50 protein-coding genes and 4 tRNA genes (2 of these 54 running past the window's edge) are annotated in these 57,671 nt (G+C 66.5%); 28 read left to right on the top strand and 26 right to left on the bottom strand.

The genetic code is table 11. The annotated features are described in order from the left end of the window. From NV2_RS06610 to NV2_RS06590, 5 genes are all read right to left on the bottom strand, one after another. Positions 1–2,625 carry the start of a type I polyketide synthase gene (locus tag NV2_RS06610; protein ID WP_067870607.1) on the bottom strand. It extends 3,702 nt beyond the left edge of the window, so only the first 2,625 of its 6,327 coding nucleotides appear in the window; the start codon lies at positions 2,623–2,625; its stop codon lies beyond the left edge, outside the window. Positions 2,626–2,709: 84 nt separating this feature from the next. Further along, positions 2,710–3,330: a GNAT family N-acetyltransferase gene (locus NV2_RS06605; protein ID WP_245662483.1), complete on the bottom strand. Its 621-nt coding sequence runs from the start codon at positions 3,328–3,330 to the stop codon at positions 2,710–2,712. A 485-nt stretch (positions 3,331–3,815) separates the two neighbouring features. Then, positions 3,816–3,906, bottom strand: a tRNA-Ser gene (locus NV2_RS06600). Positions 3,907–3,952: 46 nt separating this feature from the next. After that, positions 3,953–4,390, bottom strand: a complete 438-nt coding sequence (locus NV2_RS06595) for a nucleoside deaminase (RefSeq protein WP_067870703.1) — start codon at positions 4,388–4,390, stop codon at positions 3,953–3,955. Positions 4,391–4,434: 44 nt separating this feature from the next. Continuing rightward, positions 4,435–4,971, bottom strand: coding sequence for a tRNA adenosine deaminase-associated protein (locus NV2_RS06590; protein ID WP_067870605.1), 537 nt, complete (start codon positions 4,969–4,971; stop codon positions 4,435–4,437). Between the two features lie 58 nt (positions 4,972–5,029). On the opposite strand from NV2_RS06590, the gene NV2_RS06585 reads away from it, so the two are divergent. Further along, positions 5,030–5,980 carry a prephenate dehydrogenase gene (locus tag NV2_RS06585; RefSeq protein ID WP_067870603.1) on the top strand — a complete coding sequence of 317 codons (951 nt, stop codon included), beginning with the start codon at positions 5,030–5,032 and terminating at the stop codon, positions 5,978–5,980. Between the two features lie 22 nt (positions 5,981–6,002). Here the strand turns inward: NV2_RS06585 and NV2_RS06580 are convergent, their stop codons facing one another. The 3 genes from NV2_RS06580 to NV2_RS06570 all read right to left on the bottom strand — a co-directional run bounded on the left by NV2_RS06580 (position 6,003) and on the right by NV2_RS06570 (position 10,525). Next, a complete protein-coding gene (locus NV2_RS06580) occupies positions 6,003–6,578 on the bottom strand; it encodes a putative glycolipid-binding domain-containing protein (protein ID WP_067870702.1) in 576 nt (191 codons plus the stop codon). Between the two features lie 118 nt (positions 6,579–6,696). Continuing rightward, positions 6,697–8,730 carry an ABC transporter ATP-binding protein gene (locus tag NV2_RS06575; protein WP_084474049.1) on the bottom strand — a complete coding sequence of 678 codons (2,034 nt, stop codon included), beginning with the start codon at positions 8,728–8,730 and terminating at the stop codon, positions 6,697–6,699. Next, entirely contained in the window at positions 8,678–10,525 is a 1,848-nt protein-coding gene (locus NV2_RS06570; RefSeq protein ID WP_307613128.1) for an ABC transporter ATP-binding protein, read from the bottom strand. Before NV2_RS06570 ends, NV2_RS06575 begins: the two co-directional genes overlap by 53 nt. A gap of 459 nt (positions 10,526–10,984) precedes the next feature. Between NV2_RS06570 and NV2_RS06560 the strand changes: the two genes are divergently transcribed. The 3 genes from NV2_RS06560 to NV2_RS06550 all read left to right on the top strand — a co-directional run bounded on the left by NV2_RS06560 (position 10,985) and on the right by NV2_RS06550 (position 13,362). Further along, the gene (locus NV2_RS06560) at positions 10,985–12,130 is read left to right on the top strand and encodes a DNA cytosine methyltransferase (protein ID WP_174550558.1); all 1,146 of its coding nucleotides are present in this window, start codon (positions 10,985–10,987) and stop codon (positions 12,128–12,130) included. Positions 12,131–12,197: 67 nt separating this feature from the next. After that, complete coding sequence (locus tag NV2_RS06555) at positions 12,198–12,611, top strand: very short patch repair endonuclease (protein ID WP_067870597.1); 414 nt, start codon at positions 12,198–12,200, stop codon at positions 12,609–12,611. Between the two features lie 10 nt (positions 12,612–12,621). Continuing rightward, positions 12,622–13,362: a DUF998 domain-containing protein gene (locus NV2_RS06550; RefSeq protein ID WP_084474024.1), complete on the top strand. Its 741-nt coding sequence runs from the start codon at positions 12,622–12,624 to the stop codon at positions 13,360–13,362. Here the strand turns inward: NV2_RS06550 and NV2_RS31330 are convergent. Continuing rightward, positions 13,338–13,484 carry a hypothetical protein gene (locus NV2_RS31330; protein ID WP_157102767.1) on the bottom strand — a complete coding sequence of 49 codons (147 nt, stop codon included), beginning with the start codon at positions 13,482–13,484 and terminating at the stop codon, positions 13,338–13,340. The genes NV2_RS06550 and NV2_RS31330 overlap by 25 nt on opposite strands. A gap of 116 nt (positions 13,485–13,600) precedes the next feature. Between NV2_RS31330 and NV2_RS06545 the strand changes: the two genes are divergently transcribed. Next, positions 13,601–14,362 (top strand): maleylpyruvate isomerase family mycothiol-dependent enzyme, encoded by a 762-nt coding sequence (locus NV2_RS06545; RefSeq protein WP_067870593.1) that lies wholly within the window; start codon positions 13,601–13,603, stop codon positions 14,360–14,362. Positions 14,363–14,413: 51 nt separating this feature from the next. Here the strand turns inward: NV2_RS06545 and NV2_RS06540 are convergent, their stop codons facing one another. From NV2_RS06540 to NV2_RS06525, 4 genes are all read right to left on the bottom strand, one after another. Then, positions 14,414–15,286, bottom strand: a complete 873-nt coding sequence (locus tag NV2_RS06540) for a hypothetical protein (protein ID WP_067870589.1) — start codon at positions 15,284–15,286, stop codon at positions 14,414–14,416. Positions 15,287–15,421: 135 nt separating this feature from the next. Next, a tRNA-Arg gene (locus NV2_RS06535) sits at positions 15,422–15,497 on the bottom strand. Positions 15,498–15,536: 39 nt separating this feature from the next. Continuing rightward, positions 15,537–15,626: transfer RNA gene (locus tag NV2_RS06530), tRNA-Ser, on the bottom strand. Positions 15,627–15,732: 106 nt separating this feature from the next. Further along, a complete protein-coding gene (locus tag NV2_RS06525; RefSeq protein ID WP_067870587.1) occupies positions 15,733–16,542 on the bottom strand; it encodes a dienelactone hydrolase family protein in 810 nt (269 codons plus the stop codon). Between the two features lie 173 nt (positions 16,543–16,715). On the opposite strand from NV2_RS06525, the gene hisC reads away from it, so the two are divergent. Further along, positions 16,716–17,795 carry a histidinol-phosphate transaminase gene (gene hisC, locus NV2_RS06520; RefSeq protein WP_067870585.1) on the top strand — a complete coding sequence of 360 codons (1,080 nt, stop codon included), beginning with the start codon at positions 16,716–16,718 and terminating at the stop codon, positions 17,793–17,795. Between the two features lie 43 nt (positions 17,796–17,838). Here hisC and NV2_RS06515 read toward each other — a convergent pair whose 3' ends face one another. Next, positions 17,839–18,897, bottom strand: a complete 1,059-nt coding sequence (locus tag NV2_RS06515) for an alpha/beta hydrolase (protein ID WP_084474022.1) — start codon at positions 18,895–18,897, stop codon at positions 17,839–17,841. A gap of 55 nt (positions 18,898–18,952) precedes the next feature. After that, on the bottom strand, positions 18,953–20,002 hold the full coding sequence (gene nicT / locus NV2_RS06510) for a Nickel transporter NicT (protein ID WP_210749030.1): 1,050 nt from the start codon (positions 20,000–20,002) through the stop codon (positions 18,953–18,955). 142 nt (positions 20,003–20,144) lie between these two features. On the opposite strand from nicT, the gene NV2_RS06505 reads away from it, so the two are divergent. Continuing rightward, positions 20,145–20,229: transfer RNA gene (locus NV2_RS06505), tRNA-Ser, on the top strand. A gap of 171 nt (positions 20,230–20,400) precedes the next feature. On the opposite strand, the gene NV2_RS06500 is transcribed toward NV2_RS06505, so the two are convergent. Both NV2_RS06500 and NV2_RS06495 read right to left on the bottom strand, forming a co-directional pair. After that, positions 20,401–20,658 carry a hypothetical protein gene (locus NV2_RS06500; protein ID WP_067870583.1) on the bottom strand — a complete coding sequence of 86 codons (258 nt, stop codon included), beginning with the start codon at positions 20,656–20,658 and terminating at the stop codon, positions 20,401–20,403. Between the two features lie 318 nt (positions 20,659–20,976). Beyond that, entirely contained in the window at positions 20,977–21,297 is a 321-nt protein-coding gene (locus NV2_RS06495) for a hypothetical protein (RefSeq protein ID WP_245662482.1), read from the bottom strand. Between the two features lie 291 nt (positions 21,298–21,588). On the opposite strand from NV2_RS06495, the gene NV2_RS06490 reads away from it, so the two are divergent. Together NV2_RS06490 and NV2_RS32940 are read left to right on the top strand one after the other, a co-directional pair. Then, complete coding sequence (locus NV2_RS06490; RefSeq protein WP_245662481.1) at positions 21,589–22,422, top strand: sigma factor-like helix-turn-helix DNA-binding protein; 834 nt, start codon at positions 21,589–21,591, stop codon at positions 22,420–22,422. Between the two features lie 287 nt (positions 22,423–22,709). After that, positions 22,710–23,213 (top strand): hypothetical protein, encoded by a 504-nt coding sequence (locus NV2_RS32940; protein WP_373863536.1) that lies wholly within the window; start codon positions 22,710–22,712, stop codon positions 23,211–23,213. A 34-nt stretch (positions 23,214–23,247) separates the two neighbouring features. On the opposite strand, the gene NV2_RS06480 is transcribed toward NV2_RS32940, so the two are convergent. Next, entirely contained in the window at positions 23,248–23,613 is a 366-nt protein-coding gene (locus tag NV2_RS06480) for a hypothetical protein (RefSeq protein WP_067870577.1), read from the bottom strand. Between the two features lie 209 nt (positions 23,614–23,822). Here NV2_RS06480 and NV2_RS06475 point away from each other — a divergent pair, with 209 nt between their 5' ends. Next, positions 23,823–24,707 (top strand): alpha/beta hydrolase family protein, encoded by an 885-nt coding sequence (locus NV2_RS06475; protein WP_067870575.1) that lies wholly within the window; start codon positions 23,823–23,825, stop codon positions 24,705–24,707. A 98-nt stretch (positions 24,708–24,805) separates the two neighbouring features. Here NV2_RS06475 and NV2_RS06470 read toward each other — a convergent pair whose 3' ends face one another. Next, complete coding sequence (locus NV2_RS06470) at positions 24,806–25,315, bottom strand: MarR family winged helix-turn-helix transcriptional regulator (RefSeq protein ID WP_067870573.1); 510 nt, start codon at positions 25,313–25,315, stop codon at positions 24,806–24,808. Positions 25,316–25,359: 44 nt separating this feature from the next. On the opposite strand from NV2_RS06470, the gene NV2_RS06465 reads away from it, so the two are divergent. Then, positions 25,360–26,349, top strand: a complete 990-nt coding sequence (locus NV2_RS06465) for an NAD(P)H-quinone oxidoreductase (RefSeq protein ID WP_067870571.1) — start codon at positions 25,360–25,362, stop codon at positions 26,347–26,349. A gap of 52 nt (positions 26,350–26,401) precedes the next feature. On the opposite strand, the gene NV2_RS06460 is transcribed toward NV2_RS06465, so the two are convergent. Beyond that, positions 26,402–27,607: a cysteine desulfurase-like protein gene (locus NV2_RS06460; RefSeq protein WP_067870570.1), complete on the bottom strand. Its 1,206-nt coding sequence runs from the start codon at positions 27,605–27,607 to the stop codon at positions 26,402–26,404. Positions 27,608–27,899: 292 nt separating this feature from the next. Here NV2_RS06460 and NV2_RS06455 point away from each other — a divergent pair, with 292 nt between their 5' ends. The 5 genes from NV2_RS06455 (at position 27,900) to NV2_RS06435 (ending at position 32,226) form a co-directional block, all read left to right on the top strand. Beyond that, positions 27,900–28,496, top strand: a complete 597-nt coding sequence (locus tag NV2_RS06455) for a bacterial proteasome activator family protein (RefSeq protein WP_067870568.1) — start codon at positions 27,900–27,902, stop codon at positions 28,494–28,496. Between the two features lie 186 nt (positions 28,497–28,682). After that, a complete protein-coding gene (gene wzm, locus NV2_RS06450; protein ID WP_067870695.1) occupies positions 28,683–29,507 on the top strand; it encodes a galactan export ABC transporter permease subunit Wzm/RfbD in 825 nt (274 codons plus the stop codon). Between the two features lie 8 nt (positions 29,508–29,515). Beyond that, entirely contained in the window at positions 29,516–30,322 is an 807-nt protein-coding gene (gene wzt, locus NV2_RS06445) for a galactan export ABC transporter ATP-binding subunit Wzt/RfbE (protein WP_067870566.1), read from the top strand. A gap of 33 nt (positions 30,323–30,355) precedes the next feature. Beyond that, on the top strand, positions 30,356–31,279 hold the full coding sequence (gene glfT1 / locus NV2_RS06440; protein WP_067870565.1) for a galactofuranosyltransferase GlfT1: 924 nt from the start codon (positions 30,356–30,358) through the stop codon (positions 31,277–31,279). A gap of 98 nt (positions 31,280–31,377) precedes the next feature. Continuing rightward, positions 31,378–32,226 carry an SDR family oxidoreductase gene (locus tag NV2_RS06435; protein WP_067870562.1) on the top strand — a complete coding sequence of 283 codons (849 nt, stop codon included), beginning with the start codon at positions 31,378–31,380 and terminating at the stop codon, positions 32,224–32,226. 198 nt (positions 32,227–32,424) lie between these two features. Here the strand turns inward: NV2_RS06435 and NV2_RS06430 are convergent, their stop codons facing one another. Both NV2_RS06430 and NV2_RS06425 read right to left on the bottom strand, forming a co-directional pair. After that, entirely contained in the window at positions 32,425–34,335 is a 1,911-nt protein-coding gene (locus NV2_RS06430) for a glycosyltransferase (protein ID WP_084474020.1), read from the bottom strand. 96 nt (positions 34,336–34,431) lie between these two features. After that, positions 34,432–34,953 carry a GtrA family protein gene (locus tag NV2_RS06425; RefSeq protein WP_245662480.1) on the bottom strand — a complete coding sequence of 174 codons (522 nt, stop codon included), beginning with the start codon at positions 34,951–34,953 and terminating at the stop codon, positions 34,432–34,434. Between the two features lie 214 nt (positions 34,954–35,167). On the opposite strand from NV2_RS06425, the gene NV2_RS06420 reads away from it, so the two are divergent. Both NV2_RS06420 and NV2_RS06415 read left to right on the top strand, forming a co-directional pair. Then, positions 35,168–36,136 (top strand): glycosyltransferase, encoded by a 969-nt coding sequence (locus NV2_RS06420; RefSeq protein ID WP_067870561.1) that lies wholly within the window; start codon positions 35,168–35,170, stop codon positions 36,134–36,136. Further along, on the top strand, positions 36,133–37,878 hold the full coding sequence (locus NV2_RS06415; protein WP_067870559.1) for a DUF2142 domain-containing protein: 1,746 nt from the start codon (positions 36,133–36,135) through the stop codon (positions 37,876–37,878). The genes NV2_RS06420 and NV2_RS06415 overlap by 4 nt, the downstream gene beginning before the upstream one ends. An 11-nt stretch (positions 37,879–37,889) precedes the next feature. Here the strand turns inward: NV2_RS06415 and rfbB are convergent, their stop codons facing one another. Further along, positions 37,890–38,909, bottom strand: a complete 1,020-nt coding sequence (gene rfbB / locus NV2_RS06410) for a dTDP-glucose 4,6-dehydratase (RefSeq protein WP_067870556.1) — start codon at positions 38,907–38,909, stop codon at positions 37,890–37,892. A gap of 295 nt (positions 38,910–39,204) precedes the next feature. Here rfbB and NV2_RS06405 point away from each other — a divergent pair, with 295 nt between their 5' ends. Next, on the top strand, positions 39,205–39,912 hold the full coding sequence (locus NV2_RS06405; RefSeq protein ID WP_067870555.1) for a DUF8020 domain-containing protein: 708 nt from the start codon (positions 39,205–39,207) through the stop codon (positions 39,910–39,912). Between the two features lie 163 nt (positions 39,913–40,075). Here NV2_RS06405 and NV2_RS06400 read toward each other — a convergent pair whose 3' ends face one another. Further along, complete coding sequence (locus tag NV2_RS06400; RefSeq protein WP_067870552.1) at positions 40,076–41,047, bottom strand: alpha/beta hydrolase; 972 nt, start codon at positions 41,045–41,047, stop codon at positions 40,076–40,078. Positions 41,048–41,244: 197 nt separating this feature from the next. On the opposite strand from NV2_RS06400, the gene rfbA reads away from it, so the two are divergent. Continuing rightward, positions 41,245–42,144, top strand: coding sequence for a glucose-1-phosphate thymidylyltransferase RfbA (gene rfbA / locus NV2_RS06395; RefSeq protein WP_067870551.1), 900 nt, complete (start codon positions 41,245–41,247; stop codon positions 42,142–42,144). 1 nt (position 42,145) lies between these two features. After that, positions 42,146–42,703: a dTDP-4-dehydrorhamnose 3,5-epimerase family protein gene (locus NV2_RS06390; protein WP_067870549.1), complete on the top strand. Its 558-nt coding sequence runs from the start codon at positions 42,146–42,148 to the stop codon at positions 42,701–42,703. A gap of 10 nt (positions 42,704–42,713) precedes the next feature. On the opposite strand, the gene NV2_RS06385 is transcribed toward NV2_RS06390, so the two are convergent. Then, positions 42,714–43,586 (bottom strand): helix-turn-helix domain-containing protein, encoded by an 873-nt coding sequence (locus tag NV2_RS06385; RefSeq protein WP_067870547.1) that lies wholly within the window; start codon positions 43,584–43,586, stop codon positions 42,714–42,716. A 476-nt stretch (positions 43,587–44,062) separates the two neighbouring features. Between NV2_RS06385 and NV2_RS06380 the strand changes: the two genes are divergently transcribed. Then, positions 44,063–44,545: a hypothetical protein gene (locus NV2_RS06380; protein ID WP_067870692.1), complete on the top strand. Its 483-nt coding sequence runs from the start codon at positions 44,063–44,065 to the stop codon at positions 44,543–44,545. 197 nt (positions 44,546–44,742) lie between these two features. Here the strand turns inward: NV2_RS06380 and NV2_RS06375 are convergent, their stop codons facing one another. Next, positions 44,743–45,255 carry a GtrA family protein gene (locus NV2_RS06375; protein WP_084474018.1) on the bottom strand — a complete coding sequence of 171 codons (513 nt, stop codon included), beginning with the start codon at positions 45,253–45,255 and terminating at the stop codon, positions 44,743–44,745. Positions 45,256–45,373: 118 nt separating this feature from the next. Here NV2_RS06375 and dprE1 point away from each other — a divergent pair, with 118 nt between their 5' ends. The 6 genes from dprE1 to NV2_RS06345 form a co-directional block, all read left to right on the top strand. Further along, the gene (dprE1, locus tag NV2_RS06370; RefSeq protein ID WP_084474047.1) at positions 45,374–46,864 is read left to right on the top strand and encodes a decaprenylphosphoryl-beta-D-ribose oxidase; all 1,491 of its coding nucleotides are present in this window, start codon (positions 45,374–45,376) and stop codon (positions 46,862–46,864) included. Continuing rightward, positions 46,864–47,625: a decaprenylphospho-beta-D-erythro-pentofuranosid-2-ulose 2-reductase gene (dprE2, locus tag NV2_RS06365; protein WP_067870545.1), complete on the top strand. Its 762-nt coding sequence runs from the start codon at positions 46,864–46,866 to the stop codon at positions 47,623–47,625. Before dprE1 ends, dprE2 begins: the two co-directional genes overlap by 1 nt. Positions 47,626–47,785: 160 nt before the next feature. Further along, on the top strand, positions 47,786–49,792 hold the full coding sequence (locus NV2_RS06360; RefSeq protein ID WP_067870543.1) for a galactan 5-O-arabinofuranosyltransferase: 2,007 nt from the start codon (positions 47,786–47,788) through the stop codon (positions 49,790–49,792). Between the two features lie 218 nt (positions 49,793–50,010). Continuing rightward, on the top strand, positions 50,011–51,855 hold the full coding sequence (locus tag NV2_RS06355; protein WP_067870689.1) for a DUF6541 family protein: 1,845 nt from the start codon (positions 50,011–50,013) through the stop codon (positions 51,853–51,855). 28 nt (positions 51,856–51,883) lie between these two features. Beyond that, positions 51,884–55,135, top strand: coding sequence for an arabinosyltransferase domain-containing protein (locus NV2_RS06350; RefSeq protein WP_067870541.1), 3,252 nt, complete (start codon positions 51,884–51,886; stop codon positions 55,133–55,135). Between the two features lie 78 nt (positions 55,136–55,213). Further along, positions 55,214–57,671, top strand: the 5' portion of a protein-coding gene (locus NV2_RS06345; RefSeq protein ID WP_067870540.1) for an arabinosyltransferase domain-containing protein. Its footprint extends 914 nt past the window's final position; 2,458 of the gene's 3,372 nt are visible here — the first part of the coding sequence; it begins with the start codon at positions 55,214–55,216; the stop codon falls past the right edge of the window.

Genomic DNA, 57,671 nt, shown 5'->3' with positions numbered 1-57,671 from the left:
GAGTTCATTGCGCAAACGAGTGCGCTGCCACGGATAGCGCGGGAGATCGATATGCGGGGTGGGCTCGAAGCCGGGCCCGAACAGCGCATCGATATCGAGTACGCCGGCGTCGTAGAGCCCGGCCAGGGTCTGGCGCAGGCTGTCGGCATCCTGCTGCTTGCGGTGCAGGGTGGCCACGGTGGTGCCGGTCTCACCCGCGCCGATCAGGATCTCGCGAATATTGGCGCCCAGCACGGGGTGCGGCCCGAGCTCGACGAACGCACGATGCCCGGCGCCGACCAGCGCCGTGATCGCGTCCGCGAACCGCACCGGCTGCCGCACATTCGCACACCAGTACTCGGCATCCCAGTCGGCCGCGGTGACCTGTGCACCGGTGACAGTGGAGTACAGCGGGATGCGCGGCGCGGCGACGGCCAGGCCGGCGAGCTCGGTGCGCAGCTCGTCGAGGATCGGATCCATCAGATGACTGTGATACGGCACTTCGACCTGCAGGCGACGCGCGAAAACACCGTCCGCGGTGAGTTTTTCGGCGATCTCGTCGAGCCGCTCGACTGCACCCGCGAGGGTCACGGCCGAGGGCGAGTTGATCGCCGCGACATCCACGGAGGTATCGGCGCCGATGAGTTCGCGGGCCTGGTCGGCTGGGAGACCGACGGCGAGCATGCCGCCGGTGCCGGCGGTGGTGGCCTGCAGCCGGGCCCGGTGGTAACTGACCAGCAGCGCGTCGCGCAGCGACAGCATGCCGGTGACGTATGCCGCCGACACCTCCCCCACACTGTGCCCGACCACCACGGCGGGTTCGACACCGTACTCTCGCAACACCGCATGCAGCGCCACCTGGACCAGGAAGTTCGCCGGTTGCGCGATCGCAGTGGAGGTGACCGCCGACTCCTCCTCCGGTCGCAGCAGTTCCTCCACGATGGACCAGCCGGCGATCTCCAGGAACACGGCGTCGATACGCTGCGCCTCGTCGGCGAATGTGCCCTCGGCGCTCAGCAATTCACGCGCCATACCCCACCATTGCGGCCCCATACCGGTGAACACGTAGACCGGTTCGGCGGTGCGCTTACCCACCACGCGACCGACGCGGCCGTCCCCGCCCGCGAGGTCGACCAGCCGCTGCACCAGTTCGGTGTCGTCACCGAAGGACACCGCGGCCCGGTGGTTGTGGTGCTGGCGGCGGCGCCAGGCCGCCTCGGCCACCCGGCCGGGATCGGCGCCGTCGGCGATCCGCTCGACCATGCCGCGCGCCAGTTCACGCACGGCGGCCTCGGAACGAGCCGACAGCGGCAGCACACCGAAGTGCTGCGGCGCCCGCTCGGTTCCGGTGCGGCCCGCATATTCCTGCAGGATCGCATGCGCGTTGGTGCCGCCGTAGCCGAAACCGTTGACGGCCACGGACATCCGCTCGACCTCGGAGCCGACCTGTTCGGCCTCGGTCTGCAGCCGGATCCCCAGCTCCTCGAACGGGATATCCGGGTTGGGGGTGTCCAGCCAGCCCTGCGGCGCGATGGTGCGGTGGGTGATGGCCAGCGCCGATTTGATGACACTCGCGATACCGGACGCGGCCTCGGTGTGGCCCAGAGTCGCCTTCACCGAGCCGACGCCCACCGCACCCGCGCGTCCCGTGGCGGCGCCGTAGGCCCGGCCGATGGCACGCAGCTCCAGCGGGTCGCCCACCGGCGTGCCGGTGCCGTGCGCTTCGACATAGGTGACCTCGTGCGCCGGGACCCCGGAACGAGCGACCACCGACTTCGCCAGCGCTTCCTGCGAGTCGGCGTTGGGCACGGTGATGGCGGTGGTCCGGCCGTCCTGATTCGATCCGGTGGCCTTGACCACCGCATAGATGCGGTCGCCGTCACGTTCGGCATCGGCGAGCTTCTTCAGCACCACGATGCCGGCGCCCTCACCGCGGCCGTAACCGTCGGCGGCGGCGTCGAACGGCTTACTGCGCCCGTCGGCGGCCAGGAAGCCGCCCTTGCACATGGACACGAACGGCTCCGGCTGCGCCATCACGGTCACACCGCCGGCGAGGGCGAATTCGCAGTCCCCGTTCGCGATGGCCTGGCAGGCCAGATGCAGTGCGACCAGCGACGAGGAACAGGCGGTGTCGACCGTGATCGCCGGGCCGGTCAGGTTGAGCGCATAGGCGATCCGGTTGGACAGCATCGTGTAGGAGGCCCCGGCCGCGGTATGCATATCGACATGCGGCAGCGCCGGACCACCGACGGACACCGCCAGCTGATCGAGAGTGAACGCACCCACGTATACGCCGAGCGAAGACCCGGCGCTGCGACCCGCGACGCCGGCATCGTCGAGTGCCTCCCACACCACTTCCAGTACCAGCCGCTGCTGCGGATCCATGGCGGCTGCCTCGCGCGGCGAAATGCCGAAGAAATCCGGATCGAATTCCCACGGATCGCCGGTCATGAAGGCCGCCCGCTTGGTATACATCCGCCCCGGCGTGCGGCGGTCGGCGTCATAGTAGCGCCGCCAGTCCCAGCGGTCGGACGGGATCTCGGTCACCCCGTCGCGCTTGTTGATCACGAAGTCCCAGAAGGACTCCGGTGAATCGATACCGCCGGCATACCGGCAACCGATTCCTACGATGGCAATATCCGACACAGCGACTCCTAGGCCGACTCGAATTGTCTTTCCCCCGAAAGTTGCGAGTGCGCGGCCGGTCTCACCGTCACGGCCGCGCACCGATCACAGCGGGCGTGGTCGCCGGATCATGATGTTCAGCTCCGGGCCCGTCTTGCCCAGCCGGATTCCTCCGGTACGTTCGTTGCCCAATGCTTCGTAGTACCCGACGTTCTCGTCCTTGCAGATACCGCAGAGCAGAACGCCCTCGCGGTCGGCTCGCTCGGTGAACGACGCGTACAGGGCTCGACCTACCCCGCTGCGTTGCAAGGCCGGATCGGTACCCAGGTAGACGTGGAACAGATGTGGTTCGGCCGGTGCGGCGCGATCCATGGTCGTGTCCACTTCGATACCACGGCGCACCGCCGACCCCATCCCGGCCAGAAACAGCGGGCCCGCGAGGAATTCGCGGATTCCCCCGGGCCGGTAGCCGTTCGGATACCAGAGCAGCGCCCCGACGATGCGCCCGTCCAGTTCCGCCACCTCTGCACCCCCGGCCGGGAGGAAGCGGTGGGTGATCATCGCCCGCAACATGCGCGGTGCCCGTCGGTGCCGTACCGATTCGTCCGGGAAGACGTACTCCTCGATGGGATCGTCATGGGCGAACGCATCGGCCAGCACTCGCACCATTGCGGTGATATCGTCGCGCGTCGCGGTCCGCACGACCGGCTTCTCCGGTTCACTCAAAGCTGTTGTCCCTCACATGCTCTACCCACTGCTGACCACGGCCTCCGGGATATCCGGCGGACGGACCAGCCGCCGTGCTACCGAAGCGGATCGAACTTACTACCCGTCGGTAATATGCAGTAGACCACGGGAGTACGACACCCCGCGACCGGGAACGCTCGACCCGGTTATCGGCAATCGATCAGCACACAGTCGCAAGTTTTTTACGAACCCCGCCGACACCACTCCAGATCGAGGCGTTCACCAGCATCGGAAAGAGGACTGCGGAATCGGTGCGCGACGCCTGTTCGCGCCGCGACGAGGCCACACAGGAACATATGCCGACACTGAGGCAACATCGGGCAATTGTGATCATTCCCAACAGGGGGAGCCTCGACGGACCGGGCTTGCGCCGGAGCACCACCTTCCCGGCACGCCCGCACACCACCCAGCCGGACGACTGAACACAAAAAAGCGTCCCACCTGCAAGTTCAGGTGGGACGCTCTGGCGGTGGCGGAGGGATTTGAACCCTCGGAGGGGGGTTACCCCTCACACGCTTTCGAGGCGTGCTCCTTAGGCCGCTCGGACACGCCACCGTTGGTGACTTTACCGGACACCGCCAAGGAATCCGAAATCGGGTGGTCAGATGCGGTGAGAGCGGAAAAAGGCGTCCAGCACCGCGGCGCACTCCGGTTCCAGCACCCCGCCGCGGACCTCGGGCCGGTGGTTCAGGCGCCGATCACGCACCACGTCCCAGAGCGAACCGACCGCGCCGGTCTTGGGTTCCCAGGCACCGAAGACCAGGCGGCGAACCCGCGACAACACCAGCGCGCCGGCGCACATGGTGCACGGTTCGAGCGTCACCGCCAGGGTGGCCCCCTCGAGCCGCCAGCCGTCGCCCAGCACCCGCGCCGCGGCACGCAGCGCCAGCACCTCGGCGTGTGCGGTCGGGTCGCCCAGGGCTTCGCGCGCATTGCTCGCCCGCGCGATTTCGCGCCCCGACGCATCGAAGACCACCGCGCCGACCGGCACATCGCGTGGATCGGCCGCGGCGGCGGCGGCGAGCGCGGCACGGATCATCGCCTCGTCCCCGAGGGGGGCCGGCGAGTCCGCGGACGCCGAACTCAATGGTGCAGCTTGTCCAGGACCGCCGAGAATTCGTCGGCGAAACCCAGCCGCTGCGCGATCATTCCCAGCTGTTCGTCCGGGTACAGGTCGGTTTCGGCGAGGATGACACCCAAGACCGGCTCGGGCAGGCCCAGATCGGCCAGCACGGCCAGATCGCCTTCCTCCCACGGATCGATGTCGTCGAGTTCGTCCGGGTCGATATCGGGGACCTCGACATTGAGCGCGTCGAGGACCTCGACGGCGATGTCGTAGTCGATAGCGGCCGTCGCGTCCGAGATCAGTACCCGGCTACCGGCCGGCCCCGGACGCAGAACGATGAAGAATTCGTCGTCGACGTCGAGCAGCCCGAAAACCGCGCCGGTGCTACGCAGTGCGCGCAACTCGTTCTCGGCCGCGGACAGACTGCTCACTGCCGCGGGACTGAGCGGACTGCATCGCCACGTGGTCTCTTCGCGGACGACCGCCACTGCGAACCCTTCCACGTCGTCGTAATCGTCCGACGCGGCCCTGTTCGTGCTCGAGCGCTGTGCCATGGCCGCAACGGTAGTCGGATTCGGGGGAAATGTTGAAGTCGTATGCGAATCTGAGTCGATGACAGGCGATCGGAATTCCGCGGTATGCGTTCTGGGTACGGGTTTGATCGGCGGCTCGGTGCTGCGGGCCGCGGTAGCGACCGGCTACCGCGCCTGGGCGTACAACCGGTCCGACGTCGGTGCACGCGCCGCACGCGCCGACGGATTCGACGTCGGAACCGATATCGCCGCGGTGCTGACCAGGGCCGCCGAACACGATGCGCTGATCGTGCTGAGCGTGCCGATGCCCGCCATCGACACCGTCCTCTCCGATGTGCGGACCTTCGCGCCCGACTGTGCCCTCACCGACGTGGTGAGCGTGAAAAAGCCCGTGCACGAGGCCGTGCACCGGCAGGAATTGGGCGCGCACTACGTGGGCGGGCATCCGATGGCCGGTACCGCCGAATCCGGTTGGAACGCATCGTCGGCCGATCTGTTCCGCGGGGCGGCGTGGGCGGTCGGCGTCGACCCGGGCACTCGTGCCGAACCCTGGACCAGAGTGGCGCGGCTGGCGCTGGACTGCGGCGCCGTGGTGGTGCCGGTGCTCGCCGCCGAACACGATCGCGCGGTGGCCCGTATCTCACATCTGCCGCACGTACTGGCCGAGACACTGGCGGTGGCCGGTGCCGCGGGCGGAGATCTGGCACTGGGGCTGGCGGCGGGCTCGTTCCGCGACGGGACCCGGGTGGCGGCCACCGCACCGGATCTGGTGCGGGCGATCTGCGAACCCAATGCCGCCGCCTTGACCGAGGCCCTCGACGACGCGCTGCGCCTGCTGGAATCGGCCCGCGACAGTCTGCGCAGCGATGGCACCCTCGGCGAACTGATCGACGCCGGCTACAGCGAGCGCGACCGGTACGACACCCTGCGCCGCTGGGATATCACCGATATCCGCCCGGGGGACGAGAACTGGCTGGAACGTTTGGCTGCGGCCGGGCAGCGCGGCGGCGTGCTGCGCACGCTGGATTGAACGGGCCGATCCACACGGCCGGTCAGATCCGCTCGGACAACCCCGGATAGTCGAGGACGAAACCGTCGTCGTCGACCGTCACTGTGGCGCTGGCGACCGGCGAGAGCACATGGATTCCGTCGGCGCCGCTGCTGTAGGTGAGGATCGCCTCCTGCACGACCAGCTCCGGGACCCGCACGTAGACGACGGGCACCTGCAGGTCCTCGGTGGCATGGGCGAGACCGAACCGCCGGATCGGCAACGTGTTGAAGAACGGGCTCAGCGCCACATCCACATCCAGCGCGCCGCCGAACATCGACCGCACATGGGTGTCACCGGCGTCGACGAGCCAGTAGTTCTCCTCGTCGCGGGCGATGGAGGCATGCCGTTCGCCGGCCGTGACGGTACTGCGCAGCGACAACCGCTTGGTGCGGCCCACCTCGTCGGTGACCAGGTCGTAGGACGCCGAGAACGCGGGATGGTCGGCGGACTCGCCGGCGACGATGCGCCCGGAGGCACGGATCCGATTACCCGACAGACCGACCCGGACCGATTCCAGCCTGGTCGCGTCGTGTGCACGGAAGGTGAGCACCGTCGGCCAGCGGGACGGCGTGTGCACACCGCCGGCGCTCGCCTGGGCGGTACGAAAATTGCCCCGGTCCGGCTCACTCACCCCTCTACCGTAAGCGACGATCGGGAGTGCGGCGCCAGTGCGGCACGCGAGATGTTCGCCCGGGCTACACCAGCGATTCACGCCAGGCGGCATGCAACGCCGCGAACCGGCCGGTCGATTCGAGCAGTTCGGCCGGTGAGCCGTCCTCGACGATCCGTCCCTCGTCCAGCACCAGGACCCGATCGGCGATCGCGACCGTCGACAATCGATGGGCGATGATCACCGCGGTACGGTCCCGCAACACCGTCTCCAGCGCGTGCTGCACCTGCCGCTCGCCGGGGATATCCAGACTCGAGGTGGCCTCGTCGAGCACCAGTACGGCCGGATCGGCCAGGAATACCCGGGCGAACGCGACGAGCTGACGCTGCCCGGCCGACAGCCGGCCCCCGCGCTTACGTACGTCGGTGGCGAAACCGTCCGGCAACGACATCACGAAGTCGTGCAGCCCCACCGCACGAGCCGCGTCGCGCACCTGCGCGTCGGTGGCGTCGGGCCGGCCGAGGCGAATGTTGTCGGCCACCGAGCCGGAGAACAGGTACGACTCCTGGGTCACCATCGCCACGGCCCGGCGCAGATCGGCGTCGGCGACCGCGCGCAGGTCGACACCGTCCAGCGTCACCGTGCCCGCTGTCGGGTCGTAGAACCGCGCGACGAGTTTGGCGAGGGTCGATTTACCCGCACCGGTCGCGCCCACCAGCGCCACGGTCTGCCCCGGCGGGAGGCGCAACGAGAAATGCGGCAGCACGATGCGGGGTGCGGCGGTGGATTCGCGCGCCGGGTAGGCGAATTCCACCTCCGTCAAGCACATCTCACCGCGCACCCCCGCCAGCGGCTGCGGGTGTTCGGGTTCGGGCACACTCGGACGTTCCTCCAGCACACCGGAAATCCGCTCCAGCGCGGCCGCCGCCGACTGATAGGAGTTGAACACCTGCGCCAATTCGTCGATGGGCCCGTAGAACTGCCGCAGGTACAGCAGGAAGGCCGCGAGCACGCCGATATCGGTGTGGCCGTGGATCACCCGCCACGCACCGAACACGACGATGAGCACCATCGTGACGCCGCTGATCAGCCGGACCAGGCCGACATAGGCGGCCATTCCGTGCAGCGCGCTGATATTCGCCGCGCGATATTCGGCGTCGGAATCCGCGAGCAGGGTCTCGTTGCGCGACTCGCGCCGGAAGGCCTGCACCGCACGCATTCCGCCCATCGTCTCGACGAAATGGACGACAACTCGCGCGATCGCGCCGCGGGTACGCCGATACCCGGCACGTTGCCGCCGCTGGGCCCATCTGGTCACGAAGATCAGCGGGACGAATCCGGCCAGCACCACGGCGGCCATCGGAATGTCGAGCCACAGCAGGATCACCGCGATCGTGACCACCGACAGCACCGCACTCAGCGCGTCGTTGAGCGCGCGGTCGAGCAGGTCTTCCAGCGATTCCAGATCACTGGTCAGCCGGGCGACGATCTTGCCGGAGGTGTAGTTCTCGTGGAAATCCACCGACAGCCGCTGCGCCTGGGTGAACACCCGCATTCGCAGGTCGAACAGCACCCGCTGACTCAGCCGGCCGGCGATCCGCAGGAACAGGAAGGTCGTTGCCGCGCCCACTGCGGTGCACAGCAGAATGCCGCCGACGGCCAGCAGCAGCGGAAGCCAATCTCCGGTGGTCGCGCGCCGCACGCCCGTGTCCACCCCGTACGCCACGAACAGTGGCATACCGACCATGGCCGCGTTGTCGATCACGATCAGCACCAGTGCGGCCGCGGCCCACATCCGGTGCGGCCGCACCAACGACCACAACAGCCGCCGCGACCGTCCGGCCAAGGCCAGATTCACCGTCTCGGACTGCTCGGACTCCTCGGCAGCGACACCACGCCAATCGGCGTCCGAGAGCTCGCTTGCGGCCCTCGCACTGCGCTCCGGCGAAACGGCGCTCTCGGGGCCGGCCACAGTGGCTGCGTTCTCGGTGCCGAGGACCACGGCTGCGCTCTCGGTGCGCACCGCCGTGGCCGGGCTCTCGGCACCGCCGGCGGCAGCCTGGCGCTCAGTGCTCGTAGGCGAGACCTCGGTCCCGTTCTCGGTCGGGCCCGTCGACATCGAGTTCACCTCCCATCAAGTCCCGGTAGCGCGAACAGGTTTCGAGTAGTCGATCGTGCGGGCCGATGGCGAGGATCCGCCCCTCGTCGAGTACCGCGACGCGGTCCGCCCACGCGGCCGTGGACGGTCGATGTGCCACCAGCAGCACCGTGGCGCCGCCCAGTGCCGCGCGTAGGTGCGCCTGAACCTGCTCCTCGGTGCTCACGTCGAGCGCCGAGAGCGGGTCGTCGAGCACGACGATGTGGCCGCCCGCGCGGGTGCTGCGATCCAGTACCGCCCGCGCCAGGGCCAGCCGCTGCCGCTGCCCGCCCGACAGGCTCAGCCCTTGCTCACCGATCCGGGTGCGCAGGCCCCAAGGCAGCTCCGCGACGAATTCCGCCGCGCGGGCCACCTCCAGCGCGTGCCGGACCTGGGCGTCGGTGGCATCCGGGCAGCCGAGGGTGATGTTCTCGCGGACACTGGCCGAGAACAGCACCGGATCCTCGAAAGCCACCGAGACCCGCGACCGCAGGTCCGCCAACCGCATCGACCGCACATCCAGCCCATCGATGCACACCGCGCCCCCGCTCACGTCGAACAGTCGCGGTACCAGTCCCAGTAATGCCGACTTACCGCTGCCGGTCGCTCCCACCAGCGCGACGGTCTCCCCCGGGGCGATCCGCAGCGAAATATCGTGCAGCAGGTCGTGTTCGGCATCAGGAAAGCGGAAACGCACGTGTTCGAAACACAATTCGCCACGCAACGGGTCGGGCGGCGCCAGCGGCCGCACCGGATCGGCGATCTCGACCGGAGTGTCGATCACCTCCCAGAAGCGTTGCGCCGCGGTCCGGGCGTGATTGGTTTCGGCCAGCAGGAAGCCGACCCCGATGATCGGCCACTGCAGAATGGTGGTGAGGGTGATTCCGGCGACCAGCGCACCGATCGTCATCGTCTGCTGCGCCACCAGGTAGCCGCCCATGGCCAGTGCCGCGGCGATGCCGATCGCCGACAACGTATTCAGCGCCGTCCACAAGCGCGCGACCAGACGGACCTTGTACAGCTCCAGGTCTTGCAGGCCGAGCGCCTGCTGCCGGAAGCGGTGGCCGAACCATGGACCCCGCCCGAACGCCTTGAGCACCCGAATACCCTGTGCGGACTCCTCGACCGTGGTGGCCAGGTGGCCGGACTGATCCTGCGCCGTGCGCGACGCACGCGCATAGCCGCGCTGGAACTGCCGCGCGACCAGCACGAGCGGGACGGCGATCACCAGTTCGATCAGGCCGACCTGCCAACTGAGGGCGAACAGCACCAACACCCCGACGCCCAGCGTGGCGCCCAGACCGAGAATCGATGGCGCGACGAAAGCGAAAAAGCGCCGCAACGTGGACATATCAGTAATGGCGCGTGAGGTGAGCTGGCCGGATTCCATCCCGTCGTGCACGCCGACGGGCAGTACCTGCAGGCGCCCGAACAGTTCCGCGCGCAACGACACCTCGAGTTCACTCGCGGGCGCGGCCACCACCCGCCGCCGCCACCAGGACGCGAAGACGTTCAACGCCGAAACCAGCACGATGAGAACGGTCGGCACCCAGATGCCGCCGAAGTCGCGGTGTGCGATGGGCCCGTCGACGATCTTTCCCGTGATCAACGGCAGCGCGATATCGCACAACATGCCCACCCCGGACAATGCCGCACTGATGAACAGCGCCGCCCGATACGGCCGCATCCGCGACCACAACCGCCGCAACGAACCCGCGCCCGTGACCCGGGTGCCCGAGGTCCGGGCGACCGCATCTCCTGCCGTGGCAACCGGCACAGCAGACCCCCTTCGCCAGTCGTTCGAGCCGCACAGTCGGCTACCGCGCGAACCCCCGTACCGCAGCGCCAGAGGTCTACAGACTGCCAGCGGGCCCCCGATCCGCCAACCGATTTTTCACCGCCGCCGTGCCCACCCGCTGCGAATGTGTCCCGCGGCCGGTGCAGTACCGGATCGGCTCCGCATCGGTATCCGCCGAAGAATCCCGGGCGTTCGAACGGAACCGCACGCCGCGAGCCGGTGCGATCGTGGTCTCGAACCGGCCCGGACCAACCTGCAGCCGAGGACCGAACACCGAGAGGACGATATGGCCGAACCATCCATCTCTCGCACAGTCTCGGGTTGATTTCCGGCTGGTTCCAGGTGCTCGAGTAACGTTCTCCCTCGGGCCCCGCGCATCCGCGCCGGTGCGCGATACGAATTCGGGCGAAAGGACCACCGGCAGTGACCAACACTCGGATGGTCGGACTGTTTGCCGGGATCGGGGGGCTGGAGCTGGGGCTGAGCGCTCATGGCTGGCGCACCGAACTGGTCTGCGAGATCGATCCCGGCGCCCGGGCGGTGCTCTCCGCTCGTTTTCCCGATATCGAATCGCATTCCGACGTCACCCGCTTGCGGGCTCTGCCTTCCGGAACCGAACTCGTCGCCGCGGGCTTCCCCTGCCAGGACCTGTCGCAGGCCGGACGCACCGCAGGGATCACCGGGGACCGCTCGGGCCTGGTCGACGAGGTATTCCGACTCGTGCGCCGTAAGCGTGGACCCCGCTGGCTGCTGATCGAGAATGTGCCGTTCATGCTGCAGCTGGGCCGCGGGCAAGCGATGGGGCATATCACCGCGGCACTGGAAGCACTCGGCTACACGTGGGCTTATCGGGTGGTCGACGCGCGGGCATTCGGCCTGCCGCAGCGGCGGCAGCGGGTGTTGATGCTGGCCTCACGATCGGAGGATCCCCGGCCGGTGCTGTTCGGGACCGATGCCGGTCCACGCACCATCGGCGATGCCGGCATCGACCCCTGCGGCTTCTACTGGACCGAGGGGGTGCGCGGGCTGGGCTGGGCGGTCAACGCGGTACCGACGTTGAAAGGCGGGTCTGGACTCGGGATCGCCAGCCCGCCGGCGGTGCGATTGCCGTCCGGCGAAATCGTGACCCCCGGGATCACCGATGCCGAGCGACTACAGGGCTTCTCCCCGGAATGGACGGCACCGGCACTCGAGGCCACCGGAGTACGACCCGGTCACCGCTGGAAGCTGGTCGGCAATGCCGTGAGCGTCCGGATGGCGTCCTGGATCGGTTCCCGTCTGACCATGCCCACCGACGAGCTGGGTATCGAATCCACCCCGCTGACCGCGCACCGCTGGCCCACCGCGGCCTGGGGCCACAACGGCAAGTCCTTCCGGGTGCCGTTGTCGACCTGGCCGGTACACGAGCCGTACGAGGATCTGCGCTGGTTCCTCGACGACTCGCGCCTGCTGTCGGCCCGTGCCACCGCCGGCTTCCTGCGCCGCGCGGCCCGCGGAACCCTCCGCTTCCCCCCGGGATTCATCACCGATGTGGAGAACCACCTGGCCCGCATGGGAGGATGCCCGCCCCAGGAGGCCGCATGAGTCACAATGCGGAGCTATTCATGGGGCCGGGAACACCCGTTCCGGCTCGGACGCTGTAGGGGGTGTGATGAGTTCGCGTCCGGTGACCGATGCGGCGACCAGTGCGCGCATGTCACGGCAGCGACGGGCCGGCACCAAGCCGGAGACCGCGTTGCGCGCCGAACTGCATCGGCGCGGCATGCGGTATTTCGTCGATCGCGCACCGCTGCGCGGCCAGCGTCGTCGCGCCGATCTGGTGTTTCCGCGCCGCAAGGTCGCCGTCTATGTGGACGGCTGCTTCTGGCACTGCTGTCCCGACCATGCCACGTATCCGAAGAACAATGCCGAATGGTGGGCGGAGAAGCTGGCCGGCAACGTGACCCGCGACCGCGATACCGATCTCCGGCTGCGCGCCGCGGGCTGGCTGGTGGTGCGGGTGTGGGAGCACGAGGATCCGGTCGTTGCGGCGGATCGGGTGCAGCAGGCGGTGGCGGCCCGATGAGCGGCTCGCGATGACACGGTTCGAACCGTCCGGGGCGGCACCGGAATCCACTCCGGCCGCCGGTGCGCACCCGCACTCCGCACGCGAGCGCGTGGCGCGGCCGGTGCTCGCGGTGGCGTTGATCGTCGCGGGCGTCTGCTATTCGTCGTGGGTCCTGGAATTCGTGCTGCCGATCGAGCTGAACCCGCTCACCTCGTTCCTCAGCGAATTGGATGCCGAGGGCCGCCCGTACCGCTGGGTTTTCGGCCTCGGCGACACGGTGGCCGGTTCACTGGCGGTGCTGTGCGCGCTCACGGCGCTGTGCATGCTCCCGCGCCGAGCGTTGTCCACGGTCGGATGGGTGGCGCTGGGATGTTTCGGTGCGTCCACGATCGCCGATGCGCGCGCACCGCTGCACACCTGTTCCGCACCGTGCCCGCCGTCCGACAGCGGCATGTTCCCGCAGCTGCATCAGATCCACGCACTCACCAGCACACTGGCCGTCATATCAATATTCGTCGCGATGATCGCCTTCACCGCCGCCGCGTTCCGCTACCGGACCTGGCCGATCCTGCGGCGTACCGGGCTCCCGATCTTGATCACCGCGGGCCTGGCCACCGTGTGGATGCTGGTCGCGGACAATCTGCCGGGCCAGTTCGCACTCGGCATCGCGCAGCGCATCCAGGTCGCGGGAATGTCACTGTGGCTGATCACCCTCGCCGCGCAACTGCTGGCGGACGCGCGCAATCAGCGACGGCGAACGCGATCCTGAGCGCGGACCGGGATCGCGACCAGCGATCGTGGCGCGGCCGCCGCGATCGCACCGGACGCCGCCATGGCCACGAATACCGCCAGCATCGCGGCAACGACGAGGAATTCGACAACCGTGTTCATAACTCCACGATGGCACGCGCGGCTGGCACGGATCCGTGTGCAACATGGGTAGAAGCTGAGAATCGAGTCCGATTCGGCCGGTCCCCGCTCTCCCGCTCTTGGGTAGGGTCACCGACGTGACCAGCGAAACGCCCGCCGATCAGCTCGATGCCGTGTATATCTCGACCCGGACCCTGGTGGCGGCGGTCGGGTCGATGCGCGACAGCGATGTCACCGCACCATCCTTGCTCCCCGGCTGGACCCGCGGGCACCTGCTCGCGCACCTGTCCCGCAACGCGGACAGCCTGGTGAACCTGCTGCTCTGGGCACGAACCGGCATCGAGACCCCGCAGTACGCGAGCCGGCTCCTGCGCGACTCCGATATCGAGACCGGCGCCCCACGCCCCCTCGCCGAACAACTCACCGATCTGCGCGAATCCGCGACTCGCTTACACGGTGTCGCGCTGGCCATGCCGCCGGATCGCTGGGAGCACCCCGTTCGCACCCGCGGCGGTAAGGAGATCACCGCCGCGACGGTGCCCTGGATGCGTATGCGCGAGACCGAAATTCATCATGTCGACCTGAATATCGGCTATCTGCCCGAGGATTGGCCCGCCGCTTTCGTCGCGCGCATGCTCGACGAGGTCACCCGCGGCTTCGACCACCAAGCTTCCGTGAACCGCCCGGCAGACGCCAAACCGATGACCTCCGACCCGGGCCGTCCCCCGCTCCCGAGTTTTACCCTGGTCGCCACCGACACCGATTTCACCACCACAGTGGGCCCCGACCCCACCGACACCATCTCCGGGCCCTCCAGCGAGCTGCTGGCGTGGCTGATCGGGCGCAGTGAAGGAGTGGGTCTAACCGGCTTCCTCCCCGAGCTGCCGACCTGGCTATAGAGGGTTCCGATCCGACGCCGGAGCACTGAGGTCTCCCGGTCGCCCTCGGGGCTATTCGGCGAACACTTCTTCGATCTGTGTCGCGGTGATTGCGCGGTCGAACCAGCGGTCGAGACTCTCCAGATCGGTACATGCCCGAATGCGATGCTGGGCCGAGTCGGGAACATCGACCCCACGCGCATCGAGCAACCGCAAGATCTTGTCGATCACTTCCTCGACTCGCCCCTCCGCCCGCAAGCGCTGAGAGGTCTTCGACCGGTAGAACGAGAGGTCCACGCTCATCAGTGTGCTCCAGATTCTCGCGGCGTCGGTACTGCCGAGGCCGAGTTCGGTGAGTTCAGCGAAAACATGAACGTCTTCTTCATTGTGCAGTTCATGCAGAGCCGTGGCCAGTGTCTTCAGTATCGCACCGATCGAAGGGGTCTTGGCGTGCGTAACTGCCGACAGCGTGGCCAGCGGAATGTCGGAGGATGCAAGAGCCAGGTCGGTGACGACCGGCACGTTGTGCGGACCGAGGACCAGCGGACGCACCGTGAGGCTCGTCCACTGCGGTAGACCGATGGTGATCGGCTCGGCGGCCCATTTGGCGGTTGCGGTGTCCTGACAAACGACCAGGAGCACGACGCCCAGCTGGTACTTGGCATAAAGGTGCGCCAGGTAGTACGCCCACGCGCTGGGCTTATCTGGATCTTGCCGACTCTGCGCCTCTACAACAAGCAGGAACGACCCGTCCTCAGCGGTCGTGATCCTGAGCAACGTATCGACCCGGCGCTCCAACGGTCGAATCTCGGTGAGGTCATTGGTAAGTACGGCAACTTCATCGGGATCACCGAATGGAAGCTCGAGGACCCGGAATGCCCGTGCGAAAACGCCGGGATCGTGTTGGAAGAGGCGGTGCATCGCCTCATGCGCAGAGCCGACCATGCCGGACACGGTATGCCGAATCGACAGTGGTAGTAGAAAATTTGTTCGATCGACGGCGTGTTCGATGCCTTCGGCGCGTCTACACCTCGGTCACAGAAAACAAAGCTCCTGAACCAGGTTGTTCAGGAGCTTTACTGGTGCGCCCGAAGGGATTCGAACCCCTAACCTTCTGATCCGTAGTCAGATGCTCTATCCGTTGAGCTACGGGCGCATGGTCGTGCTTGTTCAGTTGTACCCGGTTACCCGGGCTTGGCGGAGGCGAGAGGATTTGAACCTCCGGTCCCCGTGAAGGGACAACTCATTAGCAGTGAGTCCCATTCGGCCGCTCTGGCACGCCTCCTGGAGCCTTCTTTCGAGGGCGCCGGTCCTTTCGAACCGCCGAGAGCAAAGAGTACAGAGCAACCCGCCAGGACGCAAAACGGGTGGTCAAGCGGGTGCCCGGAGGGTCAGCGCAGATGACTGTCGAACCAGTCGAAGATTCTGCTCTGCGCATCACTGAGCATGCGCCGCTCCTCCTCGGGGAGCTGATCGATATCGACGGTGTCGAAGCCGGGATGGTCCGGGCGATGATGCAGGCCGGGGTAGCTGACCACGAGGGTGGCGACCGCCGCGCGCGCCGCGGCATCGCGGAGTTGTTCGACGTGCTCGGCCGGGCTGGCCTCGTCGTCGTCGCCGTAGAGGCCGAGCCACGGGGCCTTCAGCTGGGGCGCGGCCTGCCGCAACGCGATCGCCTCGGCGGTCAGTGGTTCGACGATGCCCGGTGCGGCGACACTGATGGCCGCACCGATCGGGCGGTCCGTCGCGACCAGCAGCGCGGCGGTGCCGGCGTTGTCGAATCCGAGTACTCCGATGGTGTCGGCGAAGACACCGCGGCCGATGAGCCAGTCGAAACAGGCGTCGAAATCGGCGAACAACTCGGCACCGAACACCTGCTCCGGCTCGGTGGAGACCGGGGCAGTAGCGACGGCACCGTTGCTCGTGGCGACCGTCACTTCCTCGACCTCCGGCCGATCGGCGCGATGGAACAAATTGGGTGCAACGACGATCCACCCCTCGGCGGCCAGCAACTTCATCATACCCAGCAACACATGGGCGAACTGGCGGGATTCGTGCAGGACGACAATGCCACCACGGGCGTTGCCGTCCGGTTCCATCACCGTGATGGGCACCCGATCGTCGACCTCCGGGGACTCGGAGCCGTCGCTGGGCTGCCCGCCGTCACGCAGTGGCGCTCTGTCTCGATAGGTGCCCGACATGAAACCAGGTTAATTCGCCCATATAACATTCGGGAGAAGTTGCACATCACCGCCGATATCCCGGAAAAATTCCGACAAACCACGCATGCACCGCACTGTGTGGTGGATCACTTCCTGTTCATTCGGGCAGCCGCGGTGACCGGGGGCGATCCGACGGGAATTAGGGTGGTGGGGTGAGCGCTCGTATTCGTCCGGATCTCGAATCCATTCCGGCCTACGCGCCGGGTCGCAGTAGTCCGGGTGCGGTGAAACTCGCCAGCAACGAGTCCACCTTCGGGCCGCTACCCAGCGTCGCCAAGGCAATCGCCGAGGAAACCGAACTTCTCAACCGATACCCGGACAACGGGTCGGGCGAACTGCGGGCGGCACTCGCGCAATTCCACGGCGTCGAGATCGCCAACGTCGTGATCGGCTGCGGCAGCGTGGCGCTGTGTCAGGAACTGGTCCAGATCACCTGCTCCTCGCCCGAGGACGAGGTGCTGTTCGGGTGGCGCTCCTTCGAGGCGTACCCGATCGTGACCCAGATCGGTCATGCGACGTCCGTGCAGGTCCCGCTCGACGCCGAGTACACCCACGACCTGGACGCCATGGCTGCCGCCGTCACCGATCGGACACGGCTGGTCTTCGTCTGCAACCCGAACAACCCCACCGGCACCGCGCACGGACGCGGTGCACTGATCCGCTTCCTCGACGCGATCCCCGACCATGTCGTGGTCGCGTTGGACGAGGCCTACTACGAATACCTGCGCCTTCCCGAGGCCGACCATCCCAACGGAATCGAAATCGGTCGCGGCCGACCCAATGTGGTTGTGCTGCGCACCTTCTCGAAGGCCTACGGGCTGGCGGGACTGCGCGCGGGCTATGCGGTGGGCGATCCGGAACTGATCACCGCACTGCTCAAGGTGCACATCCCGTTCAGCGTGAACCGGTTGGCGCAGGTCGCCGCCATCGCCTGCCTGCAGGCCCGCCACGAACTCCTCGAACGCACCGATCACGTGGTCGCCGAGCGCGACCGGATGCGTGCGGCGCTGGCGGCGGCCGGCTATCGGGTGCCACCCTCGCACGCCAACTTCGTCTGGCTGCCGCTGGGCGCGGCGAGCGCGGACTTCGGTGCGGCCAGCGCGGAGGCGGGAGTGCTGGTGCGTCCCTACGGAACCGACGGCGTGCGGGTCACCGCGGGCGATCCGCACGAAAACGACCGTTTCCTGGCCTTCGCCACCGCACCGGAAACAGTGGCCCGCTTCGTCGGCTGAAGTTCCCCTGAAGTTCTCGTGAGGTTCTCGAATACCGCGGCGATCAGCGCACGCCGAGCGCGCGCGCCAGGGTCGGCCATGCCCTGGGCAGTTCGTCCGTCCAGTACGGCCACGAATGCGTTCCCACCGGCGGCAGATGGACCTCCGCCGGAATCTGCATCCGTTCGAGCCGGTCCTCGAGTGCGAGCGTGCAAGCGTGGGCACCGGCTTCCAAGGGCCCACCGAACCCGATAGATGAGGCGGCCTCGGGATTGCCCGGACCGTCGTAGGGTCCGGGAACTCCCGAACCGGCGGACAGATAGATCGCCGTGCCGCGCAACTGTTCGGTATGCGCCATCACGTCGTGGGCGAGCCAGTCCGGATCTTCCTGTGTACCGAACATATTGTCCGGATCACCACCGTAGGTGCGCACCACTGCTCGTGCCTGAGCCTGGCCGATATCGGAACCCATTGCGTAACAACCGCTGTGCGCGGCGACACCGCGATAGAAGCCCGGATTGCGCATGACGAGCATCATCGCGGCCTCGGCCCCCATCGAGACGCCCTCGATCGCGCGGCGCCCGTTGCCGTGGAATTTCCCCTCGATCAACGGTGGTAGTTCCCGGGTCAGGAACGTCTCCCACTTGTTGGTGCCGAGCACCGGATCCGGATGTTGCCAATCCGTGTAGTACCCCGCCGGACCACCCAGGGTGAGAACCACGTTCACATCCTTGTCGGCGAAGAACGGCACCGCACCACCACGCTCGGTCCAATTGTTGAACTTGTCACTGGCGCTGCGCCCGTCGAGGAGATAAAGGGTCGGGCGCGGCTTACTACGGTCGGCCGGGAGCAGCACCTCCACCGGCACAGTGCGTTTCATGGCGGGTGAATCGACGAAGATGCGCACGCGACGGTCATCGATATGTTCGATGCGGTCGACCGCGGCGGTCGTCGGGGGCGGGTTGTCCAGCGCCGGTGGCGGTCCCTCCGCGGAACCCGAATCCGCCGGCGGCGGCTCGGTGAACCCCACTGGAGCCGCGCCGATCACCGCACACGACAAGAGTGCGGCAAGGGCGACGCCGGACAGCCGACGCCGTATCCGGCGGCGAACCATGGCCGCCATACTGCCAGAGCGTGCCCGAGGCGTCTAAAGCCACGCCAGTGCCGCGGCCCGGCATTCACTCTGTGGCCAGCGATTCCTCCCAGCGCTGTTCCACACCGGTGTACCGCCAGACCGACAGTGCCACGGCCCACGTCACGGCGAACATCGCGACGATGATGAAGCCGAGCTGTCCCAGATCGAGGCTGCCGATCCAGCCCACCACCCCGGACCGGACCTCCAGCTTGTCCGCCAGGATCGAGATCAACTCCTGCCCGCCGATCAGTAGCGCCACCGCTACCGACAGGCCGGTGATCACCAGGTTGTAGTAGATCTTGCGCAGCGGGCGGGCGAAAGCCCAGTCATAGGCGTAACTCATGAACGAGCCGTCGATCGCGTCGAACAGCGACATCCCCGCCGAGAACAGGATCGGCAGCACCAGGATCGCGTACCAGGGCAGGCCCGTGGCCGCGGCACCACCCGCGATAACCAGCAGACCGACCTCGGTGACGGTGTCGAAACCCAGCCCGAACAGCAATCCCACCGGATACATGTGCACCGGCCGGCGCACCAACCGCAGCACCGGTCGCAAGACCCGGGTCAGGACGCCGCCTGCCTCCAGGTGCCGCTCCAACTGGGTCTCGTCGAACTCTCCGCCGCGCATCCGCCGGAACACTCGCCAGATCGCGATCAACGAGGCCAGATTCAGCACCCCGATGAGAATCAGGAACGCACCCGAGATGCTGGTACCCCACAAGCCGGTCCACTGCTGCAACGACGAATTCTCGTCCTCGAGGTTCGCCGCCAGCACCCGCACCCCCAGCGTGAGCAGGCACACCAGCCCCAGCACCACCGACGAATGGCCGATCGAGAACCAGAACCCCACCGTCTGCGATTTCGCCCGCCCGTTCTCGGCCACCAGTTTGCGAGTGGTGTTGTCGATCGCGGCGATGTGATCGGCGTCGAACGCATGCCGCATCCCGAGCGTGTAGGCGGTCACACCGAGCCCCACCCCGAATACCGCACCGTTGACCGAGTGATGTTGCGGAACCACGAGCAGCAGCAACGTCCCCCACCCGAGGACGTGCAGAACCAGCACGGCGACCGCCATCCCGATCACACCCCGCATACCGGCCCTCCCGTCCACTCGTGCCGATCCACGCTACACAGCCCCGTGCCCCCGCCCCTCCGCATCGGCACACCCGACCGATTCGGCGTCCGCGGACCCGCGCCAGTAATGTGAGAGACCGTTCCGGGCTCCCCCGGAACGAGGTGGGTTGCCCGAGCGGCCTAAGGGAACGGTCTTGAAAACCGTCGTGGTTCACGCCACCGTGGGTTCAAATCCCACACCCACCGCAGATCAAGGGCTTATCTCGCTGGTCCTGTCGGCTCTCGTGGAGCCGCATGGTCCGCAGCGCTTAAGCGCCCCGCCGTCGCAGAGGTCCAGGCTCCACTTTCTTCCGTGTCCATGATGAGCTACTGAGCACCCGCTACGTTCGCTGGTGCGCTCGGACACCCCAGGTACTGCTAACCGGAGTGCACGGTTTGCACCGAGGGCGATAGGCGGAGAGACCAGATCAGCCGGTTGCCGCCATCGGGGTGGGCGGATGCGTAAACCGCCTCACCGGTGAAGGTGCCGTGTTTGCCCTCGTACCTGTAGGAAAGATTTGTCGGTGTGTAGTCGACGTGCCCTGGAGTCTTTGCCCACGCGGGCGCGGCGACGATGAGGCCGGCTATGGCGAGAACTATGGTCAGGTACTTCGTTGCACTCTTGTTGCGCGACATGCGTAATCCCCCTGCTGGACGTGTTCGATTTCCACGTCGACCGGCATGCCTTCCTCGATGCTGGTGATGGACTCACCGTGTACTGCGGAGAGGTGGAACCATGCGAGAGTGCCGTCATGCAGTTCGATGACGCCCGTCCCGTTGCGAGGCTTCCACCTGTAAATGGCACCTTTTTCCACGCGCTGACCCCTTCTCGATGTCCGGTCGATTTTTATCGTTGCACGGATCGAAACAACCGAGTGGGCGCCATACGCGCTGGATGAGGGCACCGAACGAGGACTGCGGTTCGGTGACGATTTCTGTTGTCGTGGAGTGGATTTATCTGCTGCCGCGCCTGTCGATCTCGGGCCGCACGGCCCATCTGGCGAAACTCATTCGCGGCTGGGTTGTCTCGACGTCGGCGATCATCATCACCGCGTGCAGCGTGAGTATGTCGACATGTTCGGTCGACGGCAGCAGCAGTGCGTCCGCATGCCACTCACGGACCTGGTCGGCGAGCGGTATGTGGCTGGTCTCCGCGGGCCACAGCAAGCGGTAGCCGAGCCGGCGGGCCAGCCGACGCACCTGCGCAACTTCCCAATCCGGCGCGTCTGTTTCCGGATGCACCCATCCCATGGCGATCGGCCGGACGTCAGTCATCGGCCGTCGTCCTCACGCTTTTCGCCCCGCAGCGGGAGTCGCACCAAAGCGAACGTCAGCATCAGTAGCCCCGTGGCGAGCAGCAGCAGAAGCCAATCATTGCTGTTCATTGCACTGAACCCCCTTCTCCTGCCGAACGCATCGGCGAATTGAACAGAACACCCCTCGTTACGATCGCCTCGTTTATAGCCCCTAAACCGCCACTAAAGGGCCGATATCAATGTTTAGGGGGGATAAACCAAACAGTACGCCCACACACTCAGACGGTCAAGGCCCTCTAAACTCGGGCCCATGGCTACCGCCGACGAGTTCGAAGAGGTCCGTAAGAACCCGGACCCGATCCAACGCGGACTTCGAGCGGCCGAGCTCATGGTCGAATACCAGCAACGTGCCATCGAACTGGCGAGACTGCGCAAGGCATCCATCGAGGAAGCTCACCTGAGTGGATTGAGCTATACCGAGATCGCCGAGAAACTCGGGGTCACGAAGGGACGCATCAGCCAAATACGATCGTCCGCCCCCAGACGAGAACGAGCCTTCTTCGGCGTCGGCCCGGTCGCTGTCGGGATTCCACGACGGTTCGGGCGCGAAGACGGTCGGGAGCGTCCGTTCTTCGATGCCACCGACGAAGCGGCACGATCCACGGTCGAAGAGACGCTCACGCAACTGTCCCTGGCCATGACGAACTTTCCGATCGACCCGGACCAGACCAGGCCGCCGGAAGGGGACTGCGTCATCATCTGCGGACCGAAATCAGCACCGGTGGCGCAGAATCTCCTCGAGGCAGATCCATTCTTGGGTTTCGATCACGACGACGATGGGTGGTCGATCGTCGACTCCCGGACCGATGAACAGCACCGGTCCCCTTACCAGGACGACAACTCCTCGCGGACTGATATCGGGTATTTCAGCAGGAGGACAGATGGTGAGCGCATCATCGTCCACATTGCCGGCATCACGAGTGTGGGCTCCCTCGGAACCGCGCGGTGGTTGCAAGACAACCTCGATCAAGTTTTCGAACCGACCAGCGCGCTGATCGACGGAGTCGTCGAATGCGACTTCGACGAAGACTTCACCGTGACCAACAGTCGCCTACTCGTCGGTCCGTACACCGAGAACACGTGAAACTCCGAGTCGCTCAACTGCAGGAATTCTCGGCTGCGGACAGGGTGATCGCCGATGACGATTACGTGGCCGTTCTCGATGGAGCGACCTCGTTCGTCCCGGGCGTGCCCGACGTCGGCGTCTACGTCGACACCTTGAGCAACGAACTTCGAGAAAGGCTCTGTGACACAACAGGGGAACTACGCAGAATCCTGGCGGACTCGATATCGGCGACTGCCGACCAGCTCGATCTACTACCCGGTCACAGCCCGTCCAGCACGGTCGCGATTCTCCGGCATCGCGGGACCGTGCTCGAGACTCTGCTACTCGGTGACTCGACCATCGTCGTCGGCGACGTGCGTGGTTCCTGCATGGTCGCTACCGACAATCGGCTGGCCGAGCTGGATCTGCCCGAAACCCACCGGTACCGAAGGCGTTTGAGTGGTGGTAGCGGCTACGACGACACCCATCGGGATATTTTGCGATCGCTTCAGGACAACCAGCAGCGGTATCGAAACCGGGCGAACGGCTACTGGATCGCCGAGGCAGATCCGGTTGCGGCCGAGCACGCGATTACGTCGATCCATTCCGCGGCGGATGTTTCGTGGTCCGTGCTCGCCACCGATGGGGCTTCCGAACGTATTGGCGCTGTCGGCTTCTCATGGGATCGGATCGCACGCAGCGACATCGACGACCTGAACGGGCTGCTCACGGAATGTCATCGCTGGGAAGCAGAAGCCGATCCGGACGGCCGTGTTGCTCCTCGCGCCAAGCGTCACGACGACAAGAGCTTGGTGGTCGTTACACCTTGACGGCTACCCGGGAACCTGACCGTTCTCGGCGCGCTTACCGTGGTTCGACCTGCCGGCCGTACACCGCGTCGAACAGGTCCCACCCGTTGCGGCGGCCGGTGGTGCGCGCCTGCGCTATCCAGCCCACCTCGACGGCCGCGTCGATGAATGCTCGCGCCACGCCGGGCATATTCAGATTCATCGCACGGTCGCCGACCCAGATATCACCGGACACGGACGGCCAGCCGTCGGAGACGCAGCGCTGTCCGTCGGGTCGGAAGACCAGGGTGAGGCCTGCGACCGATCCGAGGGGCCGTAACCGCAGGATTTCCTCGCAGCCGTCCTTGTGCTGGTGGTAGGTCTTCCACAGGTACTGCTGGTCACCCACCGTGAGTACGCGACGGCGGCGTTCTTTCCGCATGTCGTGATGCTAATTCGGGTGCACGGTTTCCCCGGTCGTGGTGACAGCGCCACCACACGGGTGCGACCGTGGGCCGCCGATGTCGTCCACCCGCGCGTCGCCGGAGCTACACGCCACCGACCCCCTACGCTGACCTGCGTAAACCCCATCGTTCCGGGTGTCTGGGGAGCCCGGCGGGAAACCACAGTGAGGTGGGATCGGTGCGCGGAATGTCGGCAGTGGTGGTTCGGTTCGCGATCACCGCGGCGGTGGCTGCTGCCGCGGTCGGGTGTGGCAGTGATACCGCTGAACCACCCGTTAATACCGCCGCGCAGACCATGCGCGTCTCCTACGGCGCCGATCCGGACAACTACGGCATCCTGCATGTGCCCGAGGGGGAAGGCCCGTACCCGGTGGTGGTGCTGGTGCACGGCGGTGGATGGGCCGAGCAGCACGATCTGTCGTATTTCGAGCCCTTGGCGGAGTCGCTGGTAGCCGAGGACATCGCGGTGTGGAATATCGAGTACCGCCGCGTGGGTGGCGCGGGCGGGTGGCCGATCACCCTCGCCGACGCCGATGACGCCACCGAATCGCTGGCGGCGGAGGTGCAGCAGGCCGCGGATGGGCGACTCGATCTGGAACGGGTGCATCTGGCCGGGCATTCGGCCGGCGGGCATCTGGCTGCCTGGATAGCCGGGCGGCACACTCTCGGACCGGATGCCCCTGGTGCGGAGCCGGAGGTGCGGGCGCGCAGCGCGACCATCATGGCGGGGGTCTTCGATCTATCGATGGCGGTCGAGAACGGACACGACCGGTTCGTACGGAATCTGCTCGGCGGGATGCCGGGCGATCAACCGGAGCGGTATGCCGTCGCCTCGCCGATCGAACATCTGCCGGTCGGGATTCCCGTCACCGCGGTGCACGGCTCCGCGGATACCGTAGTCGACCCGGACCAATCCCGCGAGTACGTGAATAGGGCTCGGGCGGCCGGTGATCCGGCCCGACTGCGGATGCTCGAGGGAGTGGGCCATGCCGATTTCGGCGATATCGACTCACCGGCGTGGAAGGCTGCCCGCAGCGTCATCCTGGAGCATGTGACCGACGTGCACAGTTGAGCGGCACACGACGCGTCGGTGTGGTCCCGCGATCCCGGCCATCATGCACGGTGGTGCCGACCGTCCACCGCAGGAATCGACCGTCGGACGCCTCCGCCTCACTGCCCGTCGCTCTTGGTGTTCACCCGGTCGAAGGCGTCTCCGATCGCCGCCAGCTCCTGGGGGCTCACCAGATCCAGGAAATATCGGCGCACGGCGGCGGCATGTCCGGGGGCGGCGGCGCGCAGGCGGCGCATCCCCTCGTCGGTGACGTGGGCGCGCACGCCGCGGCCGTCCTCTTCGCAGCTGGTGCGGCGGACCATGCCCTGATCCTCCATGCGGCGGATCTGATGGGTGAGGCGGCTGCGGGAGGACAGCACTCCGTCGGCGAGATCGCTCATCCGCAGCGAACCGGCGGTCGCCTCGGACAGCATCACCAGGATGCGGTACTCCGAGAGGCTCAGATCGGCGTCGGCCTCGAGCTGGCGATTGAGCTCCACCATCAGACGCTGATGCCCGTCCATGAAGGCACGCCAGGCGCGCTGCTCCTGCGAGCCGAGCCACGGCGGCTGCGCCGAGGCCGGCCACTGCGGCTGCGGTGCCGGGTGACCGTTCGGTTCGTACGCCATGGCGTCATTCTATTGCGGCGCTGAGGAGCACCTACAGTCGAGATATGTACGCGGTGACATTGGATGGTTTCGGTGGTCCGGAGGTAATCCGCTGGGAACAGGTGCCGGATCTACCTCCTCCGGGTCCGGGTGAGGTATCGATCGACGTGGTCGCGGCCGGCGTCAATCGTGCGGACCTGCTGCAACGCCAGGGCTTCTACCCGCCGCCGCCCGGCGCGAGCGACATCATGGGCCTGGAGGTCTCGGGTGTGGTCGCCGAAACCGGCGAGGGAGTGCACGACTTCCGCCCCGGTGATCGCGTCTGCGCACTCCTGTCCGGCGGTGGTTACGCGCAACGGGTCGTGGTCGCGGCAACCCAGGTGCTGCCCGTACCCGAGGGGCTGGATCTGGCCGCGGCAGCAGCACTTCCCGAGGTCGCCGCGACCGTCTGGTCGAATCTGGTGATGCGGGCGGGATTACATGCCGGCCAGTTGCTGCTCGTGCACGGTGGCGGTAGCGGCATCGGCACCCATGCCATTCAGGTCGCGACGAACCGGGGCGCCCGCGTGGCGGTGACGGCGGGCTCGCAATACAAACTCGATCGCTGTCTCGAATTGGGCGCGAGTGTCGGAATCAATTATCGCGAACAGGATTTCGTGGAGATTGTCGGTGAGCTCGGCGGTGCCGACATCATTCTCGACAATATGGGCGCGGCGTATCTGGGCCGCAATGTGCGCGCTCTCGCCGACGACGGTCAGTTGTGCATCATCGGTATGCAGGGCGGGGTGAAAGGTGAACTGGTCCTTCCCGAACTGCTCGGCAAGCGCGGCACCATCCATGCGACCAATCTGCGTAAACGCCCGGCGACCGGCCGTTCCAGTAAGGCCGAGATCATCGCCGAGCTGCGCCGGGACTTGTGGCCGCTGATCGCCGAGGGTCTGGTGGCGCCGGTGGTACATGCCGAGGTACCGGCCACCGACGCGGCGCAGGCCCAGCAGCTGCTCGATTCGGCCGATACCGTCGGCAAGGTTCTGCTGCGCATCGACACGGTCTGAGCTGCCGCCGACACTGCGGTGGTACCGGTCTCGCGCCGCCGGTACTACCGGGTCAGCTCTCCAGTGAATTCAGGGCCCGGCCGAGCTGTTCGATCTCGAATTTCGTGGTGTACGGCGCCAAACCGATGGTGACGGCGCCGCCCTCGTCGTTCACGCCCAACGCATCGAGCAACCGGCTGCCGCCGTGCGCACCACTCACGGTGCCGATACGGTGGTCGGCCAGTTGTGCGGCGATCTTCTCGGCCTGCATGCCGGCGATGGTGAAGCTCACGGTGGGGATACGGGTGGAGGCGCGGCCGATGACGGTCAGGTCGTCGATGCCGTCGAGCACCTCCATCAGACCGTCGAACAGCTGATCGTGATAGTCCTGCAGCGAGGTGATCGACACTTCCAGACGCTCACGGCGGTTACCGGTGGCCTGCTCGTCCAGGCCGGCGAGATAGTCGATGGAGGTGGTCATTCCGGCCAGCAGCGCGTATTGGTGCCCCCCGACCTCGAGCCGCTCGGCCCCCTTGGCGTACGGATTCAGCGACATGGAGGGGATGCGGTCCAGGAAGGCCGGATCCCGGAAGACCAGCGCGCCGACCTGCGGGCCGCCCCACGCCGGTGCGGACAGCGCGATCACGTCGGCATTGAGTTCATCGATATCGATCAGCGCATACGGCGCGGCGCCGAAACAGTCGGCGACCAGCAACCCGCCCACCTCGTGCACCCGATCGGCGGCTACCCGCACCGCGGGCGCGGAGCCGACGATCGGAGAGGCGGCGGTGACCGCGACCAGGCGCGCAGTAGGGCCGATCAGTTCCTCGAACTGCCAGGCCGGCATCTCACAGGTCTCGATCTCCACCTCGGCCCAGCGCACGTGGGCGCCGTAGCGGTTGGCGATCCGCAGCCAGGGTGCGACGTTCGCCTCGTCGTCCAGGCGGGACAGCACGATGCCGGTGCCCAGGCCGAGCCGGGAGCTCAGCGATTCCGCCAGCCACGCCAGCAGGACCGCGCGATCCGGTCCGAGGACCACACCCGCGGGATCACCGCCGACGAGATCGGCGACCGCCTCGCGCGCCGCATCGAGAATCGCGGCACTGCGCCGCGCCGCGGCATGGCGATTGGTATGCGAAAACGCCGAGGTGCGGAAACCTGTTGACACCGCACGAGATACCGAATCGGGGACCAGCATTCCCGCTTGTGGATCCAAGTGAATCCAACCGTCGCCCAGGGACGGTATCAATCCCCGAACCCTCGCGACGTCGTAAGTCATGCTCGCCACTCTAAGGGCAGCGGGCAAGTCGGCGGAACCGTGCGCCGACCGAACGCGAAATCACGCGACATGGCAACCGACTTTCACAAAACCGAACCACACCGAGGCGGACTGAACGCACAACAGGATACTTCCGTGCGAATTCGGACCACATATCCGCTCGGGACAAGGCGTCTCGGCGCCGGTCGTCACCGGAGGCCACGGGGTTCGGTCGGAGGGTCTCCAGGCGTTCTCGGGAGTTCTCGGGGAGGTTCACTTAGCGCTTCGCGCGCGAAGCAGACATCATGGGGACATGACTGAATCGGACGGAGCACCGGATTCCATCGTGGTGATCGGGCCCGAGGGGCGACCGCTGGTAATTCCCGCGGGCGCCGCGGGTGAGGCGCCGTTCGCCGAGCAGGTGACCGGCAAGGGCAACCCCGATGATGCGGAGAAAGCACAGGCCGGGGGCGAGGAATCGCTGGCCGACATGGTCGAGCAGCCCGCCAAGGTGATGCGGATCGGCACCATGATCAAGCAGTTGCTCGAGGAGGTGCGGGCGGCTCCGCTGGACGAGGCCAGCCGTAATCGCCTCAAGGAGATCCACAAAACCTCGGTGCACGAGCTGGAGCAGGGACTTTCCCCGGATCTGCGGGACGAGCTGGAACGCCTGGCACTGCCGTTCAGCGAAGATTCCGTGCCCTCGGACGCCGAGCTGCGGATCGCGCAGGCCCAGCTGGTCGGCTGGCTGGAAGGGTTGTTCCACGGCATCCAGACCGCGCTGTTCGCCCAGCAGATGGCCGCGCGGGCCCAGCTCGAGCAGATGCGGCACGCCTTGCCGCCGGGTGCACAACTGCCGCGCGACGGCGGTCAGGGCGGGTCGGTGACCGGGGGCGGTCAGTACCTTTGAGGAACCTCTGAAAGCCCCGCCACAACACCCACGGAAACCTCTGCTGAACACCATCGATCACGTGCTGCCCTCCGGTACCCACCGGTCCGGATCGGCACTGCGCTACAGTCGTGCACTGTGCCAGCAGCTGCCCCCGCCGATTCGGCGACAGCCGAACACACACCGGCCGACGCGACGGTGCCCCTGATGTCGAAACCACAATCTTTCTCGCGGGCCTTTCAAGACCTCCGTGAAGGGTTCAGTCAGCGTGAGCTGTGGCTGTCGCTGGGCTGGCAGGACATCAAGCAGCGCTACCGACGGTCGGTGATCGGCCCGTTCTGGATCACGATCGCCACCGGCCTCCAAGCCGCTGCGATGGGCGTGCTGTATTCCGCGATCCTGAACCAGGATCTGTGGACTTATCTGCCGTACGTGACCATCGGGCTGATCGTCTGGAATGTGATCAACAACAGCATCCTCGAGGGTGCCGATGTGTTCATTTCCAACGAGGGCCTGATCAAACAGCTGCCTTCGGCGCTGAGTGTGCACGTATACCGGCTGGTCTGGCGGCAATTACTGTTCTTCGCGCACAACAGCGTGATCTACCTGATCATGCTGGTCGGCTTCGGCGTCTGGAAGCATCTGGACTTCTCGGTGCTGCTCGCACTGCCGGCGATCCTACTGCTGTTCCTGAACGCCGCCTGGGTGTCCATCGTGTTCGGCATCTTCTCCACCCGTTATCGCGACATCACCCCGATCCTGGGCAGTACGACACTGATGCTGTTCGTGTTGACGCCGGTCATGTGGACCACGAAGGCACTGCACGACCAGGGCGGTCAGATGAGTGAGCGGGCGAAGCTGGTGGAGATCATCCCGACCTACCACTATCTGGAGATCGTGCGCGCGCCATTGCTCGGTGACACGATCTATCTGCGTTCGTGGATCGTGGTGGGTGTGATCACCGTGCTCGGCTGGGCCGTGGCACTGCTGGCGTTGAAGCAATACCGTTCCCGCGTGCCGTACTGGGTGTAGAGGGCAAAATGACCGGAGTAAGCATCGAGACCCACGAAGCGTGGGTCGAGTTCCCCATTTTCGACGCCAAATCGCGATCGCTGAAGAAGGCGTTCCTCGGCAAGGCGGGCGGCTCCATCGGGCGCAATCAGTCCGATGTGGTGGTCGTGGAGGCGCTGCGCGACATCACGCTGTCGCTGAAGGAAGGCGACCGGGTCGGGTTGGTCGGCCACAACGGTGCCGGTAAGTCGACCCTGCTGCGGATGCTGGCCGGCATCTACGAACCCACCCGCGGCAGCGCTCAGGTGCGTGGACGGGTGGCGCCCGTCTTCGATCTCGGTGTCGGGATGGACCCGGAGATCTCCGGTTACGAGAACATCATCATCCGCGGCCTGTTCCTCGGCCAGACCCGCAAGCAGATGCTGGCCAAGGTCGACGAGATCGCCGAATTCAGCGAACTCGGCGAATACCTGAACATGCCGCTGCGCACCTACTCCACCGGTATGCGGGTGCGGTTGGCGATGGGCGTGGTCACCTCGATCGACCCGGAGATCCTGCTGCTGGACGAGGGGCTCGGCGCCGTCGACGCCGAGTTCATGAAGAAGGCCCGCAACCGGCTGCGCGACCTGGTGGCACGTTCGGGAATTCTGGTGTTCTGCAGCCATTCCAACGAATTCCTGGCCCAACTGTGCGACAGCGCGATGTGGATCGACCACGGTTCGTTGCGTATGCAGGGTGAGATCGAGGATGTGGTGCGCGCCTACGAAGGCCCGGAGGCCGGCGACCACGTGGCGCAGATTCTGCGTGAGCTCGAACTCGAACGTAACCCCGCGTAATTTGTGCCCGCGCGTACGACAAGGACATGAGTAATGAGTGATCAGGCGGCCTCGTCCGCGGACAGCGGTGCGGCCCGGATCATCGCGGTGGTCGTCACCCACAAACGGCGCGAGCTGCTCAGTGAATCGCTGCGCGTGCTCGCCGCCCAGACCCGCCCGATCGATCACCTGATCGTCATCGACAACGGCAACGAGCCCGAGGTCGGTGACCTGGTGCGCGAGTTGCCCATCGAATCCACCTATCTGGGTTCGGAACACAATCTCGGCGGCGCCGGCGGTTTCGCGCTGGGTATGCTGCACGCGCTCACCATGGGTGCCGACTGGGTGTGGCTCGCCGACGACGACGGCCGTCCCGAGGGGCCCGAGGTCCTGGAGAAATTGCTCGACTGCGCGCAGCGGCACAATCTGGTGGAGGTCTCGCCGGTCGTTGCGGATATCGACGATCCGGACCATCTGGCATTTCCCCTGCGCCGCGGTGTGGTGTGGCGGCGGCTGCGCTCCGAACTGGGCGACGAGGATTTCCTGCCCGGTATCGCCTCGCTCTTCAACGGCGCCCTGATCTCGGCGCAGGCACTCGAGGTGATCGGCGTACCGGATCTGCGCTTGTTCGTGCGCGGTGACGAGGTGGAGGTGCATCGACGGCTGGTCCGGTCCGGGCTACCGTTCGGGACCTGCCTGCAGACCGCCTACCTGCATCCCAACGGCTCCGCGGAATTCAAGCCGATCCTGGGCGGGCGGATGCACACGCAGTACCCCGACGACCCGGTGAAGCGGTATTTCACCTACCGCAACCGCGGCTATCTGATGGCCCAGCCGGGAATGCGCAAACTGCTGCCGCAGGAATGGGCCCGGTTCTCCTGGTTCTTCCTGGTCCAGCAGAAGGATCCGGCTGGATTGCTGGAGTGGTCCCGGCTGCGCAAACTGGGCCGCCGCGAACAGTTCCACAAGCCGGACTGAGTCCCGCTCACCTGCACTTTCGGAGAGTTCCCCTCGCCGCGGCGCGCAGCATCACCGATCATGGAGTCGGGATACAGCGCAGACGATGGGAGCAGGATATGAGCGACGCTGGTAAGTCACTGGCCGGACGCACCATGATCATGTCGGGCGGCAGCCGCGGGATCGGCCTCGAGATCGCCAAGCGGGCCGCCGCCGACGGCGCGAATATCACCTTGATCGCCAAGACCGATCAGCCGCATCCGAAACTGCCCGGGACCATTCACACCGCGGGCGCGGAGCTCGAGGAAGCCGGCGGGCAGGTCCTGAAATTCGTCGGTGACGTGCGTGACGACGAGGCCGTGGCCGAGGCGGTACGGCAGAGCGTGGAACGATTCGGTGGCATCGATATCGTCGTCAACAACGCCTCGGCGATCAATCTCTCCCCCACCGAGACGCTGCCGATGAAGGCCTACGACCTGATGCAGGACATCAACTGCCGCGGCAGTTTCCTGTTGTCCAAGACCAGCATTCCGGCGCTGAAGGATTCGGCACAGGCCGGCCGCAATCCGCATATCCTTACCCTGTCGCCGCCGCTGAATCTGGACCCGAAATGGGCGGGCAGCTCACTGGGGTACACCATCGCCAAGTACGGGATGTCGCTGACCACATTGGGTTTGGCCGAAGAGCTGCGTACCTACGGTATCGGCGTGAATTCGCTGTGGCCGCGCACCACGATCGGTACCGCCGCGGTGCGCAATCTCCTCGGCGGCGAGGAGATGGTGCAGACCTCACGCACCCCCGATATCTACGCCGACGCCGCGTACCTGGTTCTCACCTCCTCCGCGAAGGACACCACCGGCAACTTCTTCATCGACGACGATGTTCTCGCCGCGCACGGGATCACCGATCTCGACAAGTACCGGGTGGTCCCGGGCGACGGCCCGCTGACCACGGACCTGTTCCTGTAGCCCGTTACAGCCGGTTCACGTAGTAGCCCACCTGACTGAACGACAGGTAGCGCGGCCAGGAGCCAACTGCACGGCCGGGGATCGGACCGCACGGCGACGCAGCGGGACCGGTGGCGCCCTGGCAAGCCGGTGGGCGGTGGAGCCGAGTCCGTGGGGGCCGAGTATGTCCTCGAGCCCCCACGGCTTTCCGGCGGTGCCTCAGAGGCCGTACAGCCGCTCCCAGTTCTCGCGGCTGATCAGTTCCGGTGCGGCGCTGCGGTATCGGCGGCTGAGGTCCGGCAGTTCGCGGCGCAGGCGGCGCATGGCCACGACGGTGCGCAACAGCAGTGCGCGGGCCTTCGCCTTGTCCCGCCGCCGGATGCGCACGCCGGACTGCGAGGCATCGGTCACGACCACGTGGTCGAACAGGCCCAGGTGCCACCAGTGCGCATCCTCGCGGGTCACCCCGACGACACCGTGCTGGGTCCGGCCGGTCCACTGCTGGAATGCCCGTTTACACAGCACCAGCAGCGGCCGGCTCGGCTCACTGCCCGCACGGCGCAGGTGCAGGTCCGCCTGCGGGACGGGCATCGTCGCCGCCGCATGCTTTTTGGTCTCGCCGTAGTCGCCGCGGCTGGTGCGGGCGGTGGCCAGCGCTTCGATACCGCCGTCGCGCAACACCTTCGGGCCTTTCAGGAAGTCCTCGATACCTTGCAGCGTGGTGTGCGCGAGGCCGTACTGCATACCGACCAGGTATTCCACGAGTTCGCGGAACAGCTTGCGGGTCACCGTCTTCGGGTCCAGGTCGGTGTGCATGGAGCTGACGATCAGTGAGTTGCGGGTGCTGAAGTAGCGCGCCCAGTCGTCGAAGTCCTTCCAGTAGAAGTCGGCATGCCAGACCGCGGCGTTCGGCAGCGTCACGGTCACGAACCCGGCCTCGCGGGCGCGCACACCGTATTCGACGTCGTCCCACTGGAAGAAGATCGGCAGCGGCAGCCCGATCCGGTCGATCACCTCGGCCGGGATCAGGCAGGTCCACCACGCGTTGTAGCCGGCGTCGACGCGGCGTTCCTGGTTGTACTCCAGCATGCTCACGTTACCCAGCGCCTTGGGCACCTTCTGACCGTGCCGCAGCTGGTTCAGGTGCACTTCCTCGGCACCGACATTGAGGTAATCGGGATTGAGCAGGTACAGCATCTGCGCGCCGACGAGGGTCGGTTCCACGGTGAGATTGGCGAATGCACTGAGCCGCAACACTGTTTCGGGCTCACAGAGGATGTCGTCGTCCATCAGGATGACGTCCGCGTGCTCGGCACCATCGAGGCTGCCGGCCGCGGACACCTCGTAGAGACCACGGGTGAACCCGCCCGCACCACCCAGGTTCGGCTGCCGGAGGTAGTGCAGCTTGTCGCCGAAGCGAGGCTCGGTCTGCTGGAAGAGTTCCTGATCCGAGACCAGATCGGTGCCCTGATCCACCACGTAGACCGCGGCGAGGGCGCCCAGGACTTCCGGATCCGAGGCCAGCGCGGCGACGGTGTGCGCGCAGTCCTGGGCTCGGTTGAAGGTGCAGATCGCGATGGCCACCGGCCGCAAGCGCTCCGGTGCGGGCGCGGACCAGTTCAGCTCACTGATCGCGAGTCCGCCTCCGACAGCGTCGAATTCGACCCACAGCGCTCCGCCGTCCACGTACTGATCCAGCGGGGCGCGCAGGGTGACGGTGCCGTCGGCAGTGACCTCGGCGGAATCGATGGTCCGGCGGTGTCCGGCGATATCGGAGGCGGCGAGCCGGATGCGGGCCCGATCGCCGACCTCGAGCCGCATCGTCACCTCGACGTCGGTCACCGTGGTCCAGCGCTGCCAGTAGCTGGCGGCGAAGCGGCCGAAGTAGGTGTTGGTGTGCGCGTGGGCCCCCTTCTCCAGCCGCAGCGACAGCCGCTCGCGGGTCGACTTGCCCTCGACCACGGCGTACAACTCGTCACTGATCTTCGGCGCGGGGCCGGTGAAGATGCCACGGGCCAGTACCAGGCGATCGGGCGTACGGTCCGGTGTCCGGGATGGGTCGGGCGCGGGGTCGACGACCTTGCGGTCGGTATCGGATGCGGTCACGGCCTGGCCAGCCGACTGGTCCATGGTGGATTCCCTCGTAAACAGTGTCCGATGGCGCCGAGTGCGGCGCGGGCGCGGTCAAATACGGGCTCGGTGCGAGCGATACCCATTATGTCCGTCTCACCGGCTCGTCCCGGTGCGGGTATCCCGCACATCGGCGCCGGGCCGGTGCTCGGCGAAGACGAAAGTGTCGTAGGCCCAGTAACGGAACACCACGGCCACGATCTGACCTATAAGTGTTCCGGAAATATTGTCGGCCAGCGGCGACGACAGGTCCAGCACATAACGGGAAAACCCGAGACACCCCAGCTGCAAACCGATGGCGACGACATTGAACAGCGCGTACAGCAGGTATTCACGACCGCGACTACCGCCCTGTTTGTGCGCGAAGGTCCACCATTTGTTACCGAAATAGGTGACGATCGTGGCCGTCAGAATCGAAATGATCTTCGCTGGGATCGGCGCGTCGCGCATGACGCCGTTCCAGAAGACGAGCAGGTTGTATGTTCCCGCGTCGACCAGGAAACCGACTGCTCCCACCACCAGGAATGCCGAACCCTGTCGTAATGCGGTGACGGCCTTGGCTCGCCAGGTGTCGCCGGTTCGATCGACCGGTTCGGTCGCCATCTCACTACTGGCCACCCCGCGACGGTACCGCACCGGGGTGTGCGCACTGCACAACACCGGCCGGCGGTCGGCGCCGCTCACTCGTGACCAGCGCGCCGTGGCACCCGGTCGGCCTGGGCACACCGGTGGACGCCGACACAGCGAGGGTTCGCGGGCGAGCACCCCGTGTCGACCTGTACCCTCCCGGTGTTCCGTATTTCATCGGCCGATCAAATGAGGGATTGACGGGGTGAACCCCACCGAACTTCGCATTGCCGCAGTCGTGCCCTGCTACAACGAGGAGGCTGCGGTCGCCAAGGTGGTCACGGACCTCAAGGCTGCCGTGCCGGGCATCGTGGTCTACGTCTACGACAACCGCAGCACCGACGCCACCGCCGAAAGAGCCCGGGAAGCCGGCGCGATCGTGCGTGCCGAGACGACCAAGGGCAAGGGCAACGTCGTGCGGCGCGCGTTCGCCGACATCGAGGCCGATGTCTACCTGATGATCGACGGTGACGACACCTACGACGCCTTCGCGGCGCCGAAGATGATCGAGGCGCTGCTGTCGGGCCCCTACGACCACGTCCTGGGCGTGCGTAAGCAGGACGAGGGTGCGCAGGCCTACCGAGCCGGTCACGAAGCCGGCAATCGCGTGCTCAACGGCGTGGTCGGCAAGGTATTCGGCGAGAACGTCGAGGATATGCTCTCCGGTTACCGGGTGTTCTCCCGGCGATTCGTGAAGAGTTTCCCCGCGGTGTCCCGCGAATTCGAGATCGAAACCGAATTGACCGTGCATTCCCTGCATCTGCGGGTACCCCAGACCGCGGTCCGGGTGGGATTCCGCGATCGCCCCGAGGGCAGTGAATCCAAGCTGCGGACATACCACGACGGTTTCAAGATTCTGGGACTCATCGCCGGTTTGGCCCGCCACGAACGACCGGTCGCCTTCTACGGCCTGTTCGGCACCCTGGCCTGGTTGATCTCGATCATTCTGACCGTGCCGATCGTGATCCAGTACTACGAAATCCACGAGGTACCACGTTTCCCGACGTTGTTCCTCGCATTCACGTTGTTGCTACTCGGCAGTCTGGCGTGGACGGCGGGTCTGATTCTCGACGGAATTCGCCGCTCCCGGCACGAGGCTGCCCGGCTCATGTATTTGCGATATTCGGCAGTGGGCACCGAGACCTCCGAGCAGGTCGGGCAGGCGCGGCAATGACGACCCGGGCCGACAACGAGGCCGGCGAGCAGAAGAACCAGGATTCAGCGTCCGCCACGGCCGCAGACGCCGACAACTCCACCGCGACGGCTACCGACGAGCCCGGCACCGCGGCAGAGTCCCGCAGCACTCCGGCCGAGCTCCCTGGCGCCGCGGCCGAACCTTCGAGCATCACAGCCGAGACTTCGAGCACGACGGCCGCGCCCCCGAGCGCCACACCCGCGGGGCCGGGCGCTTCGGAGGCCGACGATGCGGGTGACGCCGCCCGCGACCCCGCGCGCCACGGCGTGTTCCAGCGCGCCTGGTTCGGCCTGAATCAGCACTTCGGTGCCGCCGCAGCGGCTTTCGTGGTGGTCGCCGGGATCTTCGGCATCGTTTTCGCGGCCATCACGCCGCCGTTCTGGGGTCATGACGAGATCACCCAGTTCGGCCGCGCCTATCAGGTCGCGCACGGCGGCATCACTCCGGAGCGGATCGTCGACGATCGCGGAATCTCCTACGGCGGGCAGATTCCGGTGAGTATCGACGCGATGATGGGCTACGCGTTCAGCGACTACAACAGTCGCCCGCCGGAGCCGGCACCGATGGCCGCCGAGTCCGGTGCCTACGACCGCCTCGGCGCCGCGCCGGTGACCACGTCGGACACCAAGCAGATGTGGTTCACCAATACCGCGGCCTACTCACCGGTCGCGTATGTGCCTGCGGCCCTGGGCATCAGGATCGCGGAGGCGACCGGACTGGATGTGAACGGCATGGTGCTGACGACCCGGCTGGCCGGGCTGCTCGCCTATCTGGTGCTGGTCGGGTTCGCGCTCCGGGCGTTGCGCGGCTTCCGCATCCAGTGGCTGGCGTTCACGGTCGCCGTATTGCCCATCGCGATCTTCCAGGCGGGGACGGTGACCGCCGATACGATCACCAACGCGCTGGCCATCCTGGTGTCCTGTCTGCTGGTGAAGGGGGTCTTCTTGGACTCCCGGCTGACGAAAACCGAGGTGGTGGCTGCTCTGGCGACGACGCTGGCGCTGCCGCTGAGCAAGCCGACCTATGTCATCCTCGCCATGCTGGTGGTGCTGATTCCGGCCCGCCAGTACGGCTTCGGCAAGATCCTGCGCTGGCTGCCGTGGTGTTTCGCGGTACTGGGCGCGGCGCTGTTCGCGGTGTGGATGAAGATCGCGGCACCCACGACCGACGGTATGGGCCTGATGCGTAAGCAGGCCGAATGGGACTCGGTCCGGCCCGACGATCAGCTGAGCGGCATCCTGTCCGACCCACCGCATTTCGTGAACGTGTTCATCGACAGCATCTGGTACCGGGACGAGAAGTGGTTCACCCAGTTCTTCGGTGAGCTGGGCTTCTCCTATATCGATGTTCCCGCGACGACGATTCTGGCCTGCCTGCTGGCGCTGGCCGTCAGCATCGGCATCGCGGATCGGCTGACCGGTAATCGGTGGCGTACCTGGGCGGTGCTGCTGACCGTCGCCGCCAGCGTGGCCATGGTGTACGTGACGCTGTACATGTCGTTCACGCCGGTGGACTACTGGCTGATCGACGGCGTGCAGGGCCGCTACTTCGTTCCCTTGGCGATCGCCGGTTTCGCGGTGCTGCTGCGCTGGATGCCGTTGCGACTGACCGATGCGCGCGGGGTGACGCCACTGCGAGGTCCCGCGATCACCATCGTGGTCGCGACCGCGGTGGCTCTGGCCGCGGCCGCGATCAAGTACAACGTCATGGTCTGGGGCTGACGCACCCGGGACTAACGCACCCCGGTCTGCGGCAGCACCTGCTCGCCGGCCTCGGTGTAGGCCCGCTCGGTGTGCTCCTTCTGCGGGCGCCACCAGGCTTCGTTGTCGCGATACCAGGCGATGGTGGCCGCCAGGCCGGTCCGGAAATCACCGTAGCGAGGCTGCCAGCCGAGTTCGGTGCGGAGCAGCGTGGCGTCGATCGCGTAGCGCTGATCGTGGCCGGGCCGGTCGGTCACATGGTCGAAATCGTCGGGCCCGCGACCGAATTCGGTGAGCAGCAGCTCGACCACCGACCGATTGTCCAGTTCGCCGTCGGCACCGATGAGATAGGTCTGTCCGATGCGGCCGCGCTCGAGAATCGCCCAGACCGCGCTGTTGTGATCGCTGACGTGAATCCAGTCCCGGATCTGATGTCCGGCGCCGTAGAGGCGGGGCCGCACCCCATCGATCAGATTGGTGATCTGACGCGGAATGAACTTCTCCACATGCTGATACGGACCGTAGTTGTTGCTGCAGTTGGACAGTGTGGCTCGCACGCCGAACGAACGCACCCACGCCCGCACCAGCAGATCACTCGAGGCCTTGGTGGCCGAGTAGGGGCTCGACGGCTGATACGGCGTGGATTCGGTGAAGGCGGGGTCGTCGCCCGCCAGGTCGCCGTACACCTCGTCGGTCGAGATGTGGTGGTAGCGCACATCGTATTTCCGCACCGCTTCCAGCAGCGTGTAGGTGCCGACGATATTGGTCTGTACGAACGGCCACGGGCGGGCCAGTGAATTGTCGTTGTGCGATTCTGCCGCGAAATGCACGACGGCGTCGGAACCCGCGACCAGCCGGTCGACCAGGGCGGCGTCGGCGATATCGCCGTGCACGAATTCGATGCAGTCTGCGACGGGAGCCAGCGAATCGCGATTCCCAGCGTAGGTAAGAGCGTCCAGTACCGTTACCCGCACATCATCGTGTTCACTGAGGGTCTGGTGGACGAAGTTCGCGCCGATGAAGCCGGCGCCGCCGGTGACGAGTAATCGCACGGTTCTCAGCCTAACGCGTCCGCCGACGCGCACTGCCGGTCATGGCAAGGGTAGCGCGCATCACGCTGCACAATGTGACCTTCGTCACATCAAATCCTATTTGTCTCTTTTATGCGAATTGCAATCGAATTCGTAAACCGTACGCACACTGCGTGTTTCCGGAACCCCACCGCGCACAAGAACACCGCGGTGAACAGAATTTGAATGAACGGACACAGTGGGTTCACCGGTCGTTGGCTGGGCTCCCTTTTTATTTCCTTGTCCCAGAACCACTCTGCATCGAGGTTTGCACGAAATGATGATGAGGAAATTCGCCGCGACCGCGGCACTGGCCACGGCCGCCATCGGTATCACCGCGGGCACCGTGCACGCCGCTCCGGCCGCCCCCGCGGCGCCGGCGCCGGTGAGTGTCTCCTACAAAGTCGATGATCAGGCCCAGAGCATCTCGTTGACCGCCGACAACGGTTCCGTCGCCGTCGAGGACGGCAAGCTGGAGATCAAGTCCGCCGACGGCACCGTCATGGCCGGCACCCCGCTGCAGTACCGCGTGGACGACTTCGTCTTCCCGATCGCCGCCGACATCAAGGGCAACACCGCCACCCTGAGCCCGCAGGCCGACACCGCCAAGGCCGTATACAAGCCGGTCGCGCTCCCCTTCGAGGACCAGGCCCAGTGGGACAGCGACTACGACCGTGAGAAGGACGCCTTCAGCCGCCTGAAGGACACGGTCAGCATGGCCGGCACCGCGGCCAGCATGATCTCCGCAGTCGTCGGCGGTGTCGTCGGTTGTGGTCTGGGCATCGCCGCCGGTGCGGCGGTCACCCTTCCGGTCGCCCTCGGTGGTGGCGCCGGCCCGGTCATCGGCTGCCTGCTGGGCGCCGCAGCGGGCGCCAGCGTCATCGGCATCGCGGGCACCCTGCTGATCGGTGTGCCGATCGCAATCGCCGCGGTGATCCAGTACGCCCAGACCGTCAACCAGCCGCACATCGAACCCAAGAAGTAGGGCTGAGGACCGATTCGGGCGCAGTTCAACACTTTTCGGCCAGGCTCTCGCCGGAAGCCGGTCCCCCCTGAATCGGCCGGCGTGCGAGAACCCCCAGCAGTGCCCCGCGCAGCCGTCGCTGTGCGGGGCACTGCCGTGTCGATCTCGGTGCCGCACACTGCTTTCAGGCAGTGCGGGCAGTCTGCTCCGAATCGATCCGGGCCCGGACGAATCGCGCGACCCGGGCCAGCGCAGCGCGGCTCTCGGGCATATTCGGCAGCATGCTCATGAAGGCGTGCACCTGACCGCGCCACAACTCCACCGTGTTCGGCACTCCCGCGGCGGTGAGCCGACGCATCATCAGATCGGCGTCGTAGCGCAACAATTCGTCTTCGCCGACGATCAGCAGCGCCGGCGGCAGGCCGGCGAGCGAGCCGTTCACCGGTGACAGCGCGGGATCCAGTTCCTGCTCGGCCTCGGCTCCGTAGCGCACCAGCTGCCGCACCGCCGCCAGCGGGATATAGGCATCGCGGGAGACGTTCATGTAGTCGCGCTTGAGCCGGTAGTCCAGGTCGAGCAGGGGCGACAACCCGACCAGACCGGCCGGCAGGGGCATACCGGCCTGGAGCGCGCGCAACGCGGTGGCGAAGGCCAGGAAACCGCCCGCGGAATCCCCCGCGAACACGATCCGCTCGGGGGCCGCACCGTGGCGCAACAGCCAGCGGTACGCGGTGAGGCAGTCGTCGATCGATCCGGCGATGGGCGTTGCGGGCAGCTGCCGGTAGTCCACATTGATCACCGGCAGTCCGGTACGCCGCGCCAGACTGGCGGCGACCGGCCGATGGGTGTCGAGTCCGCAGAGGAAGAACCCGCCACCGTGCATGTACATGACCGCGCCGTCACGCAGCGACCGGCGCGCACCGGCCGGGCGAATGATCTCCATCCGGAACCCGTTCAACCGCACCTGTTCGCGCTCGATCCCGCGGGCTCGCGGGCGCAGCGCGGCCAGCCGATCGACGACCACCCGCGCCACCGGCATGGTGGCCGGAGTAATCGGATAGTGCCGGATGAACGGGCCGACCACACCCTTACAGGTCATCAGGACGGCCTGCGAATGCAAGCTGGAACCCCCGGGATTCACCACCGTCGTCGTCATAGCGCACCTGCCTGCCGCTCGCGCGCCGAGTGACCGGCCGCCGACGGAACGGCAGCAGAAATGTGTCGGCGCTGACATCTGACCTACGCAATACTTGATCGCCCGAATATCGCCGAACGAAACCATCGTGACCATTTCGCGGTCCAGTCGGAACCTCATCGAGCCCGAGCGGGCACGAGCTGGCAGACTTGCCTCACATGCGCGGAATCATTCTGGCCGGAGGCACCGGTTCCCGGCTGCACCCGATCACGCGCGGGGTGAGCAAACAGCTGGTACCTGTGTACGACAAGCCGATGATCTACTATCCGCTGTCCACCCTGATGCTGGCGGGTATTCGCGACGTCCTGGTGATCACCACGCCGGAGGACGCCGCCGCATTCCGGCGCCTGCTGGGCGACGGCAGCCGGCTCGGCGTGTCGATCGACTACATCGTGCAACCCGAGCCCGACGGGCTGGCCCGTGCCTTCGTCCTGGGCGCGGACCACATCGGTACCGACTGCGCCGCGCTGGTTCTCGGCGACAACATCTTTCACGGCCCCGGCCTCGGCACTCGGTTACGCCGTTTTCACGGCCTCGACGGCGGCGCGGTCTTCGCGTACCCGGTCTCGGACCCGAGCGCCTACGGGGTGATCGAATTCTCGGGCGGCAAGGCGGTGTCCATCGAGGAGAAGCCGAAACTGCCCCGCTCCAACTACGCCGTCCCGGGGCTGTATTTCTACGACAACGACGTGGTCGAGATCGCACGAGGGCTGCGGCCCTCGGCACGTGGCGAGTACGAGATCAGCGATATCAACCGCAGCTATCTCGAACAGGGCCGGCTCCAGGTGGAGACCCTCGCCCGCGGTACCGCCTGGCTCGATACCGGAACCTTCGATTCACTGCTGGATGCCGCCAACTATGTGCGCACCATCGAACAGCGCCAGGGGCTCAAGATCGGTGTTCCCGAGGAAGTGGCCTGGCGGATGGGGTTCATCGACGACGAACAGCTGGCTCGGCTGGCCGAACCACTGGTGCGATCGGGGTACGGAACCTACCTGCTCGACCTGCTGACCCGCGGGCGTGCTGAGGGCGGGCACGAATACAGGCAGGATGGTTGATATGCGGATTCGAGAATTGTCGGTGCCGGGCGCGTGGGAGTTCACTCCCGAACTGCGCGGTGACGAGCGCGGCAAGTTCGCCGAAACCTTCAAGGCTTCCGAATTCGAGAAGGTGACCGGGCGGTCTCTCGAATTGCTGCAGGTCAACACCTCCACCTCGGCAGCCGGTGTGCTGCGCGGAATCCACTACACCCAGAACCCTCCGGGGCAGGCGAAGTACGTCACGTGCGTACGCGGCGCCTTCCTGGATGTGGTGGTCGACCTGCGCCGCGGTTCTCCCACCTTCGGCCGGTGGGACAGCGTGGTGATCGACGATGTGGCCCGACGCTCGGTATTTCTGTCCGAGGGGCTCGGTCACGGCCTGTTGTCGCTGGCCGACGACTCCACGGTGACCTATCTGTGCTCCCTGGAATACAGCCCGGAACTGGACCACGACCTGGACGCCTTCGATCCCGACCTCGGTATCGAGTGGCCGACCGTGGGCATCGACGGCGCTCCCCTGACCTATATCCGGTCCGCGAAGGATCTCGCCGCACCCCGGTTGCGCACGCTGGAATGAGCCGATCGGCTCAGGCGGCGGCAATCGCTTCGTCCAGAGCGACCCGGCCGTCCACCGATACCGCTCGGATACTCGCGAACGCTGCCCGGTACCGCGCGATGTCGGCATCTTTGTCCACATGCGTGGCGCCGTGGAAACTTTCGATGTGCACCACCGGTGGCTCGACGAGCTCCAGACCGGGTGCCCCGAATTCCAGCAGAACGAAGCGGCCCGAGTTCAGCCCCTCGTGGTAACCGGAGTCGTTGCGCACCATCCGAATGTCGATATTGGGGCGATCACACATGCGCCGCAGGTGATTCAGCTGTCCGGCGGCGACCGCGCCGTCGCCGATCCGCCGCCACAGCAGCGACTCGCTCAGCACCGCGACCAGCCGTAGTGGATTCGGCCGGCGACTGAGCAGGCGCTGGCGCGTCACCCGGACCTCGACGCGGCGCTCGATCTCGGCAGCGGTGAGCCCGGGCCGGGCCGCCGCCAGCAATGCCCTGGTGTAGTCCTCGGTCTGCAACAAGCCCGGGACGAATTCGTTCTCGAAGGTGGACAGCCGGGTCGCCCCCTCCTCCAGACCGATGTAGACGTCGAAGCCCTCGCCGATCACATCGCTGTAGGACGCCCACCAGCCGCGGGCCTTGGTTTCCCGGGCCAAGGCGGTGAGCGGCGCTACCTCCTCCTCGCGCGCCCCGTAGACCTTGCACATGGCCTCGACGTCGAGGCTGCGCAGTGAGGTCTGGCCGGTTTCGATCCGCCAGATCTTCGCCTCGGACCATTCCAGGCGGCGGGCGGCGACCCGGGTCGTCATCCGGGCGCGGGTGCGCAGATCCCGTAATCGCCGGCCGAGTTGCCGCCGCGGCATCGTCGAACCGGTGATCCCCTGTGGTGAACCCATAGTTCCCCCTTGGCAGAAACCTTCTCGGGCATACGAATTCGATTCCGCAACACCCGAACGGATTGTTGCACAACGAGACCAGTCACGAGGGGGAAGCCGACCGTCCCGGCCCTGCCGGTGCGGGCCGTGGCCAGACGCGCAAACGTCACAATTGCGAACTCCCACACCAGCGACCACATGCGACGCAGTTCACATTTGCGCCGCACGGCTCCCAGCAGACTGCCAGGCAACCAACAGCCACAACGCAATCGATTCACAGTCAGGGCCGCAAAGGTGGTAGTCGTATCAAGTTCACAGCGGCGTCCGAGAACCCCGGAAAGGCCTCATAGCCAGCGGCGATTATCGCCCACAGCTGTGACCTGGCATACGAAGCAGAAGAAAATTCCACCGATATGTAACACCGCCGGTAGCGCGGCCCGATAGGTCCCATGAACACCGACGCAGGACCCAGATCTACCCGGGGAATGGAGAAGACAGTGCGTACGACGTTTCCGACTTCCGTCTCGGCGGCAACCATGGCCGCTACTGCGCAGGACTACATCCAGCGCGGTTGGACGGTCGCTGAAACGGCCAACGGCATCTGCCTGATCACCGATACGAATGTTTCGGGTATCGAGGTGGCCGGCGAGCTGGCCGCGAATGTGCGCCGTTTCCTGCGGGCCAACAACCTGTCCGGACCGGTGATCGAGATCCCGGGCGCCGAACGCCGCGAAATCCATCTCGTGACCGGCCTCGGCAAGGCGGAGATGGCACTGGAAGCGCTGCGTGCGGCCGGTGCGATCGTGCACACCGACGGTGCCGGCATTCCGCTGCCGCCCACTCAGCTCTCGGCCGGCGAGGCCTGCTGGGGCGTGGCTCCGGGTGAGGCCCGCTGGCTGCCGCCGGTCGTTGCGATCGCCGCAGCGGTGCGCTCGGCGAACTCCGGCCGTAAGCCGCAGCTGAGCAGCATCGCCAGCTGAACCGACAAATCCACGAAACCGCGAGAGCACGCGATGCTTTCGCGGTTTCGTCGTTCTCCGGCCGCTATCGGTTCGAGTGATTCTCGGCACAGTGGGCTGCACACGGTGAGCCTCAGCTACCGGTCCGACAACCGCACAGCCGAATCCGGCACGCGCGTATCGGGGCCGGCCGATTTCGATCACCGGCCCCCGGGCAATTACTTGATCTTGAAGATCACCGCACGCTGGACGACGAAGTTGATCACGGTGGCGACGCCCTGCGCGATCACGAAGGCGACCAGCACCGCACCCTTGACCGAATGCCCGGCGATATCCACCGACATCTCCGGCAGGGTGGTGTTGAGCAGGGCGTTGATCCCGACCTGCGCGGCGAAGGTCACCGCGTAGAGCAGCACCACCGCCACGAATCGGCTGCGGCTCGGCTCGGCCTTGAAGGTCCAGCGTCGGTTGATCAGGTAGGCGGTGGTGGTGCCCGCGATGAAGCTCATCGCCTTCGCGATATCGCGCGGAATCCCGAACACGCTCATGAACAGCAGGTACAGACCGAAGTCGACGACCGCCGACAAACCGCCGGTCAGGATGAACCGCACAATCTGCGTCTTCAAGTCGACGTCAGTACCGCCGGGCTCATCTACCAGCGGCAATTCGGCCGGCAGAGGGAGATGGGGTTCCGCACTCACCCGCACGAGAGTAACGGGTGGATGCGGCATGCCCACTACGGCCGAGCCCGCGGGCCACCTCCGGCCCGACTGTGACATCCACCTCGACCGCCCGCTGCACCCCCGACACCAGGGCCGGATTCCGGCCGTACCTGTAGCCTCTATGCCGATGTCCACGAAAGCTCAGACCTCCACCGACGCGGGTTCTGCGAAGTCCGCGAGCGACGGCGAGGCGTCACAGGCAAGCAGCACCGGCTCGGCCGACAGCTATACGCTGCCGACACGCACTCGCCGCCTCACCGGTTGGGGCCGTACCGCCCCCACCTCGGCCGAGGTGCTCTCCACCGAGGATCCGGAACAGATCGCGCGCGCCGTCGCGATGGTCGCCGAGGACAACGAATCCAAGCCGGCACATCTGCGCCGGGGCGTGATCGCTCGTGGCCTGGGCCGTTCCTACGGTGACAACGCCCAGAACGCCGGCGGGCTCGTCATCGATATGGCCGCTCTGAACAAGATCCACCGGATCGATCGCGACACCTGCCTGGTGGACGTCGACGCGGGCGTCAGCCTCGATCAGCTGATGAAGGCCGCGCTGCCGTTCGGCCTGTGGGTGCCGGTACTGCCGGGGACCCGGCAGGTCACCGTGGGTGGTGCCATCGGCTCCGATATCCACGGCAAGAACCATCACAGTGCAGGCAGCTTCGGCAACCATGTGCGCTCGCTGCAACTGCTGACCGCGGACGGCACGGTGCAGACCATCGGCCCGAAGAAGAACGCCAAGCTGTTCTGGGCCACCGTCGGCGGCTGCGGTCTGACCGGCATCATCCTGCGCGCCACGATCGAGATGACGCCGACCGAAACCGCGTACTTCATCGCCGACGGCGATGTGACCTCCGGTCTGGACGAGACCATCGCCTTCCACAGCGACGGCACCGAGGACAACTACGAGTACAGCTCGGCCTGGTTCGACGCACTGAGCCCGATGCCCAAGCTGGGCCGGGCGGTGATCTCGCGCGGTTCGCTGGCGAAGCTGGACCAACTGCCGAAGAAGTTGCGCAAGAATCCGCTGGACTTCACCGGCAAGACCTTCGTCACCTTCCCGGATCTGTTCCCGAACGGGCTGCTGAACAACAAAACCTTCACCCTCGCCACCGAGGTCTGGTACCGCAAGGGCGGTACCTACCGGCAGAAGCCGCAGAATCTGACGGCGTTCTATCACCCGCTGGATATGCTCGGCGAGTGGAACCGTGCCTACGGCTCACGCGGATTCCTGCAGTACCAGTTCGTGGTGCCGCCGGAGGCCGTGGAGGAGTTCAAGCAGATCCTCATCGATATCCAGGCCAGTGGGTACTACTCGTTCCTCAATGTGTTCAAGTATTTCGGCAAGGGTAATCAGGCGCCGTTGAGCTTCCCGATGCCCGGCTGGAACGTCTGCCTGGACTTCCCGATCACGCCCGGTTTGAACGAATTCGTCACCGAATTGGACCGCCGCGTACTGGAATTCGGCGGCCGGCTCTACACCGGAAAGGATTCGCGGACCACCGCGGAGGCCTTCCACCAGATGTATCCCCGGATCGACGAGTGGATCAAGGTCCGCCGCTCGGTCGATCCCACAGGCGTTTTCATGTCCGATATGGCGAGAAGGCTGGAGCTGCAATAGTGATCAACGCGGTAGGTAACCCGCAGAACATTCTGCTGCTGGGCGGAACCTCCGAGATCGGCCTCGCGATCTGCCAGGAGTACTTGAAGAAGGGCCCCGCGCGGGTCGTGCTCGCGGCGCTGCCGGGCGACCCGCTGCGCGAGCAATCGGTGGCCCAGCTCGAGGCGGCCGGTGCCTCGAAGGTCGACGTCATCGATTTCGATGCGCTCGACACCGGCAGCCACCCCAAGGTCATCGAGCAGGCCTGGGCCGACGGCGATATCGATGTCGCCATCGTCGCCTTCGCCCTCGACGGTGATGCCGAAGAACTGTGGCAGAACCAGACGAAGGCGGTCCGGGTCGCCGAGGTGAACTACACCGCCGGTGTGTCGGTGGGTGTGCTGGCCGGGGAACGGATGAAGGCGCAGGGTTTCGGGCGCATCATCGTGATGTCCTCGGTGGCGGGTGAGCGCGTCAAGCGCGCCAACTTCGTCTACGGCTCCACCAAGGCCGGCCTGGACGGTTTCTACCTGGGCCTGGGTGAGGCGCTGCGTCCGCACGGCGCGCGGGTCACCGTGGTCCGCCCGGGGCAGGTCCGCACCCAGTTCTCGGCGCACGTCGCCGAGGCGCCGCTCACGGTGAACAAGGAAGACGTTGCGGCGCTCGCGGTTTCGGGCTCGGAGAAGGGCAAGGAAATCGTCTGGGCACCGGGTACGTTCCGCTGGGTCATGGTGATTCTGCGCCACGTCCCGCGCGCGATCTTCCGCAAACTGCCCATCTGACAACTGACCGGCGAGCGAATTCGCTCGCCGGCGTCGAGACTCATCCGCAGCGTGGGGTCGACTCCACGCTGCGGATTTCGTCGTGGCGGGTCGATCGGACTGCTCCGCCCGGCTTGTAGGCTCGCTGACAGGTTGCGGCGAGAGAGGATCCGGAGGCACAGTGCGCGTACTAGTCCGGCAGATCGGGGGCGGACTCGGGGAGGCTGTAGCCGGGGCGGTGGTCGCCGTGCTGGTGGCTGCTGCCGGGCTGGTGGCGATGTCGTTGGTGGAATGGCCGGCGTTCAACGCTTCCAATGTGACGCGTGCATTGACCTCGGTGGGGCAGGCCGGGGCCGCGGTGCTCCTGGTCGCCGCAATCGTTCTGGTTCGCCTGCATCGATGGCCGTGGCTCGCGAAAGTGCTGTCCTGGGCGGGCATTTCGGCGTTCGTCACGATCACCCTGGGCATGCCGCTGGGAGCGACGAAGCTGTACCTGAACGGCATCTCCGTCGATCAGGAGTTCCGCACCGAATACCTGACCCGGCTCACCGACACCGCCGCGCTGCACGATATGACCTACGCCGACATTCCGGCGTACTACCCGGCCGGTTGGTTCTGGCTGGGTGGCCGATTCGCGAACCTGCTCGGCCTTGCCGGGTGGGAGGCCTTCAAACCGTGGGCGATCGTCTCGCTGGCGGTAGCTTCGACAGTGGCACTGGTGTTGTGGTCCAAGCTGATTCGCGCGGATTGGGCGATCGCGGTGACGGCGGCGACCACGGTCGTGATGGTGGCATTCGCCTCACCGGAGGCCTACAGCGCGGTGCTGGTGATCCTGTTCGCTCCCGCGATGGTGCTGGCCTGGGGCGCGCTCTATCGCCCGGCGGAATTCCGGCCGGCTCGCCTCGTATCGGCCGCGGCCGGCCCGGACGGGGCCGAAGACGCATCCACAGCGTCGCGCGTACGGACCGCCGGGGGGTGGGGCGCCGCGATCGCCGCCGGCCTGTTCGTCGGTGTGTCGGCAATGTTCTACACGCTGTTCTTCTTCGTCGCCGTCTTCACCATCGTGCTGATGGGGCTGGTGGCATGGGTGGCACTGTGGTGGCAGCAGCGGGCCGATGCGGTGCATCACCACACCGCGCCCACCCGCGGGGTGTTCCGGTTGCTGTGGCCGATCCTGCTGCGACTGATCGTGATGGGTGTCATCGCCGCTGTGCTGGCCCTGCTCGTCTGGGCGCCGTACCTGGTGAAGGTGCTGACCGGAAACCTGCCGGCCTCGCAGACGGCGTTGCACTATCTGCCGACCTCCGGCTCGCAGCTGGCGTTCCCGATGTTCGATTTCTCCGAACCGCTGCTGGGCGCGCTGTGCCTGCTGGGCACCGTGTGGCTGGTGCTGCGGGCGGGCAGTTCGCGGCGCGCGCAGGCGCTGGGGATTTCGGTGGTCGGTGTTTATCTGTGGTCGCTGGCGTCGATGCTGGCTACCGCTGTCGGCACCACCGGCCTGTCCTTCCGGCTGGAACCGATTCTGCAGGTGCTGCTGGCCGCGGCCGGCGCGTTCGGATTTGTGGAGGGTGCGCGGGCGCTCTACCAGGCGGTCAACGAGCCCAAGCGGTTGCGAGCGGCGTATGCGGTGGTCGCGGTCCTCGGTGCGCTGGCATTCGCCCAGAGCATCCCCAGCACCTTGAACGCCGAGATCACCACCGCCTACACCGACACCGATGGTGCGGGAGTGCGGGCGGACAAGCGCAGCCCCTCGGCGGTGTCGTATTACGACCGCATCGATCAGGCGATCACCGAACAGACCGGGCGCCCGCGCGACGGTTCGGTGGTACTCACCGCCGACACCAGCTTCCTGTCGTACTACCCGTACTACGGCTTCCAGGCTTTGACCTCCCACTACGCCAATCCGCTGGCGGATTTCCCGGCGCGTGCCGCCGAGATCCAGCACTGGAGCGAGTTGCCGACGTCGACCGAGCTGATCGATGCGCTGAACCACTCGCCGTGGCGAGCACCGGATGCCTTCCTGTTCCGGCGCAGCGGTGAGAACTACACGCTGCGACTGGCCGAGGACGTCTATCCCAACGATCCCAATGTGCGCCGATACACAGTGGAATTCCCGGCCGCATTGTTCGACGATCCACACTTCCAGACCACCGAAATCGGGCCTTTCACCCTGGTTGTACGCCACTGACCAGCACTGGAGCATCGCTCCGGCCGTACCGCGCCCCCCTGTGGATAACGTTGTGGAATTCCGGTATTCCTGTGGATAACTAGTTGCCCGGCGCTGCGTCCACCACCACTGATGGGTACCGTAGGGAGCTGCTGTCAACGGCTAGAGGAGTTCAACGAGTGGTACAGGGCGGGGAAGTCGAACCAGGAGACGCGGGATACCCGGACGGGCCCGCGGCACTGGCCGTCGCGTCGCCCGAGCGGCTCGGCGAGCGAACCACGCCCCGCACCGAGGAAACCCGGACGGTCTCCGACCGCGCCCTGCGCCGGCTCAGCGCCGCACGCGGTGATCTCGCCGTCGCGGCGGTATATCTGCTCGGCGCGATCGTGGTCATGTGGGATCAGTGGCGCGACACCGCGCACGGTTATCTGATCAACAGCGGCCAGGACCAGTACATGTGGGAATGGTTCTTCGCCGAAACCGCCCACGCCGTGGTCAACCTGCAGAATCCGCTGGGCACCAGCCTGCAGAACCATCCCGACGGCGTGAACATGATGGCCAACACCGCCATGTTCGGCGTCGGTGTTCCCCTGACCCCGGTCACTCTCCTGTTCGGGCCCACGGTGACCTTCGTGCTGGTACTGACACTCGGCCTGGCCGGTACCGGTTTCGCCTGGTACTGGCTGTTCTCCCGGGAGGTGGTCAGCTCCCGCTTCGCCGCCGCGCTGGGCGGCCTGTTCTGTGCTTTCGCCCCGGCGATGATCTCGCACGCCAGCGCACATCCGAACTTCGTGGTGCTGGCGATGCTGCCGGTCCTCGCGCTGCTGGTCATTCGCATGGCGCGACGCGCGCTGGCGGGGCAGCCGGTGAGCCGCGGCCGCCGGCTCCGTGAGGCGGCGGTGCTGGGCCTGCTGGTCGCGTTGCAGATCGCACTCGGTGAAGAGCCGCTGGTGCTGTTCGCACTGGGATTCGGCCTGTTCGCGCTCGTCTACTATCTGCACCGCCCGCAGGACGGCGTGCGTGTGGTCCGGGCGCTGACCCCGACACTCGCCCTGGGCGCACTGCTCACCGTGGCATTGACGGCGGTACCGGTGTGGTGGCAGTTCTTCGGGCCACAGAGCTACCGGTCCATCGACCACGGGCCGATGGGCAACGACCTCGAGACGCTGGCCCAGTTCCCGTCCGAATCGCTGGGCGGCATCATCGCACCGGGCAAGAATCTGGCGATCAACCCCACCGAGGAGAACGCTTACTTCGGCTGGCCGCTGCTGGTGCTGATCGCCGTGACGGCGGTCTGGCTGTGGCGCCGGCGCAATCCGGAACACCGCGTGGTGCGCGCGGCGGTCGCGGTCATCGTGGCAGGCAGTGTGCTGTCGCTCGGCGTGTCCTTGACCATCGGGCGGACCGATACCGGGATCACTCTGCCCTGGCACTGGCTCGATCAGGTGCCGCTGCTCAATACGGTGCTCGAGACCCGGTTCACCTTCCTGGCGATCCCCGCCATCGCGGTCGTGCTCGCCCTGGCGACCCAGCGGATCCTGGGTTACGCGCGCGAGTCGACCGCCGACCGCCGACCGGCGATCTGGTTCACCGCAGTGGCGTTGGCACTGGTCCCGCTGATTCCGACGGTCCTGCCGGTGGTGCAGCGCGATACCACTCCCCAGTTCTTCACCGACGGCACCGTGAACCGGTACGTCGATAACGGCTCGGTGGTGATCGCACCGCCGCCGACCCGGCTCAACGCACGCCCACTGCAGTGGCAGATCGATGCCGGCTTCGACTTCCCACTGGCCGGCGGCTACTTCGTCGGCCCGACCGCGGACAACAAGGGCCGCTACGGCCCCGACGACCGGCCGACCGCCACCCTGCTGATGCGCGCCCAGACCAGCGACCGGGTGCAGCCGACCGGCCCGCGGGAACACGCCCGGGCCATGGCCGATCTCGAGTACTGGAACGCCGACGTCATCGTGCTGCCGCCCAGCAAGAACGGCGGTGCGATCCGGGTGACGCTGGACCGTTTGCTGGGAATTCGAGGCCAGGTCGTGGACGGTGTGGTCGTGTGGGACGTGCGCGGGCTGCACTGACGCCGCAGCTGTGGCTTAGCATCGCTGGGTGCGTGCAGACTCTCCAGCGTTTCCCCGCATCCGCCTGATCGCCTTGCTGTCGGGCGTGATCGCCGTCGTTCTCGCGGCGCTCACCCCGCTGCTACCGGTCAGCGAAGACCGGGCGAGCCTGGATTGGCCGCAACCGCAATCGGTTCCGGTGAGCGCTCCGCTGGTGTCGTATGCACCGTTGACAGTGGATGCCTCACTGCCGTGCAGCGCCCTGCGTGATCTGCCCAGTGGCACACTGCTGTCCACCGTTCCCGCCGATGCGCCCGACGCCTCGGCGCGGGGCCTGATCGCCACGGTCGACGACGGCCCGGACGGTCGCACGCTGTCGGTACTGCAACGCAACATCCCGCTGCTGTCGGCACCGATCGACGAGGTGGGCAGCTGTGACCACCTCGTCCTCAGCTCCACGGCGGCCGGCACGACCGTCGAGCTGACCGGCGTCACCCGTGCGGACGGCACTCCGTTCAGCAACACTGTCGGCGGCGATATCCGGCCCCAGATGGTCGGTGTATTCACCGATCTGGACCGCGCCCAGCTCGGTGATTCCCACCTGCATGCCGCGATCGATTCGCGTTTCTCCTCGTCACCGAGCCCACTCAAGCTGGCCGCCATCATCGGGGCGGTGGTGTTCACCATCATCGCGTTGATCTGCCTGCATCTGATCGATACCGGCGACGGCCGCCGCCCTCGGCGCTTCCTGCCCGCGCACTGGTGGCGGTTCACCGTGGCCGACGGCGTGGTGCTGGGCACGCTGGTGGTCTGGCATTTCATCGGCGCCAATACCTCCGACGACGGCTACATCCTGAATATGGCTCGGGCGTCGCAGGATTCGGGCTACATGGCCAACTACTACCGCTGGTTCGGGGTGGCCGAGGCACCGTTCGGCTGGCCGTACGAGGTGCTGGCGTGGATGACGCGGGTCACCGATGCGAGCTGGTGGATGCGGTTGCCCGCGTTGATCGCCGGGGTGCTGTGCTGGTTGGTGATCAGCCGGGAGGTCCTGCCGCGCCTGGGCGCCTTCGTGCGTCGCGACGCGGTCGCTCGGTGGACCGCGGGACTGGTATTCCTGGCCGCCTGGCTGCCGTATGACAATGGTTTGCGTCCCGAACCGTTGATCGCGCTGGGCGCGCTGCTCACCTGGTGCTCGATGGAACGCGCCATCGCCACCAAACGCCTGCTCCCTGCCGCGATCGCTGTGCTGATCGCCGCGTTCTCGCTGGCCGCCGGGCCTACCGGGCTGATCTGTATCGCCGCACTGATCGCCGGTTCCCGCCCGGTCCTGCAGCACATCATCGCCCGCGCCCGCGGTGGCGGATCGGTCCGCGCGGCGATCGGGCGGTACGGCGCGCTGCTGGCGCCGGGTATCGCAGCCGGGACGCTGGTACTGGTCGTGGTTTTCGCCGATCAGACGCTGGCGTCGGTGCTGGAGGCGACGCGGGTACGTAAGCTCGTCGGCCCGAACGTGGCCTGGTTCGACGAGCGCACCCGCTGGGATTCGCTGCTCATGCTGGCCCCCGACGGATCCCTGACCCGGCGCTTCGGCATTCTCGGCATGCTGCTGTGCCTGCTGGTCTGCGTGCTGGTGATGCTGCGCAAGAACGGCCGCATCCCGGGCACCGCCAAGGGCCCCGCGGCCCGCGTGCTCGGCATCGTGTTCATGTCGTTGTTGCTGATGATGTTCACCCCCACCAAGTGGACCCACCACTTCGGCGTCTACGCCGGGCTGGCCGGGTCGCTCGCGGCGCTGACCGCGGTGGCAGTGGGAATCAACGGCATTCGTGCCCGATACAACCGATCACTGTTCGCCGCAGCGGTTTTCTTCCTGCTGGCCATCACCTTCACCGGTTCCAACGGCTGGTGGTACGTCTCCAGCTATGGCGTGCCCTGGTACGACAAGGCACCACTGGTCGCAGGGAAGGGTCTGTCGACACTGTTCCTCGGGCTGGCGGTGCTGTGCCTGCTGCTCGCGGCATATCAGTACTACCGCGAGCCGTATCGGAAACCGGAGGCGCGCCGGCGTTTCGACACCTGGGCGATCCAGCCGCTGACCATCGCCGCCGCGGCCATGGTGCTGTTCGAGGTCGCCTCGCTCGCCAAGGGTGCCATCACGCAGTATCCGGCGTACTCCATCGCGAAATCGAATATCCGCGCGCTGGGCGGTGATTCCTGCTCGCTGGCCGATGCGGTACTCACCGAGACGAACACCGCTGATTCACTGCTGCAGCCCTATTCCGGTTCCGCCGCCGACGCGCTCGGCGCCGACAGCGTCGGTTTCGATCCGAACGGGGTGGCGCACGACCTCACCGCCGATGCGGAAGAGACCACGACCGGCGGCGCGAATTCGGTCGAGACCGACTCGCCCAACAAGACCACCCAGACCACCGTCGAGGGCACCGGCGGCGGCAGCACCGAACAGCCGGGGATCAACGGCAGTACCGTCGCGCTGCCGTTCGGCCTGGACCCGGCCCGCACCCCGGTCATGGGCAGCTACACCAGCGGCACCAAGCAGCAGGCCCACCTGACCTCGCAGTGGTACCGGATGGATGCGGCACAGGCCCGGCAGGATCCGGAGCACCGGGTGCTGGTGGTGACCGCGGCCGGACGGATCAAATCGGTCGATGCCGACGGCGTGGTGAGCTACGGCCAGGATCTGCGGGTCGAGTTCGCTGATCGCGCCGCCGACGGGACGGTCCGCCCGCTGGGCTCGTTCACCCCCCTCGACATCGGCGGCGCGCCGTCGTGGCGCAATATGCGGGTGCCGCTGGATCAGGTTCCCGACGGCACCAATGCGGTGCGCATCGTCGCCGTCGCCAACGATCTGACACCGCGCCAGTGGCTCGCGGTGACACCGCCGCGGCTGCCGAAGCTGTCGACCCTGGATTCCGTCGTCGGGCATACCGACCCGGTACTCGAGGACTGGCACGTCGGTCTGGCCTTCCCGTGTCAGCGCCCCTTCGATCACCACGACGGGGTCGCCGAGGCACCGAAGTGGCGCATCCTGCCCGACCGGACCGGTTCGGATGCCTCCAATGCCTGGCAGGACGAGATCGGCGGCGGGCCGCTGGGCTGGACGGGACTGCTGTTGTCGGCGGAAGCGGTCCCCGCGTATCTGAACGACGACTGGGCTCGTGACTGGGGTTCGCTGGAACGGTTCACCCCGCGGGTACCCGAGGCCCGACCGGCGGAGATCGATTCCACGGTGGAACGCCGATGGGGCTGGGCGAAGGATGTGCCGATCAAGGTGAACTAGCAGGTGGCCCGGTATATCCGGGATTTGCGGCCGAGTGAACACCGTCACTCTCGGCGGGGCCAGATAACATCACCATCCGTGCCCGACGCCGCAACAGCAGTTCTGACAAAGCCGACGATCCCGGACAAACCGGTGACGTCGCGTGATTTCTCCACCGCACGGCTGATCGCCGTGATCGCCGGTGTGCTCGGCGCGATCTTCGCCGTCGCTACGCCGTTCCTTCCGGTGAGCCAGACCACCGCCGAGGTGAACTGGCCCCAGGGCGGAACCATCGGCAATGTCGAGGCACCGTTGATGTCGCAGGTTCCGGTGGACTTGCGGGCATCGATTCCGTGTTCGGCGGTAGCCCAGCTGCCCGACGGCGGCATGCTGCTCAATACCGCGCCACCACAAGGCGATCGGGCGGCCCTCGAGGGCCTGTTCGTGCGTGTCACCGGTGATTCGGTGGATGTGGTGGACCGCAACGCGATCGTCGCGTCCGCACCGCGCGCGGACATCGGCGGCTGCACCTCGATCACCATCACCTCCGATATCGATCGGACCACCGCGCGGTTCGAGGGTCTGACCACGCAGGTCGAACGACCCACCGAGGCCGGCGGCACCGAGATGGTGACGGCGCCGGTGGAAGGCAGCCTGCCGGGCGATCTGCGACCGCAGGTCGTCGGGGTCTTCTCCGATCTGAAGGGCGCCGCCCCGGAGGGGCTGTCGTTCCACATGACCGTCGACTCCCGGTTCTCCTCCTCCCCCACCGCAATCAAACTGACCGCGATGATCGCTGCGGTGCTGTGCACACTGATCGCGCTGGCCGCACTCGGCCGCCTCGACACCGGAGACGGCCGCGGCCATCGCCGCTTCTTCCCGGCGCACTGGCTGCGGCCCACCTGGGCGGACGGTGCCGTGATCGGCACCCTGGTGGTCTGGCATTTCATCGGCGCCAACACCTCCGACGACGGCTACATCCTCACCATGGTGCGGGCCGCGCCGCACGCGGGCTATCTGGCGAACTACTTCCGCTGGTACGGCGTGCCCGAGGCACCGTTCGGCTGGTACTACGACGTCATCCAGGTCTTCGCGCAGATCTCCACGGCCAGCCCGTGGGTGCGCATACCCGCACTGCTGTGCGCCATCTTGTGCTGGATGGTCATCAGCCGTGAGGTGGTGCCCCGGCTGGGCCGTGGCGTGCGCACCTCGAAGGTGGCGCTGTGGACCGGTGGCCTGGTCTTCCTCGCCTTCTGGCTGCCCTACGACAACGGTCTGCGTTCCGAGCCGATCGTCGCCCTCGGCGCGCTGCTGACCTGGGTGTCGATCGAACGAGCCATCGCCACCGGGCGCCTGCTGCCCGCGGCGATCGCGGTCCTGGTCGCGGCCTTCACTCTGGCTGCGGCACCTACCGGCCTGATGTGTGTGGCGGCGCTGCTCGTGGCGATCCGGCCGCTGGTGCGGATTGTGGTCCGGCGCAAACGAGATCTGCAGCAGCGCATGGGAACCGGTCGTAGAGCATCGGGTTTCATCGCCTCGCTCCCCTTGCTGGCGCCGATCGCCGCCGCCGGATTCCTGGTGTTGACCGTGGTCTACAGCGATCAGACCTTCGCCGGTATCCAGGAAGCCAACCGGGTGCGGCAGGCGACCGGCCCGAACCTGGCCTGGTACGAGGACTACCTGCGCTACTACTACCTGTTCGTGCAGACCGTCGACGGATCGGTGTCGCGCCGGTTCGCCTTCATCGTGATGATCCTGTGCCTGATCACCGTCGCGCTGGTGTTGTTGCGGCGCAAGCGGATTCCCGGAATCTCCAGCGGTCCGACCTGGCGGCTGATCGGTGTGGTCTGCGGAACGATCATCTTCATGATGTTCAACCCGACCAAGTGGACCCACCACTTCGGCGCCTACGCCGGTGTCGCGGGTGCACTCGCCGCGGTCACCGCCGTGGCGGTGTCGGCCACGGCACTGCGGTCGCGGAAGAACCGCTCGATCTTCCTGGCAGCCCTGCTGTTCGCGCTGGCACTGTCGTTCTCGGGCACCAACGGCTACTGGTACGTCTCCAGTTACGGCGTGCCGTGGTTCGACAAGACGGTGTCGCTGCGCGGAATTCAGTCCAACACCGTGGCGCTGGTGCTGTTCGCGCTGGCGCTGGCGCTGGTGGTGTGGCAGACACTGCGTGAGGGTTACGCCAAACCTCCCGCGAGCTCGAAGACGGCGCGAGGCAGGAGAGTTCGCCGATTCGCGGCCATTCCGCTGACCGTGGTCGCCGCGGCCATGGTGTTGTTCGAGGTGCTGTCGCTGGCCAAGGGCGCGGTGGCGCAGTACCCGGCGTATTCCCTGGCCCGCAGTAATTTCGACGCGATCTCCGGCGACCGCTGCGGTCTCGCCGACGATGTACTGGTCGAATCCGATGCGAATGCGGGACGGCTGAATCCGATCATCGATCCCGCGAACCCACCCACCAACGGTGATCCCCTCGGTGGTGTGGATCCGGTCGGATTCGACCCCAACGGAGTGCCTACGGATCTGAAAGCCGATGCGGTGGAGGTGAAAC

It is taken from the genome of Nocardia vermiculata NBRC 100427, assembly GCF_001613265.1.
Taxonomy (GTDB): domain Bacteria; phylum Actinomycetota; class Actinomycetes; order Mycobacteriales; family Mycobacteriaceae; genus Nocardia; species Nocardia vermiculata.
The sequence above is the reverse complement of the archived record's forward strand: the minus strand, read 5'-3'. Positions and strand labels throughout refer to the sequence as shown.

Excerpts from the sequence above, each read along its gene's own strand:
- NV2_RS06495 (WP_245662482.1), bottom strand. The coding sequence starts at position 21,297 with ATGACTGACGTCCGGCCGATCGCCATGGGATGGGTGCATCCGGAAACA.
- NV2_RS06540 (WP_067870589.1), bottom strand. The coding sequence starts at position 15,286 with ATGGTCGGCTCTGCGCATGAGGCGATGCACCGCCTCTTCCAACACGAT.
- NV2_RS06375 (WP_084474018.1), bottom strand. The coding sequence starts at position 45,255 with ATGCCGCATCCACCCGTTACTCTCGTGCGGGTGAGTGCGGAACCCCAT.
- NV2_RS06590 (WP_067870605.1), bottom strand. The coding sequence starts at position 4,971 with ATGGCACAGCGCTCGAGCACGAACAGGGCCGCGTCGGACGATTACGAC.
- NV2_RS06470 (WP_067870573.1), bottom strand. The coding sequence starts at position 25,315 with ATGGCGTACGAACCGAACGGTCACCCGGCACCGCAGCCGCAGTGGCCG.
- dprE1 (WP_084474047.1), top strand. The coding sequence starts at position 45,374 with ATGTCCACGAAAGCTCAGACCTCCACCGACGCGGGTTCTGCGAAGTCC.
- wzt (WP_067870566.1), top strand. The coding sequence starts at position 29,516 with ATGACCGGAGTAAGCATCGAGACCCACGAAGCGTGGGTCGAGTTCCCC.
- NV2_RS06385 (WP_067870547.1), bottom strand. The coding sequence starts at position 43,586 with ATGGGTTCACCACAGGGGATCACCGGTTCGACGATGCCGCGGCGGCAA.
- NV2_RS06490 (WP_245662481.1), top strand. The coding sequence starts at position 21,589 with ATGGCTACCGCCGACGAGTTCGAAGAGGTCCGTAAGAACCCGGACCCG.
- nicT (WP_210749030.1), bottom strand. The coding sequence starts at position 20,002 with ATGCGGGGTGTGATCGGGATGGCGGTCGCCGTGCTGGTTCTGCACGTC.
- NV2_RS06460 (WP_067870570.1), bottom strand. The coding sequence starts at position 27,607 with ATGACTTACGACGTCGCGAGGGTTCGGGGATTGATACCGTCCCTGGGC.
- NV2_RS06595 (WP_067870703.1), bottom strand. The coding sequence starts at position 4,390 with ATGATCCGTGCCGCGCTCGCCGCCGCCGCCGCGGCCGATCCACGCGAT.
- NV2_RS06575 (WP_084474049.1), bottom strand. The coding sequence starts at position 8,730 with ATGTCGACGGGCCCGACCGAGAACGGGACCGAGGTCTCGCCTACGAGC.
- NV2_RS06390 (WP_067870549.1), top strand. The coding sequence starts at position 42,146 with ATGCGGATTCGAGAATTGTCGGTGCCGGGCGCGTGGGAGTTCACTCCC.
- NV2_RS06435 (WP_067870562.1), top strand. The coding sequence starts at position 31,378 with ATGAGCGACGCTGGTAAGTCACTGGCCGGACGCACCATGATCATGTCG.
- NV2_RS06515 (WP_084474022.1), bottom strand. The coding sequence starts at position 18,897 with ATGGCGGCCATGGTTCGCCGCCGGATACGGCGTCGGCTGTCCGGCGTC.
- NV2_RS06415 (WP_067870559.1), top strand. The coding sequence starts at position 36,133 with ATGACGACCCGGGCCGACAACGAGGCCGGCGAGCAGAAGAACCAGGAT.
- NV2_RS06430 (WP_084474020.1), bottom strand. The coding sequence starts at position 34,335 with ATGGACCAGTCGGCTGGCCAGGCCGTGACCGCATCCGATACCGACCGC.
- NV2_RS06480 (WP_067870577.1), bottom strand. The coding sequence starts at position 23,613 with ATGCGGAAAGAACGCCGCCGTCGCGTACTCACGGTGGGTGACCAGCAG.
- NV2_RS06500 (WP_067870583.1), bottom strand. The coding sequence starts at position 20,658 with ATGTCGCGCAACAAGAGTGCAACGAAGTACCTGACCATAGTTCTCGCC.
- NV2_RS06555 (WP_067870597.1), top strand. The coding sequence starts at position 12,198 with ATGAGTTCGCGTCCGGTGACCGATGCGGCGACCAGTGCGCGCATGTCA.
- NV2_RS06400 (WP_067870552.1), bottom strand. The coding sequence starts at position 41,047 with ATGACGACGACGGTGGTGAATCCCGGGGGTTCCAGCTTGCATTCGCAG.
- NV2_RS06405 (WP_067870555.1), top strand. The coding sequence starts at position 39,205 with ATGATGATGAGGAAATTCGCCGCGACCGCGGCACTGGCCACGGCCGCC.
- NV2_RS06585 (WP_067870603.1), top strand. The coding sequence starts at position 5,030 with ATGACAGGCGATCGGAATTCCGCGGTATGCGTTCTGGGTACGGGTTTG.
- NV2_RS06560 (WP_174550558.1), top strand. The coding sequence starts at position 10,985 with ATGGTCGGACTGTTTGCCGGGATCGGGGGGCTGGAGCTGGGGCTGAGC.
- NV2_RS06455 (WP_067870568.1), top strand. The coding sequence starts at position 27,900 with ATGACTGAATCGGACGGAGCACCGGATTCCATCGTGGTGATCGGGCCC.
- NV2_RS06525 (WP_067870587.1), bottom strand. The coding sequence starts at position 16,542 with ATGTCGGGCACCTATCGAGACAGAGCGCCACTGCGTGACGGCGGGCAG.
- NV2_RS31330 (WP_157102767.1), bottom strand. The coding sequence starts at position 13,484 with ATGAACACGGTTGTCGAATTCCTCGTCGTTGCCGCGATGCTGGCGGTA.
- NV2_RS06550 (WP_084474024.1), top strand. The coding sequence starts at position 12,622 with ATGACACGGTTCGAACCGTCCGGGGCGGCACCGGAATCCACTCCGGCC.
- NV2_RS06475 (WP_067870575.1), top strand. The coding sequence starts at position 23,823 with ATGTCGGCAGTGGTGGTTCGGTTCGCGATCACCGCGGCGGTGGCTGCT.
- NV2_RS06465 (WP_067870571.1), top strand. The coding sequence starts at position 25,360 with ATGTACGCGGTGACATTGGATGGTTTCGGTGGTCCGGAGGTAATCCGC.
- wzm (WP_067870695.1), top strand. The coding sequence starts at position 28,683 with ATGTCGAAACCACAATCTTTCTCGCGGGCCTTTCAAGACCTCCGTGAA.
- rfbA (WP_067870551.1), top strand. The coding sequence starts at position 41,245 with ATGCGCGGAATCATTCTGGCCGGAGGCACCGGTTCCCGGCTGCACCCG.
- glfT1 (WP_067870565.1), top strand. The coding sequence starts at position 30,356 with ATGAGTGATCAGGCGGCCTCGTCCGCGGACAGCGGTGCGGCCCGGATC.